Annotated in this window: 36 protein-coding genes (1 of these 36 running past the window's edge); 25 read left to right on the forward strand and 11 right to left on the reverse strand. The window is 52.7% G+C overall.

The genetic code is table 11. From position 1 onward, the window contains the following. Positions 1-1037, forward strand: the 3' portion of a protein-coding gene (locus EG028_RS22615; RefSeq protein ID WP_162946601.1) for a polysaccharide lyase family 8 super-sandwich domain-containing protein. 1012 nt of this gene lie to the left of the window's left edge; the window shows 1037 of its 2049 coding nt (coding positions 1013-2049); the start codon falls outside the window, past its left edge; it ends in the stop codon at positions 1035-1037. A gap of 24 nt (positions 1038-1061) precedes the next feature. Here EG028_RS22615 and EG028_RS22620 read toward each other — a convergent pair whose 3' ends face one another. Then, positions 1062-2180: a glycoside hydrolase family protein gene (locus EG028_RS22620; RefSeq protein WP_120518642.1), complete on the reverse strand. Its 1119-nt coding sequence runs from the start codon at positions 2178-2180 to the stop codon at positions 1062-1064. A gap of 72 nt (positions 2181-2252) precedes the next feature. Next, entirely contained in the window at positions 2253-2849 is a 597-nt protein-coding gene (locus EG028_RS22625; RefSeq protein WP_120518460.1) for a hypothetical protein, read from the reverse strand. A gap of 157 nt (positions 2850-3006) precedes the next feature. Here EG028_RS22625 and EG028_RS22630 point away from each other — a divergent pair, with 157 nt between their 5' ends. The 6 genes from EG028_RS22630 to EG028_RS22655 are packed head-to-tail and all read left to right on the forward strand — an operon-like array spanning position 3007 to position 11231. Continuing rightward, entirely contained in the window at positions 3007-4308 is a 1302-nt protein-coding gene (locus tag EG028_RS22630; protein WP_120518459.1) for an SWIM zinc finger family protein, read from the forward strand. 30 nt (positions 4309-4338) lie between these two features. Continuing rightward, positions 4339-5823, forward strand: a complete 1485-nt coding sequence (locus EG028_RS22635) for a DUF5691 domain-containing protein (protein WP_120518458.1) — start codon at positions 4339-4341, stop codon at positions 5821-5823. Between the two features lie 13 nt (positions 5824-5836). Then, positions 5837-6916: an ATP-binding protein gene (locus tag EG028_RS22640; RefSeq protein WP_120518457.1), complete on the forward strand. Its 1080-nt coding sequence runs from the start codon at positions 5837-5839 to the stop codon at positions 6914-6916. A 42-nt stretch (positions 6917-6958) separates the two neighbouring features. Beyond that, a complete protein-coding gene (locus EG028_RS22645; protein WP_120518456.1) occupies positions 6959-9250 on the forward strand; it encodes a DUF5682 family protein in 2292 nt (763 codons plus the stop codon). Between the two features lie 9 nt (positions 9251-9259). Continuing rightward, positions 9260-10399, forward strand: a complete 1140-nt coding sequence (locus tag EG028_RS22650; protein WP_120518455.1) for a VWA domain-containing protein — start codon at positions 9260-9262, stop codon at positions 10397-10399. Positions 10400-10409: 10 nt separating this feature from the next. Beyond that, positions 10410-11231 (forward strand): hypothetical protein, encoded by an 822-nt coding sequence (locus EG028_RS22655; protein WP_120518454.1) that lies wholly within the window; start codon positions 10410-10412, stop codon positions 11229-11231. Positions 11232-11315: 84 nt separating this feature from the next. On the opposite strand, the gene EG028_RS22660 is transcribed toward EG028_RS22655, so the two are convergent. Both EG028_RS22660 and EG028_RS22665 read right to left on the reverse strand, forming a co-directional pair. Continuing rightward, positions 11316-12071: a class I SAM-dependent methyltransferase gene (locus EG028_RS22660; protein ID WP_120518453.1), complete on the reverse strand. Its 756-nt coding sequence runs from the start codon at positions 12069-12071 to the stop codon at positions 11316-11318. Positions 12072-12083: 12 nt separating this feature from the next. After that, positions 12084-12446 carry a hypothetical protein gene (locus EG028_RS22665; RefSeq protein WP_123864765.1) on the reverse strand — a complete coding sequence of 121 codons (363 nt, stop codon included), beginning with the start codon at positions 12444-12446 and terminating at the stop codon, positions 12084-12086. 139 nt (positions 12447-12585) lie between these two features. On the opposite strand from EG028_RS22665, the gene EG028_RS22670 reads away from it, so the two are divergent. Next, positions 12586-13098 carry a hypothetical protein gene (locus EG028_RS22670; protein WP_120518451.1) on the forward strand — a complete coding sequence of 171 codons (513 nt, stop codon included), beginning with the start codon at positions 12586-12588 and terminating at the stop codon, positions 13096-13098. Positions 13099-13158: 60 nt separating this feature from the next. On the opposite strand, the gene EG028_RS22675 is transcribed toward EG028_RS22670, so the two are convergent. Together EG028_RS22675 and EG028_RS22680 are read right to left on the reverse strand one after the other, a co-directional pair. Then, on the reverse strand, positions 13159-13845 hold the full coding sequence (locus EG028_RS22675; protein WP_120518450.1) for a GNAT family N-acetyltransferase: 687 nt from the start codon (positions 13843-13845) through the stop codon (positions 13159-13161). A 140-nt stretch (positions 13846-13985) separates the two neighbouring features. Further along, a complete protein-coding gene (locus EG028_RS22680) occupies positions 13986-15389 on the reverse strand; it encodes a polysaccharide lyase 6 family protein (protein ID WP_120518449.1) in 1404 nt (467 codons plus the stop codon). Between the two features lie 373 nt (positions 15390-15762). On the opposite strand from EG028_RS22680, the gene EG028_RS22685 reads away from it, so the two are divergent. Continuing rightward, positions 15763-18189, forward strand: a complete 2427-nt coding sequence (locus EG028_RS22685) for a mechanosensitive ion channel family protein (RefSeq protein WP_162946600.1) — start codon at positions 15763-15765, stop codon at positions 18187-18189. A gap of 77 nt (positions 18190-18266) precedes the next feature. On the opposite strand, the gene EG028_RS22690 is transcribed toward EG028_RS22685, so the two are convergent. Further along, positions 18267-19748 carry a hypothetical protein gene (locus EG028_RS22690; RefSeq protein WP_120518447.1) on the reverse strand — a complete coding sequence of 494 codons (1482 nt, stop codon included), beginning with the start codon at positions 19746-19748 and terminating at the stop codon, positions 18267-18269. A gap of 207 nt (positions 19749-19955) precedes the next feature. Here EG028_RS22690 and EG028_RS22695 point away from each other — a divergent pair, with 207 nt between their 5' ends. From EG028_RS22695 to EG028_RS22705, 3 genes are all read left to right on the forward strand, one after another. After that, positions 19956-21896 (forward strand): discoidin domain-containing protein, encoded by a 1941-nt coding sequence (locus EG028_RS22695; protein WP_120518446.1) that lies wholly within the window; start codon positions 19956-19958, stop codon positions 21894-21896. A gap of 16 nt (positions 21897-21912) precedes the next feature. Then, positions 21913-22734 (forward strand): aminoglycoside phosphotransferase family protein, encoded by an 822-nt coding sequence (locus EG028_RS22700; protein WP_206614496.1) that lies wholly within the window; start codon positions 21913-21915, stop codon positions 22732-22734. Positions 22735-22809: 75 nt separating this feature from the next. Next, a complete protein-coding gene (locus EG028_RS22705; protein ID WP_120518445.1) occupies positions 22810-23628 on the forward strand; it encodes a hypothetical protein in 819 nt (272 codons plus the stop codon). Positions 23629-23665: 37 nt separating this feature from the next. Here EG028_RS22705 and EG028_RS22710 read toward each other — a convergent pair whose 3' ends face one another. Both EG028_RS22710 and EG028_RS22715 read right to left on the reverse strand, forming a co-directional pair. Further along, on the reverse strand, positions 23666-26176 hold the full coding sequence (locus EG028_RS22710) for a phosphocholine-specific phospholipase C (RefSeq protein ID WP_120518640.1): 2511 nt from the start codon (positions 26174-26176) through the stop codon (positions 23666-23668). A 96-nt stretch (positions 26177-26272) separates the two neighbouring features. Next, positions 26273-30625 (reverse strand): nSTAND1 domain-containing NTPase, encoded by a 4353-nt coding sequence (locus EG028_RS22715; protein WP_120518444.1) that lies wholly within the window; start codon positions 30623-30625, stop codon positions 26273-26275. A 198-nt stretch (positions 30626-30823) separates the two neighbouring features. Here EG028_RS22715 and EG028_RS22720 point away from each other — a divergent pair, with 198 nt between their 5' ends. The 10 genes from EG028_RS22720 (at position 30824) to EG028_RS22765 (ending at position 41568) form a co-directional block, all read left to right on the forward strand. Beyond that, positions 30824-31843, forward strand: coding sequence for a DUF6515 family protein (locus EG028_RS22720; RefSeq protein ID WP_120518443.1), 1020 nt, complete (start codon positions 30824-30826; stop codon positions 31841-31843). 202 nt (positions 31844-32045) lie between these two features. Then, entirely contained in the window at positions 32046-32567 is a 522-nt protein-coding gene (locus EG028_RS22725; RefSeq protein WP_120518442.1) for a hypothetical protein, read from the forward strand. Positions 32568-32578: 11 nt separating this feature from the next. Further along, positions 32579-34105, forward strand: coding sequence for an arylsulfatase (locus EG028_RS22730; protein ID WP_120518441.1), 1527 nt, complete (start codon positions 32579-32581; stop codon positions 34103-34105). After that, on the forward strand, positions 34102-35118 hold the full coding sequence (locus tag EG028_RS22735; RefSeq protein WP_221198113.1) for an AAA family ATPase: 1017 nt from the start codon (positions 34102-34104) through the stop codon (positions 35116-35118). The genes EG028_RS22730 and EG028_RS22735 overlap by 4 nt, the downstream gene beginning before the upstream one ends. After that, the gene (locus EG028_RS22740; RefSeq protein WP_120518439.1) at positions 35111-36055 is read left to right on the forward strand and encodes a DUF58 domain-containing protein; all 945 of its coding nucleotides are present in this window, start codon (positions 35111-35113) and stop codon (positions 36053-36055) included. Before EG028_RS22735 ends, EG028_RS22740 begins: the two co-directional genes overlap by 8 nt. After that, positions 36052-36492: a DUF4381 domain-containing protein gene (locus tag EG028_RS22745; protein WP_120518438.1), complete on the forward strand. Its 441-nt coding sequence runs from the start codon at positions 36052-36054 to the stop codon at positions 36490-36492. Before EG028_RS22740 ends, EG028_RS22745 begins: the two co-directional genes overlap by 4 nt. A 36-nt stretch (positions 36493-36528) precedes the next feature. Next, positions 36529-37512, forward strand: a complete 984-nt coding sequence (locus EG028_RS22750; protein WP_120518437.1) for a VWA domain-containing protein — start codon at positions 36529-36531, stop codon at positions 37510-37512. A gap of 133 nt (positions 37513-37645) precedes the next feature. Beyond that, entirely contained in the window at positions 37646-39307 is a 1662-nt protein-coding gene (locus EG028_RS22755; protein ID WP_120518436.1) for a VWA domain-containing protein, read from the forward strand. A 1-nt stretch (position 39308) separates the two neighbouring features. After that, complete coding sequence (locus EG028_RS22760; RefSeq protein WP_162946599.1) at positions 39309-40634, forward strand: BatD family protein; 1326 nt, start codon at positions 39309-39311, stop codon at positions 40632-40634. 121 nt (positions 40635-40755) lie between these two features. After that, positions 40756-41568, forward strand: coding sequence for a hypothetical protein (locus tag EG028_RS22765; protein WP_120518434.1), 813 nt, complete (start codon positions 40756-40758; stop codon positions 41566-41568). A gap of 351 nt (positions 41569-41919) precedes the next feature. Here EG028_RS22765 and EG028_RS22770 read toward each other — a convergent pair whose 3' ends face one another. Next, entirely contained in the window at positions 41920-42930 is a 1011-nt protein-coding gene (locus tag EG028_RS22770; protein WP_120518433.1) for an HAD family hydrolase, read from the reverse strand. 9 nt (positions 42931-42939) lie between these two features. Continuing rightward, positions 42940-43884 (reverse strand): SphA family protein, encoded by a 945-nt coding sequence (locus EG028_RS22775; RefSeq protein ID WP_120518432.1) that lies wholly within the window; start codon positions 43882-43884, stop codon positions 42940-42942. 391 nt (positions 43885-44275) lie between these two features. Between EG028_RS22775 and EG028_RS22780 the strand changes: the two genes are divergently transcribed. Genes EG028_RS22780 through EG028_RS22790 form a run of 3 tightly spaced genes read left to right on the forward strand, consistent with a single transcriptional unit; the run spans position 44276 to position 46906 of the window. Next, a complete protein-coding gene (locus EG028_RS22780; protein ID WP_123864766.1) occupies positions 44276-45244 on the forward strand; it encodes a hypothetical protein in 969 nt (322 codons plus the stop codon). Continuing rightward, positions 45244-46299, forward strand: coding sequence for a DUF481 domain-containing protein (locus EG028_RS22785; RefSeq protein WP_120518430.1), 1056 nt, complete (start codon positions 45244-45246; stop codon positions 46297-46299). The genes EG028_RS22780 and EG028_RS22785 overlap by 1 nt, the downstream gene beginning before the upstream one ends. A 43-nt stretch (positions 46300-46342) precedes the next feature. Beyond that, a complete protein-coding gene (locus tag EG028_RS22790; RefSeq protein WP_120518429.1) occupies positions 46343-46906 on the forward strand; it encodes a DUF4136 domain-containing protein in 564 nt (187 codons plus the stop codon). Positions 46907-47377: the final 471 nt, after the last annotated feature.

A 47377-nucleotide genomic window follows, 5' to 3' on the forward strand; every position in this document is an offset into this window, starting at 1 on the left:
ACGCATCTGTGCGTATGCATTCCGCCCGCGCGAATAATATGGAAGAGCCGCACAATGAAGAAGGTATTAAAAACCATCATTATGGCGACGGCTCCCTTTTTATTTCGCGCACCGGTCATGAGTTCTTTAATATTTTCCCCGTATGGGACTGGCAAAAGATACCAGGCACTACGATCCTGCAAAAAACAGACGTGCCCCACTGGCGCCAGCTGGCTAAAAAAGGGCGGACTGATTTTTCCGGCGGCCTGAGCGACGGCGTGTATGGTGTGGCTGCATTTGATTTTGCCAGTGTGCACGATCCGCTCAAAGCACACAAGGCATGGTTCTTTTTTGATAATGAGATCGTATGCCTGGGCGCGGGTATTCATGCGGACACGGCTTTGCCTGTACTGACTACCCTGAACCAGTGCCTGCTGAACAACCAGGTGATCGTTGGGGCCAATAACAAAACCACCACATTAAAAACCGGCAAACATGTATTGCCTGCCGTATCCTGGGTGTATCACGACAGCGTGGCTTATATCTTCCCGCAGCCGGCAGGCGTAAATATCAGCAATGGGGAAGCTACCGGCAGCTGGCGACGGATCAACCACCAGGCCTGGGCTACAGAAGAAACCGTGAAGGAAAATGTATTTGCCCTTTGGCTGGATCATGGTGTACAGCCGCAAAATGCCGGTTATGCATGGATTGTGGTGCCAGGTATAGATGCGGCTTCCGCAGCAGCCTACAGTAAAAAAACGCCGGTAAAGATTCTTGTAAATACCCCGGACCTCCAGGCTGTACAACATACCGCATTGCAAAGGACCGGGATCGTTTTTTACAAAGCGGGTACCGTCAGGATCAATGATAAACTGACGCTGGCCGCTACAGCACCTTGCCTCGTAATGATCAATGCGAATGGAGCAGTTGCCGGCAGTATTGCGGTTTCAGATCCCACTCAGAAATTAACGGCTCTCCAGATAAAAGTAAATGAACGTATCATTGATGTATCATTGCCGAAGGGCGATGACAGCGGAAGCACGGTGATGGTACGATAAAGTGTATCAGTATCTTTTTGAATATTATTTTCTGAAAGGAATCACCATGTTCCAGGACCGCGTAGCATTGTTAAAGCCGCCGGGGCCGTCCATCGTTGCAAAAAACAGATAGGCGGGCCTGTTATTCTCAAAAAGAATAAACGGGCGTTCCAATTGTCCCTGCATTTCAGTTTTCCCGTCATTCCAGGCTACTGTGCGGGAATAGGCTTTGGGGTCTTTGTCCATCGTCCATTTCAGGCCGTCTGTTGAATGTGCTGAAACACCGCCTCCTTTTTCGCCGGTGAATTTTGCCACCTGGTCTTTGAAGATAACATGGTAACCGGTAGCGTCTTTCCACATAAAAGGATCTTCCGCTTCGCCCTGCGCATCCACTCTGAAGATGGGCTGGTCATTATTCAGTACCTTATAAGGGCCATGTATAGACGGAGCTTTCGCAACACCAAGGCTCATATGCGAATGTGTATTCCCTTTATGCCCCCTGCCTTTGAACATGATCAGCACAGAGCCATCGTCGTGCACCACGGCGGTGGGATTGGAGGTGAGGAAGCTGTAAAATGTGTTGGGTTTGACGGGAAGCACGGGCTGGTCCAGCCGTTTCCAGGGGCCATATGGAGTTTCGGACACGGCGACACCCACGCGTTTATTATTCCTGGCGGCGATACACCAATGGCTTTGCAGCGTGAGTTCCTTCGCCCGCGGATCTTCGAAAGGGTGGGTGGAGCCCATGTAAAACAGGATATATTGCCCTTTGTGTTTAACGATCTGTGGATTATGGGTGGCGCGGCCGTCCCAATACTGGGCGCCCCGGGCAGGTAATGCCACATCGGAAAAAGTATAAGGCCCTTCCGGTTTATCCGCCACGGCGTGCACCACCTCCGACGCCACCATCCATCCCGGATGAAAGATCAGCGAATCCGGCCAGCGTGATGCAAAAAGATGATATTTATTGTCATATCCCTTTACCGCGGAACCGCACCATACCCAATATCCTTTCATGGAAAAACCGCCGCCGCGGGGAGCTTCGCCCAGGTTGTGAAATATGATGTTGGAGGATTGCTGTTTCAGCTCCGGGAGGTTATCTATTTTTTGTGCATAGGCCGCTACACAAAGCAGCATTGCCGCTAGTACAAGAAGTTGCTTCATAACGTTGGAATTGGGCGGTAAGATAATAAATATGCTCAAATAATCTTTTCCCCGCTGCCTTGTTACAAATCCCTATTTCTTCAACTTCCTGTTCAGCTTACCCTGGAGGTCGGTAATAAGACTAACACTCTCCGTCAGCCGGTCATAAGCCGCGACGCTTTCCACCGCAAGGTCCTTTTTGCTCACCTCCATCCCAGCCAGGAAGGCTTCGAGGTGTGACAGGAAACGAGGCTGTTCGCTATAGATGGCATTGTATATTTCGTCGTTCAGTTTATCTCCTTCGGCTCTCAGGTCTTCGCTTACGAGGTTGGAGATACCGCGCATTTGCGCCATCACGGTACTCATCTTTATTTTAAGCGACTCCAGTGCGTTGTTATCCCGTTTCCCCGGCGCGGCGTTGTGTCGGATCAGGCTGTCGGAAAGGGTTTTCCTCGTTTTCAGGTAACCGCTTAATCCAAACTTCAGTTCTTCAAGGCGATCGTACAGTTCCGCCCCTCTGTCCTGCGAAAAATACTTGTCCACGTTCGTGTTCATTCCTTTGATCCACTTGTGAAGGCCTTGTGTTACATCCGTAACGGTGGCTGTTTGAGCGGATTGTGCAAATGTACGGGCGGGGAGAAGCAGCAGAAAAAAGAGTACCAGCCTGAGGTGTATCCTGTTAACGTTCATTTTTACATTTTTAAGTCTTTGCCAGGGAAAAACATGTCTCGAAAATTAATGAATTTATCGGACATGAGGCTGAACACAAGATTTAAAGAAAAGTGAAATTCCGGCGGGGGAATTCTTTTTTTCGGATGTTGTTTTATATTACAGGAAATATTTTTAGTTGAATCTCACAGAAGATCAGATATTATCCCTCGCCCCGGACGATTCCTCCAAAAAAGCCGGGAAAGACCTTGCGAACCCCTCCAAATGGGTTACCAAAGGCATCAGTGACCAGGCTTTGTGGGGCGAATGCCAGGGCAGCGGCAGCAAGCCGTATCAGACGCAGATAGACACTGCCAATATCGCTTTCAAATGTTCCTGCCCAAGCCGGAAATTTCCTTGCAAACATGGTTTGGGATTGCTGCTGCATCACAGCCGGCAGCCGGATGCATTCAGCCGCACAGCGGAGCCTGCCTGGGTGACCGAGTGGCTGGGCAAACGCGCGGATACGCAGCAGAAAAAAGCAACCCGTGAAGACAAACCCGTGGACGAAGCCGCCCAGCAAAAACGCCAGCAGGCACGGCAGCGGAAAGTCGCGGATGGCATTGCCGAATTGCGTTTATGGCTGAAAGATATCGTCAGGAACGGGATATTAAACATTCCGTCCAAAGGCGCCTCCTGGTTCGACAACATGGCCAAACGAATGGTAGATGCCCAGGCCGGCGGCCTGGCGGGGATGGTACGCGGCCTTGGCGAAACGAACTTCTACGCGGACGGCTGGCAGTCCGAATTTATGGCCAGGCTCGTGAATATCTACCTTGTAATAGAAGGATATACGAACGGCGACAGCCTTCACGAGGCGCTACAGCAGGATTTGCGCACCCTGATCGGTTTCCCGCAAAACCAGGATGAGCTGAGAGCACAGGCCGGGATTACAGACACCTGGCTCGTAATTGCAAAACAGACCATAGACACCGACAATATCACCACCGAACGGAACTGGTTGTATGGCATGAACTCCGGCCGTTATGCGCTGGTTTTGCAGTTTATCATCCGCGGCCAGGGGGCGGAGCTGTCTTTGACGCCCGGTTTGAACCTGGAAGCGGAACTGGTGTTTTTCCCCTCAGCCTCCCCTTTAAGAGCGATCGTAAAGAGTCAATCCGCCTCAGGAAGGACCGGTAAACCGGAAGGCCTGGAAAGCTGGCTGAAAGTAGCCGAAGCGGAAACAGCTTCCGCGGCCGCATTGCCGGTAAGGAGCGAACGGCCGTTTGTAGTAAAAGCCCTGAAACCGGTGCAATATAACAACAGCTGGTGGCTGCAGGATGAAACGCGGCATATGATGCAGCTGAAAAACAGGTATAACACTTTCTGGAAACTGCTTTCCCTCAGTGGAGGACAGGCGATGGATATGGTGGTGATAGGAAAAGAAGATCAATATGAAACGGTGGCCGTTTGGCATAATAACGAGTTTACGATCCTGTAAGCCGCGTTGCCGGTAAACTATAGTAATGCAATGAAATTCTGGGACGACATTCTCAACACAGCCATGCTGGGCACAGATAAACAGGCGGCCTCGCCTGCGGGGCTTCCATCCGCGCTGGAGGAAGCTGAGAAAAAGATCCGTGGGGGCAAAGATCCGGACAGGGAGGAAATATTCCTGGGCTTTGCCGCCCTGATACTCAACTACAGGCAATGCGGGTTTACGCCCATTCAGGCGGAACAGGCGGCAATCGCTCCGGCGCCGGATGAAGAAAAACCGTACTGCAATTCTTCCGCCACTCAGGCACTCAAAGACATTCTCAGCGAAGACAGCATACCGCTGCTTACTTTCTGGCTCCAGCACTGCGATGCCAGCGGGAAGATCGTGCGTCCCGAAATGATCCCCGTGCTGCTGGATACGGGCCTGAAAAATAAAAAGCTGAAACGGCTCATCAGCAGCTGCTGCGGCAAAAGAGGGGAGTGGCTGGGCAGGTTCAATGCCGACTGGAATTATTCGCAAAGCCTGCCCGCTGAGGAAGTCTGGCAAGCCGGCACCGCGGATCAGCGGAAACTTATCCTCCGGGAAACGAGGCAGCAGGCCCCCGCGCAGGCAAGGGAATGGCTGCAACAAACCTGGGCGCAGGAAGATGCGGCCGCTAAAACAGCTTTCCTTGAATTATTTGAAGTGAATATTTCAGCAGACGATATCCCCTTCCTCGAAAGCCTTTCCTCCGAAAAAAGCAAAAAAGTAAAAGAACAGGCGCAGCTGCTGCTGAAACAAATACCCGGATCGGCCGTAGTGCTGCAGTACCAGGCTGCGTTGCAGCAGATCGTATCGCTGAAAAAGGAAAAAACAATGCTGGGCCTGGGCAGCAAAATGGCGCTGCATTTCCAGTTCCCGGTCAATATCCCGGAGGATGTGTATAAATCAGGCATCGAAAAACTCAGCAATATCAAGGGAATGTCCGACGATGAGTTTATCATGTACCAGCTTGTTCGCTCCGTACCACCTTCCTGCTGGGAAATGTTGCTGGGGCTTTCTCCGGACAAAGTCATTTCATTTTTCCAGGAAGACGCGACCGGTAAAAAACTGATCCCTTCCCTTGTACTGGCCATTTGCAATTTTAAAGACAAAGGCTGGGCGATGGAATTTGTGCAGCACAGTGCCGTATTTTATATCGATCTGCTGCCGCTGCTGCCGTTGGCCCAGCAGGACATTTACAGCAAAAAATTCTTTGAGAAACACGAAGATGTTATCATCGAACAGGCAGTGAGAAGAGAAGCCGGCTGGGATATGGAGTTAACCAAACTGATCTTCCGGCATATCGCTAAAAACCCTTACCAGTATTACCGTTCATTCTTTAACCAGCATATCCACCTGATACCGCCCGCGATTGTGGGCGAGCTGGAAAAATGCGCGCCGGCGGAGCCTCACCTGCAAAGCATGTGGAGCACGTCCTGCGAATACATCATGAAACTCGTTTCTATAAAATACCAGACACAAACATCCTTTAGCTAATAAACCATCTATTATGTCAACTTTATTACGTCAGCATGCGGAAGCCCAGTTTGCCCAGGAGCTGGAGGAACTCGGCAAACAGGATCATGAAAAGCGCCCTGAAAACTGGAAACTTTCCCCGCAGTCGGTAGTCACTTACCTGATGGGCGGCAAGCTGAAAAACGGTTTTGAAATATCTCCCAAATATATCGGCAACCGGCGGCTGATGGAAATCGCCGTGGCTACGCTTACCACAGACCGTGCTTTGCTGTTGTACGGTCTGCCCGGTACGGCCAAAAGCTGGGTGAGCGAACACCTTGCCGCCGGCATCTGCGGCGATTCCCGGCTGATCGTGCAAGGTACGGCGGGCACCGGCGAAGACGCCATCCGTTACGGCTGGAACTATGCGCGCCTGCTGGCGGAAGGCCCCAGCGAAAAAGCACTGGTGGAAACGCCGCTGATGCGCGCGATGAAAACCGGCAGCATCGCGAGGATCGAAGAGCTGACACGTATCGGCGCGGATGTGCAGGATTCGCTGATCACCATCCTGTCTGAAAAAACGCTGCCCGTTCCGGAGCTGAACACGGAGATACAGTCTGTTAAAGGGTTTAATGTCATCGCTACTGCAAACAACCGCGACAAAGGCGTGAATGAGCTGAGCAGCGCGTTAAAACGCCGTTTTAATACCGTTATCCTGCCCGTTCCCGATTCTATGGACGAGGAGATCGATATCGTGAAAAGAAGGGTGGAAAGTTTTGAAAAAGTAATGGCCCTGCCGGCGGAAGCGCCTGCTTTGGAAGAGATCCGCAGGATCGTTACCATCTTCAGGGAACTGCGCAGCGGTGTATCCCTGGATGGTAAAACGAAGATCAAACAGCCCAGCGGCACACTCAGCACCGCGGAAGCCATTTCCGTGATGAACAACGGGCTATCTATGGCCGCTTATTTCGGCGATGGCAGGCTTACCGCCAGCGACCTGGCCGCGGGAATTACCGGCGCGATCGTAAAAGACCCTGTGCAGGATAAACTGGTGTGGCAGGAATACCTCGAAACGGTTGTGAAGCCCAGGGACAACTGGAAAGACATTTACAGGGCATGCAGGGAGCTGCTGTAAACCTTATCATTCATTCAAAAGCCCCTTGCGGGCAATGTAAATATGGCGATTCATATACTTGGCATCCGGCATCATGGCCCCGGTTCCGCCAGGAATGTAAAAACATTCCTGGAATCGGTTAAGCCGGATATTGTGCTGGTGGAAGGCCCGCCTGAAGCGGACGGTATTTTGCAATGGGCCGCGCATGAGGAAATGAGGCCGCCGGTGGCAATATTGTGTTACCAGCCCGATAATCCCCGCCAGTCCAGCTTTTATCCTTTCGCGGAATTTTCTCCTGAATGGCAGGCGATCCTGTATGCAAAACGGCAGAACATCCACATCCGTTTTATGGACCTGCCGGTGGCGCATCAATACGCCCTGGAGAATGAAGCGCAGGCAGCAATTTCATCCCAGCCTGAAAATGCCGGACAGGAAACCGCTCCTTCACCACCCCAGGACGAAAACACAACAACAGTTCCGGGCCAGCCCGCGATTGAAAATGAAGTGCTGCATGAAATACCTGTCCGATATGATGTAGCATCACTGGCCCATGCGGCCGGTTATGATGATGGCGAAAAGTGGTGGGAGCATATGTTCGAACACCGGGCGGATAACCAGGATATATTCACCGCCGTCATGGAAGGCATGGGCAGCCTGCGCGAAATCTACGACGGAAAGGACAATAAGCTGGAACTGCTTCGCGAAGCGCATATGCGAAAAGTGATTAGGCAGGCTGAAAGAGAAATGTTCCAGAACATCGCCGTGATCTGTGGCGCATGGCACGCTCCCGCGCTGCACAACATGCCCCCGCAAAAAGGCGATAACGAATTGCTGAAGGGTCTTAGCAAAGTAAAAACAGAATGTACCTGGGTACCCTGGACAAACAGCCGCCTGAGCCTCTACAGCGGTTATGGCGCGGGCATCAATTCTCCCGGCTGGTACGAGCACATCTGGCATCACCAGGAGGATGACGGTACGAAGTGGCTTGTAAAAGTCGCCAAGCTGTTCCGCGAAAAACAAATGGACACCTCGGTGGCTCATGTGATAGAAGCCTCCCGCCTGGCCAATGCCCTGGCTGCTTTGCGCAACCTTCCCAAAGCTGGCCTGGAGGAGCTGAACGAAGCCACGTTGAGCGTGCTCTGCGGTGGTGAACCGGTATTGCTTTCGCTGGTACAGGCTGAACTGATTGTCAATAACAGGATAGGCGAAGTGCCGGTGGATATTCCCAAGCCGCCTTTACAACAGGATATTGAAAAAATACAGAAACGCCTCCGCCTGCCGGCTGCCGCGGATTGGAAAGATTACCTGCTGGACCTCCGTAAAGAAAACGACCTGGAACGCAGCGTCTTCCTGCACCGCCTGCAGATCCTTGAGCTGAAATGGGGTCACCGGTCTGATGTAACAGGTAAAGGGACCTTTAAGGAACAATGGCGCTTACAGTGGGACCCCGGCTTTTCTGTCGATATTATCGAAAAAGGCGTATGGGGCAATACCGTAGAGGAAGCAGCAACCGGATACCTGGTGCACCTCGCCAAAGAAGCGGCGGACCTGCCTGCTGTTGGGAAACTGCTGGAAGCGGCCATCCCCGCGGAACTGCCGCTTGCCGTGGATGCATTGATCCAACGGATCAATAACCTTGCTGCGGCCAGCAGCGATGTAGTGCAGCTGATGGAAGTATTGCCCGGCCTGGTGGAAGTAAGCCGTTACGGCAACGTGCGCAAAACGGACGCAGCGCTGGTGATGGGCATCGTGGAAAGCATGACGGTACGCATATGCATCAACCTGCCGCCCGCCTGCCAGGCCATTGACGAAGACGCCGCCGCGCATTTGCAGGCGCTTTTCCCAAAACTCAACGACGCTATCAATCTCCTGCAACACGGGGAGCTGACCGGGCAATGGGAACAGACTTTAAAGGTCATCTCCCAAAACCAGGGCACTGCTCCCGTGCTGGCCGGTTATGCCACGCGTTTGCTGGCAGACCGGAAACTGCTGACTGGTGACGAACTGGTGAAAGCGTTTTATTACGCCATGTCTTCCGCAAGTGGCCCCGGCATTGCAGCCGCCTGGCTGGAAGGTTTCCTCACGGGCAGCGGCGCCATCCTGCTGCTGGACAATGATCTCTGGGGAGTGGTAAGCAGCTGGGTGGAACAATTGGAAGAAGACATGTTTATAGAAGTACTGCCGCTGCTGAGAAGAACGTTTTCCAACTTCTCCCGCCCTGAAAGAAAAAAACTCGGGGAAATGGTAAAACGCGGCGGCCGCGCGGCGGTGCCCGTAACGGAGAAAAGTTTCGACGGGCAACGCGCGGAACAGGGAATACCCGTTGTGATGGCATTATTAGGTTTACAACATTAATGAGCGAACATGAGTGAAGATCAACAAATGCGGAAATGGCGCCTGATCCTGGGTGGTAACCAAAGCGACGGAACAGATCACCCTCTGAACCCGGCGGACCTGCAGCTGGATAAAACACTGGAAGCGTTGTACGACAGCGACCGCAGCGCGGGCCTAGGGGCTTCGTCGCCGAATGTGAACCGCTGGCTGGGAGATATCCGCTCTTTTTTTCCGAATACCGTGGTGCAGGTGATGCAGAAAGACGCGATGAAAAGGCTGAACCTCACGCAGATGCTGCTGGAAAAGGAAATGCTGGAAAACGTGGACGCAGATGTTCATCTCGTAGCTACCCTGATGACGCTGAGCCGTGTGATACCCGATAAAACGAAAGATACCGCCCGCCAGGTAGTACGCAAAGTAGTGAACGAACTGATGGCGAAACTGGCGCAGCCCACACAGCAGGCTATCGCCGGCAGCCTGAACCGTTCCGCCCGCAACTCCCGTCCAAGGCACAACGAGATCAACTGGCACGCCACGATACAGAAAAACCTGAAACACTATCAGCCCGAATACAAAACCATTATTCCCGAATCGAGGATAGGGTATGGACGCAAAAGGACATCGCTGAAAGACGTCGTCCTGTGCATCGACCAAAGCGGTTCCATGGGCACTTCCGCTGTGTATTCGGGTATTTTCGGTTCGGTAATGGCGTCTATCCCGGCTATCAAAACCAAAATGGTGGTATTTGACACAGCTGTGGTGGATCTGACAGAAGAACTTACGGACCCGGTGGAACTATTGTTTGGCGTACAGCTGGGTGGCGGTACAGATATCAATGCCGCGCTCACTTATTGCCAGCAGATCATTACCCGTCCGCTGGACACGGTATTGGTACTGATTTCAGACCTGTACGAAGGCGGGAACCAGGATGGAATGAGAAAACGGGCAACTGAACTGGCCGCGGCAGGCGTGCAGGTAGTTGCACTGCTGGCTTTGAATGATGAAGGCGCTCCTGCGTATGATCATGGCAATGCGCAGTTTTTCTCCAACCTGAACATCCCTGTATTCGCCTGTACCCCGGACAAGTTCCCGGACCTGATGGCTACGGCCCTCAGCAAGCAGGATATTGGCCAATGGGCAGCCAAAGAAGATTTCGTGTTAAAGAAGTAATTTAACACCCATGTACACCTGCCGCAAAACGATCACTGTTATTGTATTGTCCGCCTGGATAATGTCCTGCCGCACCGCTCACGAGCTACCTTTGCCGCCGAGACCGCCACAGGCCGTTTCAGGCAACGCCTTTTACCGGCAGGTGGACAGCATGAAATGGAATACCCGAGAGCCCATAGCGCTGAAAGAAATATTATCCGGGAATGTGCCCGCCTTTCTCCGGAAGCTGGTACCGGTGCATACATCCATCACCGGCGCCAATGGCAAAACCATCACCGCCACCTATTACGTAACGCCCGATTACCTGTCCATCGGCGGTAATGACGATTTTGCAAGGATACCACTTACTCCCATGACGGCTCAACTGATCGCGGACAGCCTGCAATGTTTCCTGCCCACACGGAAAATGGTCAATGATATTTACCTCGCCGCAAAAGTGAAACCTGAGCCGGTACCGCTGTATGCCTTCCGCGACAGCGCCATTATCTTCTGGCATCATCATATGATCATAGAAGGGCAGCGGAAAGGGGAAAAGGGCCTGATTGCGGGAATAAAAAAAGACGTGGTGATCAGCAGCAAAGTCTCCCGCGATCCGCGGCCGGAGCGCGTGGCCATTTACGGCTGGCATAAACCGGATGGCAAACCCATCCAGCCGTTGTATACCGGGCATGTAAACTGGTACGTGGATTATTCACACGGCATCAGGCTGGTATACCGGAAAATAAAAGTGGATAAACAGTGGATGGACTACACAGAAGTGTTGAGACACCCGGTGTATAAAACCTTATTGTGCGATGAGGATGAGTGTGATTATTTCCGGTATGGTCAGTGATTGGGGGACAGGCAGGTTTCGGCATAATCCAGGATACCTTTACGTCTCGCTGTGGAAGCGGAACAATATTTTTACGGTACGCATCTATTTTAGTGTTCCTGTATACACCTTTGTTTCGTAGCTGATCTTTATAAAACCGTTCTCTTTGTATTTGTCAAATAACTGCTCCAGGTCCTGCATCATGGCTGGATAACCGGCGTCGCTGTTCAGTGGCATATAGGACGAGGAAGACAGCCGGCCTTTAAGGCCGTCAAGGTCAAATACCTGTTCGTTGGTAAATATCTCCAGTTCCACGGCATGCGGGGTGAAAAAGGCCTTGAGGTGCGCCATGTCTATATTCCGGTGCTGCACTTTTACATAATCTTTACCATGGTGGTTGATCAATACTTCATATTCCTGTTCAAAAGGAGTGTGCACCCTGCGTTCGTTCCAGATCAGCACGGCCAGTCCGCCCGGCTTTAATATCCGCTGGAATTCCGTTTTGCTTTTCTCCACATGGAACCAGTGGAAAGCCTGGCCCGCAATCACCGCGTCCACACTTGCCGTTTGGAGCGTAGTGTCTTCGGCGGTGGCGTGCACGGCATGAAAACCGGGATATTTCCCCAGGGTTTCCGTGGCTTTGTCCAGCATCTCCATATTAGGCTCCACAGCCATGACCGTATAACCCGCTTTGAGGAACAATGCAGTGGATATGCCCGTTCCCGCGCCTACATCGGCCAGCGTCTTATCAACCCCGAGGCCGTGTTTTTCCTGGAGGTATGTAACGACCTGCGCAGGATAACCGGGGCGGAATGCGGCGTAGTTTTCTACGCGGTTGTTGAACCTTTGTGTATTGTCCATACCTAAAGTTCCTTAAAATTTGCCAAATGACTGCCCAATGAATTGTTCCAGCCGTTGCCGCGTGAGGGTCTGATTGCCGCGGTAAAACTCTTCTTTGTCATTCAGCCTGGCGAGAGAAGCGGTGGATTGAAAGGCGAGCCATTCCACAAAGCTTTCCCTGTTAGTAAACTTTGAAGGAATCATCATTCCGCCGTCATACAATTCACCGTAGAGGTATTCGCCTTTGTCGTTTTTCTCCAGCCCCATCCCGCAGTAATCACGGTGGGAATAACCGAGGGAATGCCCTTCATCCAGTTTGTCGGCTACGAGGCCGGCAAGATAATACCCGAAGTATTCCGTGTCAGAAGCGAGTTCCCGCAGATAGGATTGTTCCACTGAATATTGTTTTGTACCAAGATAGTCAAACCGGAAATGAAAAAAAACTGGCGCCATTGTAACTTTTTCATTTTCACATGCGTTTAAACCGTATTGCTTACTTAGGGTACTTAACCTGACTATTAAAAATCGGAACACCATGATGAAACACACACTCCGGGTGCCTGGGAAGGCCCTGCTCGCCACTGCTTTGTTCGGAATTTTCCTGGCAGCCTGTAATGATGACGATTCTCCGACTCCTCCGCCAAAACGCACCAAGGAGTACGCCTTCACTGTATCTACCGGCACCGGCGGCGGTAAAGTAACTGCCAAAGAACTTACTGACAGCACGTTTGACCTGATCCTGCGGATCGACAAATCCACCAGGGACACTACGTATAAGTTCGATCTGTACAAAGGCAAAAAGGAAGACGGTACACTGGAACTATTCCAGACCATCGGATCGATTAAGAGCGAAACCACCGGCGCGGCCATAGAAGCCAAATGGGCCGGCGTAAAAAGTGTAACGGTGGATGGCGTAACGAAGAAATTTAACTACGACAGCCTGCTGAAGTACAAAGCGTTCGCACGCGTGGCGTTTGTAAGGAAAGATGTGACGCCCAACAAGGATAGCATCGTGGCGATTGGAAACATTGGCGGAAGCGCACAATAGCCCCTTATTTTTAGTTGATATCGAAAAAAGAGAGCTGTACTCCCATTGGGTACGGCTCTTTTATTTTGTCTTTGCCGTAAGCCGGAAAAAGATCTCCCTGCGTATGCTGAAACCCATGTGTTCATACAGCCTGATAGCCCTTTCGTTCGTAGTGCCGGTATGCAGGAAAGGGATCTTACCCGATTCGAAGTGCCGGTTGACAAGATGGGTGATGAGCTGCTGTGCATATTTGCGGCCGGTGAAATCCGGGTGTGTGCAGATGGCGCTTAACTCACTGAAGTTATCCGTTCTCATCCGTTCCCCCGCAATGGCCACCAGCCTGCCTTCCTGGCGGATGCCGTAATAATTGCCCATCCGGTGCGTGTCCGGCAGGTAATAGGCCGGCATCACGAGTTGTACCAGTTCGTACATCTCGCGGCTGTTCTTTTCTCCCAGCGGCTCAACGTCCGCTGTGAACGGATCTTGTATGGGCGACTGGCAAACCATCTGTACGCAGGCCAGCTCGTTTTTTATTTCCCAGCCATCCGGCAGAGGCGGCAGATCGCCGATGATAAAAAACTGCTCTCCCGTTTTCATCAACGGGTCCAGGGAAGCCGTTGCCGCTTCGCTGGGCTCTGCAAATCCTACAAATGAAACAATATCGGGCTGGTATCTTTTCGCCAGCTCCGACCCGAGGGCAAATTCCCGGTGCTGGCTGTTGAGCGCACTCCAGGCGGGGTTGTCCAGTACTGAATATTTATCTTTCATATCGGCTCTTCTTTTTTATTCGTTGATCATTTCCGTACTTATACCGCCAAATATATGACAAAGTGATGCAGGTGAAAACAAAAAAGCGGCACTCTCCGGCGCCGCTTTTTTGTTTGTTATAATATGATCTGATAGTTGTTTTATCTGGCCTGCTTCTTAAAGACAGGATTTCCCGCGAGCGGGCCTACATCTGCCGGTTTCAGCATTTTAACCGTCACGGGTTTTACCGAAACCTGGTCTGCTCCTGCATCCAGGGGAGATGTGCGGGGCTGCCCGTCCATATCGGCCACGATGCCCGCGTAACTTCCTTTGGCCGCTCCTATCGCGGGGCTGCCTTTCTGTAAATGGTAGATCCCGGCTTTGTCCTTTTGCAACATGGGATTCACCTGTACAAAACCCGAATCGGGCAGCTGGCCGGCGCCTTTTGTATTGTAGATGATATTCCCTTTGAAGGAAGGGTTCAGGTACAGCGGCCCCTGGATGGAAGCCGCTTCATTCCCGCCCTGGATGACGTTGTAAGCAAGGGTGATAAACGTGCTGCCGATGCCGTTCGGCCGGATGGTACGGGTGATATTGTCTTCATTATCCACCAGCGTATTAAAAGCGATCAGCACACGGTCCGGGCGGTCGTGGGAGGTGAGCGGTGCTCCGTCTGCCACTTCCGCGCCGCCATTGCCGATATTGATGGCGGGATTGCAACGTTCGAAATAATTGCTGAAAATGATATGATCGTCCCCGAAAATGCGGAGGCCCGGCGTGAGCGTGAAATAATTGCCATACACCTTGCAGAAATTCCCGTGACGAAGGGTGAACTGCGCTTTGCAGTCGCGGATAGTGTTGTAACGAAGCGTCACCGCTGAAGCTTTTACGGAGATCAGTTCATTTTCCCCTTCACATTGCTCAAAAAGATTGTATTCCACGATGCTGTTGCTGGAAGACAGGCTGTAACCGCTGAGGCCGAACTGGAACGCTTCCGCGCCGTTGCCGGTCTGTTTGGTAAAGTCCACAAAATAATTGTGGTGTATCCAGAGGCGCTCCGCAATCTGTTTACCTGTTCCCCTCACGCCAATAAACTTCCCCAGCGTGCGTTTATGCTGAAAGGTATTGTAATCCACCTGGTGGTCGCTGCCCATGATGGTAAGGTAGTTTCCTTCCCCCGTGGTCTGGAACACGTTCCTGGTCCAGCGGCAGAAAGTGGTGCCGGGCTCCATCTTCGCCTTGTCTGAAGCATGGGTGAACTTAAACCCGATGACCTGGATATACGAAGCAGGACTTACGATCCGGAAGCCGCCCGCGCCGGTGATCTCTACTTCTCCGGGCATCTGCGCGCCGATGACGATAGGTTTGGCGGCCGTCCCGGCTTTGTTGACAAGAATGTCTTCGGTGGTGGTATACACTCCTTTTTTCAAAAGAATGACATCCCCGGGAAGGGCGTTGCTGATGGCGGTCTGCAGCTCCGCAATGGAACCAACAATCACGGTTTTTGCCAATACGGTCTGGCAGATCAGCAGGCATAGGCTGATGAAAAGACTTGTTTTCTTCATGTGGAATTTTATTGATCTTAAAAATACGCTTATTTATATTTCATGAAAATACCTATCTCCCGGATCCTGATAGCATATTAACCGGTTCAAGCCCTGATCAAGTCCACCTCATCTCCACCTCAACTCCGCCTTCCCTGTACCTCTCCTATAGGTACCATATAGGTTTCCGGTAATTACGCGGTAATTTCCACGCAAAAAGCAAAATACTATCATGCCGTTTGCCGGGCTTACTGTCCGGCCAGCCGGAAAGGAAACTAAAGCCTCCGCCTGTTAAGGTTTTTACAATCATCACCGTGATTCATATAAAAATTTCTTATACATAAGTTCTTTTCATAGTTTAGCAAAGCAAAAAATCAACCTTATGAGGAACCGCATGCGCCCACTTCTTGTCTGCTTCATATTATTGATGACCGGGCTGGCCGTCCAGGCACAGGATACCGCAAGGTTCAAACGTTTGCCCGGCGATTCCAGCCGGCGGCGGTTTGATTCGGATTCCAGCAGGAGGGGAGGGGATACCTCCCGCCGCAGGGGAGGAGGCATGGGCATGGCTTCCCTGTTTGCCGATTCCGCAAAAATGACCAGCAGCGATTACCAGCAGCAAATCGAAAATACTTATGTAATACTCAACAATGTTGAGAATAGAAGCGAGTTGCCCATCGGGATAGAGCTGGTAGCGATCAGGCTGATGGACAGCGATTCGGTGCTTTCCGTGCTGAAGGACAATGTGCTGAACAACAGCCGGGCGCTGAACCTGCGTAATTTACAAGTGTTCCGCACCCTGTTGCAAAACATCCAGCTGGACCTGCGGGAGCACCGGAAGCTGCTGGACAGCACGGAAACCAAACTGAACAATCTCCGCGCCAGCCTGAAACCATTGGCAGGCGATACCGTACTGCGCCAGCTGTTGCGGGATTCCGTACTGCGCCAGGAGTTTGCGCCGCAGCTCAAGGACATGCGCGAAGCCTTCAGGGGCAGCACCCGTGCGCTGCGGGAAAGCCTGGCAAGGGTGAACAGCCTGCAAACGCACACATCCGCCAATGCCATCACCACCAGCAAGCTGCTGGAAAAAGTGAACAACCTGCTGAATACTTCCGCGGCAAGGGTATTCGGGAAAGAATATAACTACCTCTGGGAAAGAGATACCATCCACGTTTCCGCAGGCACCCGCTCTTCTTTTGGTAAAGCATACGAAGGTGAAAAGAAGGCGCTGGACTATTATTTTAAAGACAGCGGCAACAAACGCCTTTTCCTGCTGCTGATCGGTCTGTTGTTTTTTATCTGGATCTTCCGGAACATCCGCACCATCCGGCGCCACGACGCAACGGGCAGCATCAGCGACCTGGGTTTTGTATACCTGCCTTCAGGGTACATTGTTTCTTCCTTTATCGTAATGTTCGCCATCGCGCCGCTCTTCGATCTGCATGCGCCATCCGCGTATATAGAGTCCATGCAGTTCCTGCTGATCGTGATCCTTACCATCATCTGCTGGAAAAAGTGGCCGCGCCGGCTGTTCCTTTACTGGATTGCCATGGTGATCCTGTACATCTGTTTTTCTTTCACGCACCATATGGTGGACCCCGGCCTGGGCCAGCGCCTGTGGCTGATCCTGCTGAACGGGTTGTCCATCCTGTTCGGTGTGCTGTTCCTTTCCAGGATGAAGGATCACCTGCACCTGAAAGGGTTTTTGCGGTATGTGATCATCCTGCACAATGTGATGAATGTGCTGTCCCTGTTGTGTAATCTCTGGGGAAGGGTATCCCTCGCGCAGATCTTCGGCAACGCCGCCATATTTGCTTTCACACAGGCCATCGGCCTGGCGGTGTTCAGCAAAATATGCATGGAGGCTATCCTGCTGCAGATCGTAGCCAGCCGCGTGAAACGTGGCGTACAAAGCCGCATCGATTACCAGCCGGTGCTGGATAGCTTCAGGAGACCAGTACTTTTCCTCGTGGTGATATTGTGGCTGATCGTGTTCACCACCAACCTGAATATTTATACCGTCGTGCTGAACGGGCTGCTGCAGGTGATGCAGACGGACCGCAGCATCGGCAATGCAACATTTACCATCGGCGGTATCCTGCTGTTTTTTCTCATCATCTGGATTGCGCACCTGTTGCAGAAATATGTGGGTTACTTTTTCGGGGATGCCGGCCTGGACGAAGAGATCAGCAACAAAGGCCAGCGCAACCGCCTGCTGATAGCAAGACTGGTACTGCTCTGCCTCGGCTACCTGCTGGCTGTGGCGGCCTCCGGCGTGCCGGTGGACAAGATCACGATCGTGCTCGGCGCCCTGGGCGTTGGTATCGGTCTGGGCCTGCAGAATATTGTGAACAACTTTGTGTCCGGTATCATCCTCATCTTCGACCGGCCTTTGCAGATCGGCGATGTGGTGGAGATCGGCGATAAATCCGGGAAAGTAAGGGAGATCGGTTTACGTTCCAGCACACTGATGACGCAGAACGGCGCGGAAGTGATCATTCCTAACGGGGATATCCTTTCACAGCAGATCGTGAACTGGACCCTGAGCAATAACCAGCAACGCCTTGATATGGAACTGACGGTAACCGGCAGCAATGACATGGAAACAGTGTCTACCGCGGTTAAGAAGGCTATCCAGGGCTCGAAGTTTATTTTTGAGAACAGGGAGCCGCAGGTACTGTTCACCAAAGTGCATGAGAACGGGTTTGATCTGAAAGCATACTTCTGGTGCAAGGATGTGGCGCGGTCCGAGGAAGCGATGAGTGAAATCCTGCTGCTGATGCACAAGGGGTTGAATGCCGCAAATCTCAGTATTGAATAAAAAATATTTTCAGGTATTAAAAAAGGGCGGTTCTACTGAACCCGCCCTTCGTTTTTATAAACAGGTTTGGATCGTCATCATCCGGCATTAGCGGGAGCTGAGCCGGACGAGGCTGAGCCTCCGAAGAATGACTTGATGTCTTCACCGGTATCGCCGGCATTACATCCGCTGCCGCCGGACCAGTTACCGATCGTGTAAGGCACCGTCACGCCTACTTCCCGTATGCATTCAATACCAAAGGTGCTGCAATTGTAGGAGTTCATGTTGAAGTCCATGGAAGGGCTGTTGTTGATCACATCCAGCAGCAACTGCAACTGGTAGCCGGAAATGTACGCATCCAGTTTGGCATCGTAACTATTGCCCTCGGTGTTGCCGATCACGCTTTGGGTGCTGGGCGAAAATACATTCACCGATACGTCGGGGAATAACCCGAGGGACCTGCGCACGATGGTGCCATTGATGTCCTGCTCGATGGTGATGAAGGTATGGCCCATATCGTAGCCGGAGGAAGTGTTCCTGGTGCCGGGTACCGGCTGATCCACATAAATGGTCACTTTAGCATCGTAAGAGGTGTTGAAATGGCTCAGGTAGGTGGTCAGGTTGGTAACGGGGTTGCCGGGCTGATAATGGCGGAGGCTGGGCACCGGGCCACTTGGCGGGTTTTCCGGTTCTTCAGGTTCTTCGCCGCCACCGCCGCCGGGGTTGCAGGCAGGATTGGAAGGATCTTCCCAGCAGGGGTCATCTTCCACCCACACCATTTCGCATTCTTCCACGATAATCAGGTAATCAAGATACCAGTCGCTGCACTCTTCATACTCCACATAACCCTGCCCCGGCTCATCCACCATAATGTAGATACAATCCTGCGACCATATCTCGATCACTTCCGTGATCTCGCACTGCTCTTCCCAGCGGGCATTCGGATCGCGTTGCGGGAGCTTCATGTTTTTGCTGATCTTCATTTTGGCTACCACGCGGCCACCCCTCACTTTCAGCAGGCTGTACGGATTGCCGTCCACCGTGCGGTTCACCAGGAAACCGGAAAAGTCCTTGTCCAGTTTTTTGAGGGTGTTGTGGCTGGCGTCGTGGTTATGCCTTGCCATGTAAGCCGCATCGGGCACAAAGGATACGATGCGTTCGGTAATGCGCCCGTCTTTGTCCATGTACATGATCAGCCGGTCGAAGTTCCCGAGATCGCCCATCGCGGGAGCGGCCCTGCCGGCGGTGTCTTTCCGGGTGCTTTGCCTGGCCGTGAGCAGCTGGCGGTTGCCCCAGTAAGCCGGCACTTCGACGATCTGGTATTCGCCCGTGGTATAGGTTTTGGCTTTGGCCCACATGGGGTACAGCTTGGAGGTTTTGCCCGGTTTGGCGGCGTTGCGCTGCTCCATGGACGGGCGGATGGATTTGTAAAAATGTTTGCGGGCTGCCTTTTCGTCAAATAAAGGCGCTGTGCTTTTTTCCTGTCCGGTGTGCGTTTTTTCCTTCCGGCAGGCCAGGAAGGTGCCGGCGCCAGCCAGCAGCAGCACGAAAAGGATCACAAAAGGGGATCTGATTTTCATAACGGGGATTTTAAATTATAAATGGTAAACAGAAAAGATGTGGGCTATGCTTCCGGGCTCTCGTCAGGTAATCTGGGTTAAAAAAGGTATCAGGGTCACGGGTATCAACAATCGATTGCAATATAAGCGGCGGATGGGGAAAATACAAACATGGGCGGGATAAAATTCCTCCGGAAATAAATTATATTGGGAATAAGTATTCCACTTATGAAACATTGTCTGTCCCTGTCCCTGGTATTCTGTCTCCTGTATTCCTGCGCCCGCCGCCCCGAATCGGTTAACCAGGCTTTAGACCTCGCAGGCGCCAACCGCGCCGAACTGGAAAAGGTGATCCGGCATTTTGAGAAAGACCCGCAGCAGCTCAAAGCGGTTTATTTCCTCCTGGCCAATATGCGTTATCATTTTACCTACGGAGGTGAAGAGTTGCAGCAATACGGCTATATTTTTAACGTGCTGGATTCCCTGCATACGAACAAGATCAAAGTGCCCGTCACTTCCCCCATCGTACGAGGGGCCTGGGATTCGCTGGTACGGCTGCATGGCATGCCTGACCCTGCGGATGCGCAGCAGTTGCCTGATCTGCTTTCCATTAAGGCGGACCTGCTGATCCCTCATATCACGGAATGTTTCCGCGTCTGGAAAGAAAACCCCTGGTGCAGGAACCTCAGTTTCACGGAATTCTGTGAGCTGCTGCTGCCATACCGCATTGCCCATGAGCAGCCCGAACCAGTGCACGCACGTTTGCAGAAAAGGTTCGGCCCCCTGCGCGACACCACGAAGGCTACGCGCCGTTTCGATTTCGGGGCGCAGTTCAACCAGCAGGTGCGGGCTTTTATCGGGCTGAATCATACCATGCGCCTTTATCCTTTTGATATGAGCATTACCCAGATGGAAAAAGCCCGCAGAGGTTCCTGCGCGCACCTGGCGCAGTACGAGGCGATGGCCATGCGGGCAAACGGGCTGCCGGTAGGTATTGATTGCACTCCCATGTGGGGAGATCTTGACCGGGGCCATGAATGGAATGTGATGCTGATGGAAGACGGGAAATATTTTCCTTTTGATGCGGGCGGCGCGGGCTTTGGCGGTATCGATTCCTGTCCGTACCGTTTCAGCAAAGTGTTCCGGAAAACGTTCGCGGCGCAGACAGAAAACATACCCGGTAGCGGAGATGTACCGCCTTTCCTGGTGAACAGGCTGCAGAAGGACGTTACGGCGGATTATACGAAGGTGAGCGATGTGTCCGTAAAACTCACGCGCACCGCCGCCATCCAACGGAAGTACGCCATGATCTGCACTTTTAAGACCAAAACCTGGGCGCCGCAGGCATATGCGCCCATCAAAGACAGTGTGGCCACTTTTACCAATATGGGACGCAACCTGCTGTATATCGTGATGTATTATTACGGCGGCAATTATTTCCCCGCCACCGAACCTTTTATTCTCGATAAAGAAGGCAACATCCGTTACCTGCAACTGAGGCCGGAAGGCCAGGATATGCTGCTGCTCAGGAAATACCCGCGCCTGCAGGGCATGTTTAACTATATGAAAGCCATGGTAGGCGGCCGTTTTGAAGGCGCGAACCGGCCGGACTTCAGCGACGCGGAGCTTTTGTATATGGTGAAAGATGTGCCGGACAAAGTGGAAACGGCTGATGCGCTTTCCCGGAAACCTTTCCGTTATGTCCGTTTCCTCTCGGCCCGTGGCGTAAAGGCCAATGTGGCGGAGCTGGCGTTCCTGGATGATGCCGGGAAGCCGCTGAAGGGGCAGGTGAAAGGTTTTCCGGAAGTGTCGCAGGCAGAAACCGGCACGGGCCTCGGCAATGTGTTCGACGGTGATCTTGAGACGTATTATAACGGCATGAAAGACAGTGTGTGCTGGATGGGGCTTGATCTTGGGAGGGCGCAATCTGTGGCGCGTATCCGTTATTGCCCGCGCAGCGATACCAATTTTATACTGGATGGGGACGAATATATCCTCCGTTACTGGGACGGCGAAAAATGGCGCGAAGCGGCCCGGCAAAAGGCATCCGGCCAGGCGCTTCATTTCAGCAACATCCCTTCAGGCGGCGTTTATATCCTGAAGAACATGTCCCGGGGGAAAGAAGAAAGGATCTTCACTTACGAAAACGGAAAGCAGATCTGGTGGTAATCCTTATTTTTGAAGAGTGGAAAAATCAACGGAAACTTCAATCTTCAGTCCATTCCTCGACGCCTGGAACCTCATCCCCGATGGTGAAATGATCGTAACCCATGGCAGCCGCCTGCTGCCTGTACGGCAGGATGGCGTGCCCGCGATGCTTAAAATAGGAGAAAAGGAGGACGAGCGTTTCGGCGCATTGATGATGAGTTATTGGGATGGCGAAGGCGCGGCAAAGGTGCTGGCCCGGCAGGATAATGTGATGCTGATGGAAAGGGCCATGGGCAAAAAGTCGCTGCTGCAGATGGTGCGTAACGGGCAGGACGAAGAAGCCACGCGTATTATCTGCCAGGTAGCCGGCCGCATTCATCTCCCCCGGAATAAACCTTTGCCGGAACTGGTACCGCTTGATCAATGGTTCAAAGAACTGTTCCGCCACGCGGACAAATACGGCGGCATTTTCCCCTCAGCCGCCGCTGCCGCGCGCAACCTGGTAGCAGACCAGCAGAATATCGTTCCCCTGCATGGCGATATCCACCACGAAAACATCCTCGATTTTGAAGAGAGGGGCTGGCTGTTGATCGATCCCATGCGCCTCATCGGCGAGCGATACTTTGATTATGTGAACATTTTCTCCAATCCCCTTGAACTTGAGTTTGTTACAACGCCCGGGCGGTTTGAGAAACGTTTTGAGATCATCACCCAAATGGCGGGCCTGGAGCCCAAACGGTTACTGCAATGGATATACGCCTGGTCCGCCCTCTCCGCCACCTGGATACTGGAGGATGGGGATGATGCCTCCATAGACCTGGCCGTGGCTGAAATGGCGGCTGCGGCCCTGAAGCGTTGAGCCATCCCCTGAAAGTAGGATGAGGCTGAATGTTCTTTTTCCGTAAATTAGTTATGCCTTAAGACCGCTTAACCTATGCTTAAACGTTTTCTCCCGCTGCTGATACTTCCGTTCTGTTTCTGGGCCTGTAAAAAATCAGGCGGCGCCCGCCCTTCCGAATCCGGAGTGGACAGCCTGAGCCTGAAATATACCATGGGCATTCCGCTGGCCTACATTCCCGGTGGTACCGGCGTGGTTATTCCTCCTGCCGGGGGACCGTCAAAGTTCTATTTTACTTATGTAAACGGAAAAGTAGCCCGGCGGGACGGCGGGTACGTCCCCATCGCCACTTCTTCCGGCTGGTCTTATATGTATTCACTGGATGTATTTGAAAAGGTGGAATACTTGAAAGATTCCATCATCATCACTCAGGACGATTCCCGGCCCGATCTCGAGGTGATGCCGTTTAGGAGAAAACTACTGATCGAAAACGGCCGTCTCAAAACAAAAATATATTACGATGAGCGCGGGCCTGAATGGAATGATACTTTACTTGTAAGTTATGGCCCGAATGGTAAGGTATCCCGAACTGAAAAGTATAATCAGAATGTTCGGGTGGTTAAAACCTTTTCCTATAGCGGAGCGGGGAACCTGGAAAAAATACTGGGCGCCAGCTATTTCAGATCAGACGGCCAGCAATATGGCGAAAGCACCGAGACTTTTGAAGGATACGATAACAAAACAAACCCTTTGAAAAACCTCTGGTTGTGGGATGAAACGTTTTACCGCTCATTATCCAATAATAATTTTACAAAGTACGAATCGGCATCAATGAACAATGGCAGCCTCAGCCGATCCAGCAGCAGTTGGACGCTGGTATATGATAAACAAGGTAATGTTCAATTCGGCTTATAAATAAAAAAGCAGCCGACCGGCTGCTTTTTTATTTCTTTTATACTCTGCCCATCACCGGGTCTGTAAACGATTCTTTTCCAGTCTCTACTCTCCCCGCATATCTTCTTTCAAAGTCCTGCGAGCCCTTTGCCAGCACGCTGAAATCGTACCAGCCGTGCTGTTTTGCAAGCGGCAGGATCACTTCTTTGCTGCCGCCTTTGGGTACTTCCAGGGTTTTGTCCGCCTGTTTGTAACCATGGTCTTTAAACACCACAGTCGTGGCATCGCCGGTGTTCTGTAGTTTCACGACCAGGTTGCCGGTCGGTTTTTTAGCCCTGTCCAGCTCGTATACGCAGCTCACTTCCAGGGAAGGATCTTTTTTGCTGCCGCGGAATTCGCGGAAGAACCCGTTCGGCCCGTGAAGGCGCAGGTGATATTTTTGGGCGTCAAATTCTTTAACGGGCCATTCGTATTGAATGGTATCTCCGGCCACAACACCAAAGTGCCAGTTGCGGGATATTTCGCCATCGAAAGAGGTGGGCGCGTACACGGTGAACGGTGAGCCTTGCGACCTTTTACCGAACGCCTGGTTGCCCGCGGTCATGCGGATGGTGAAATGATCTTTTTGGTCATTCCAGCCGCCGTCCGCATACAGCTCATAAGGTAATGCGCTGGACGGCCGGATGCCTTTTTCCTGCTCTGCCAGCGGGTTTGCCGTAGCCGGGTTGGCTATCATGCCTTTGATCTCTTCCGCCGTCACTTGTTTATAACCTGAAGGCACGTCTTTGAACTTCGCGCTGTAGATATCTTCTACAAACTGCGTTTTGTTAAGGAAAGGCAGTTTGTCATTGCCTTCGTTGAACGGGCTGAACGCGGCGGTGAGATCCCCGCAAACGGCGCGGCGCCATTTGCTGATATTATCCAGGTGTATGTTTTTGCTGAATTTGTTGTTCACAAAATGTTCCAGGAACTGGATGGTGGAAGTATGGTCAAATACCTGTGAACATACTTTGCCGCCTCGGCTCCAGGGCGAAGCGATCATCATAGGAACCCTGTAACCCAGGCCAATGGCAGCGCCACGGGCTTGTTTTTTCGGGATGCCCTGCGCGATCTCATTTTCCAGGCGTACAAACTCCACTTCGGTGTCTATGCCTTCGGATACTTTGCCGGTGCCGGGTTTTTTGTTGTCCGGGATGGAGAAGGGAGGTACGTGGTCGTAATAACCGTCGTTCTCGTCATAGGTCACGATGAAGATGGTCTTTTTCCATACTTCAGGATTGCTGGTGAGGATGTCCATTACTTCGGAGATGTACCAGGCGCCGTACCAGGGCGCGCTTGGGTGGTCCGAGTAGTTCTGCGGGCTGGCCAGCCACGATACGGTGGGGAGTTTGCCTTCCTGTACGTCTTTGCGGAACTGGTAGAACAGGTCGCCGGCGGGTACGGTCAGCTCGCGGTCCGTGCCTTTGTCGTTGTATTTAAGTTGTGTCATTTTACGGAATTCGGGATCGGCGCTGTTGATCACAAAAGCGCGCTGGTAGAGTTCTTTTTGCCGGGGGCTCAGCTTTTCGAAGTTCTCTTTATTCCATTGGGCGAGTTCTGCTTTTGCTTCGTCCAGCACTTCCTGTTTTTTGGCGATGTCCGCTTTACGTTTTTTTGTTTCGTCATCGGAGCCGGAAGTAGCTTCGTTCAGTTTATTGATCTCGTCCGGCAGGGTGTCCACCAGTTTCTGGAGGTTACGCACGTAACGTTCGGAGAATTTTACGTTAAAGGCTTTATAGAACTCGAGGTTGTTGCAACCGAAGTTCGCCAGCCAGCTTCTTTCTTCGCCTACATAACCGCCGCCGCAGCTGAGATCGTTCTGGTAAAACTTCCAGTTCACATCGTTTTCGGAAAGCAGCTCGGGGAATGTTTTCCAGGGCTGTTTGGCGTAGGTATAGTCCGTATTGCGGATGTTCGCTTTAGGCAGGCCCGCGTCTTCGCTGAAGATCTGGCCGGTCCAGAAAAAAGCGCGGTTAGGCGTGGTGCTGGTCATGGCGGAGCAGAAATTCTGATCGCACACGGTGAAAGCGTCCGCCAGCGCGTAGTTGAACGGGAGGTCTTCGCGGGTGTAATATCCCAGGGTAAGCGGGATGTGCCAGTATTGTTTGTTGCCGGGTCTTTTGGACAGCAGCCATTGGTCGTATTTACCGCCGTTGTTCGCATCCACCTGGTCGTGGCGGCCGTGGGGCAATGCGCCCATCCAGGTCACTTTGGTGTCTTTGATGTGCAGCCTGAAAGGGGAATAGGTTTCGCCCTTGTCGTTGGTTTGCAGCCATACGGGCTTTTTGTCCGGCAGGGAAATGGCGCGGGGATCGTTGAACCCGCGAACGCCCTGGAGAGAGCCGAAACAATGGTCGAACGACCGGTTTTCCTGCATGAGGATCACTACGTGCTCCGCGTCCAGGAAGGTACTGCCCGGCGCCGGGTTGATGGCCATTGCCCGCTGGATGGAAGACGGCAAAAATGCTTGCAGTCCGGCGGCGCCGGATAAAAGCATAGATTTCTTCAGGAATTCTCTTCTGTTATCCATGTGTATATAGGAGTGATTTGAGTAGCGTTTTTTCGTAATCGTGGACAAAGTATAAAAATAAGTCAGCCAAGTGTACTTTCCAATGTTAATTCTATTTTATTTCATTTGGTTTCGTAATTCTTTTTTTAAGTTGTCCTGTAGCGGGGCGGCGAAAGATAATTTAAGCGTGGAGAGGATGTGCCCGGGGAGGAAATGTTGGCGGAGCGCTCCGTTTTCCAGGGCGAAAACACTCTGCCCGTCCCTGGAAAAGTGGGCGTCCGGGCAGTTCCTGTAGGTAAAAACGCGCTGTTCCTGTAGATCGAACAGTACGGATTCTTTACGGCCGTTCACAAGGAAATAACTGCCGTTGAAGGAGAAGCGGGTGAATTCCAACGACTTAACAGAGAAGTGGATGTCTTTTTCCGGTTCTCCCTTCCTATTATATTGCCGGGTGATGTAGGAGTTATCGAATTGTACGTAGAGTTTGTCCGCGGAATCAAAAACCCGGCTTACAAACCTGCGGTTGCTTTGTTCGGTGGCGAGGTGCGCCCCGTCGGGGGTAAAGAGATAAAAAGCGTCGCGGAGGGTATGGGCGGGGGCTTTGCTGCCTGCGCGGGATACGGGAAGGAAGATCATGGTATGCCCGAATACGGTCCTTGTTTTGGAAAAGGTGGGTGAATCCCCGGCGGTATATTGCCCCAGCACCTTGCCGGAATAATCCAGGAACTCCAGCACTTTGCCTTCCAGCGAAAGGATCACCCGTTTTATTTCCGGGAGCACCACGGCGCGTTTGATGCCTTGCGGCCGGTGAATACTGCACAGGTGTTTGCCCGCATGGAAAAGATCCGCCTGCCTGGGATTTAATAAATGAACGGTATACGGCCCTTCCCCGCCATCCGCCGCGGCGATGATACGCCCGGGCAGGTCGGGATAAGCAGGCAGGCCATCGTCCCCGCGCAGTATATGAAAATAGTTATCACTGTTCTGGATGATGAGGAACCGTGAGTCTGCCGTGAACGCGATGCTGCGGGTATTCGATTGTTGCTTCAGCGGGCGGCGGACCGTGCGTTTTCCCTCCGTGGATATCAGCGCCAGCCCGCCCGAACGGTCCATGGCGGCCAGCATTTTTTCATCGGGGCTGAAGGCGGAATGGTTCACTTCCAGCGATTTCAGGCCGGAGCTTTGAAGGCCCCGTGTGGCGTGGTAAAGCGCATTTTTGCCGGTGGACGGGTCGTAAAAGAAAAAGAAGTTATTGCCCGGCGAGGCCGAGAATTGCTGCATACCGGGCGCGGGGAAATGAATAAAGGAAGGATACACATCTTCCCAGACCCGCACTTTCCCATCGCCGCCCGCAGTCACGATCACGCCGGTATCGGGTATGGCCAGCGCTTTCAGGATCTTCCGGCTATGGTCGAACGTGCGGAGCGGAAGCCCTTTAAAATCTGTTTCCACTGCGCTGGAATCGGAGCCGGATATCAGCAGGGTATCCCCGCTGCCCGCCGCAATGTAGTTCACGAGCGCTTCGAAATTAAAGCGGTGCAGTACATTACCGTCTTTGTCCCTTACGGATACGTTCCCTTCTGAGTCTGTACTGAAAATATATTTACCATCCGCCCTGATATGCACCACGCCAAGGTCCCCGTGCTGGCTCACTATTTTCTCCGGTTTACCGCGGAGGGAAAAGAAGTACCCGGCCTCGTAGGTCTGCGCGTATAATTTTCCCTGCGGCGTTTCCCGTATCTCTTTCACCGATGAAAGGTCCAGCTTGCCGGTCAGGCGGAATGTGGCAAAACTGCGTACCTGGTATTCATCATAATTGTAAAGGACGATGATATTTTTCCCGTTGTTGACGAGATAGGTACTGGTGTATTCTTCCGTATAAGTTTGCTCATGCACCAGTTTCCCGCTGGTATCCCACAGCCGCCACAGCGTTCCGCCAAAGGCGCCTGCGAGTTTCCCGTCTGTGGTCAGCTGTGCGTGTACGACGGGTTGTTTGCCGCTGAGTTTCTTTTTCTGTTTCCCCAGCATCCACAATTCACCATGACTGCTAAGCGCCAGCACGGTTTTGTTATCCGCCATCACGTCCACCCATTCCACTTCGCTGTCAAAAGTATGGGTAAGCTGTTTGCCGTTTTTCAGCTGGATGACGTACACGCGGTTATCTCCGCCTGAAGATACCAGCAGGCCGCCATCCGGGGACAGTGCGATATCGTTCACTGAACGTTCGTGCACGTATTCCCATTTGTACAGCGCCCGCCGCTTCAGCAGCCATTCGTTGTTGAACAACTGGCAAAGCAGGTGATACACCCGCGCGGGCACCGCAATACCGTGCTCGCGGCAGATCGCCACAGCATCTTCCAATAGCCGCAACGCCTGCGTCAGGTCCGATTCTTCCAGCTGCTCCACGCGGTACGATATCTCTGAAACGGTGATGAGCGCAATACGCCGTTGCTGTTGCTGGCGCCTTGTTTTCCGCAGTTCCCGGCTGTCTTCAAGGAAAAGGTGTTCCTGCCGTGTGAGATAATGGGGATGAAGTTGGAGGATATCGGCGAGATCGTCCAGGTAGGGACTGTCGTGCCAGAGCACGGTTTCTTCTTCCGCGCCTTCGCCGGCTTTATATTCATTGGCCACATCTTCCAGTCGCTTCAGCAGCACGAAGTCCGTCATGCCCAGCTCCTGCACCCACTTCGATATCTGTGGCCATGAGCGCAGGAAAGATTCATGCGCTACTTCAATGTGCTGGTCATTGGCTACCAGCAGCCGGTAATCCGATGAGGTCATTAAATCAATGACGGCATCCATTCGTTGTTGTTCCTGCCGGTCGTTAAATACAAGGGTGGAACGGCTGATGCGGCGGGAAACGATGCGCCCGCCGTCTGTATTGATCAGCCTGAAAAGGAGGTGGCGCATGGTGCGTTGCAATTCTTCTTTCGGGCCGGGTATTTTTTCGTGGATATGTTCGTACAGTTCGTCCGCGGTGATGCTGATGGCGCCATATACGCCGTTCAGCTCATTGTATACCTTTTCTGAGAGTACATGCCCGCCGGAGCGTTTGAATACGATAGAGAGGGTGTAAGACAGCAAAGGCAGCGGGCTGGGCGCCTGCACCAGTTCGGTCACGATGTTTTCTTCCCATCCTTCGGCGCCTTCAAATAACAATACGGCTTGTTTGGCGGGCTGTATCACGGCTTCGCGCAGCTCGTCGCGGCTCATGGCCGGGATGGGGAACCGGGCGGCCTGCCACGTGTCCCTGAAAGCGCCGGTGATAAAGTACCGCTCAAAATCGGAACGGACGGTGACAATGACCTGCGTGGGCAGCGCGGCTACCTGTTGCAGGTATCTTTCGGCGTCGGGCAGCCGCAGGGCTTCTTCAAACTGGTCGATGATGAGAACGTCCGGCAGGGGGGAAGGCAGGCCTTCATCCGGGCGGACGATGGCGAGGGAACGTCTTTCCGCGCGCAGCCTGGGTACCAGGCCGGCCATCACCAGCGAGGATTTGCCGCTGCCGGAAGACCCTGCCACTACGGTAAATTTCCTGCCCTGGCAGAACGTATGCAGTTCATCGGTCACTTTCCTCCGCCCGAAAAAGAAATCCGCGTCTTCTTCCCTGAATTTCTCCAGGCCTTTGTAAGGATTGAGGCCGGGCGGTTTTGATGGAAGGTCCTTCGGCAGGATATGGGGGATAAAGACAAATTCTCCTTTGTCGTGCCGCGCCAGCGGGAAGATGGCGGGCGTTTGCCGGAGGCTCACGCTCAGGTTGAGACTGCTCTCTTCCACTTCCCGGCGCAGGTACAGATAAAGTTCTGTGGCGGTAATGATACCGTCCCCGATCATGTCCGCTGCTCCGGCAATGCCTTTGAACAGGAATTCCGCGAAGGGGGAATGCAGGCCGCCCGCGGATTCTCCACGGCTGCCAAAGCCCAGCAGTTCGTCTATGGCTTTCTGGTCGTGCGCGGATGAGGTGATCACCTGCCAGGCCTCGTCTGTGGTATATCTTTCAAACAGCTCTTTGTACATCACATTGGGCACGCCTTCGCCAAGGTCGCGCAGGCCGGATGACCAGCGGAAGGCCCCGGCAAAACAACAGTCCAGCAGCAGCAGGAAATGCCTGCAGGGCAGTGCGTTGATGATGGACGAAAGCCATTCCATGGATACAAAACTGGCCACGTCCTTCTGCCCGTCACGCGGGATGAGCCAGCCTTCCGGGCGGTTCGCATGATCGCGGGCCATGCCATGGCCGGCGTAATAGAGTATTACGCGGTCATCCGGTTGTATGTCTGTACGCATTTCTTCAAGGAAGTCCGTCAGCTCCTGCCTGGTGGCGTTATACAGCTCTTTCACGGCAAATTGTTGCCTGCGCAGGAGCTTCGCCAGTTCTCTCCCGTCCTGCAGGGGCGTTTGCAGGGAGGTGAAAGAATCGTAGTCGCTGATGCCGATGATAAAGGCTTTATGTGCGGCAAAGCTGAACATCAATGGGAGTATTATGCTGACTCGTATGATGTAAATTAACCAAATATATAATATGATGTAAGAAGGTTTTTTTCTGCTTCCGGGAAATGTAGTAAATTAGTATTCCTCAGTTCTCACAATAACAGTGGTTAACCCGTACTTCAACACTAAGCCTGGCAGATAGCGCACATCTTCTTTTACTTCTAAACTCATGCGTTTATGAAACATATCCTGTTTTATGGCTTGTCCCTGTTAATAATTGTTAGCGCGCAAGACCTTTCCGCGCAAAGAAAAGGCAGAGGCGGCGGTGGCGTGCAAAGGCAAGCGCCCGCAAAACGTGCAGCGCCCGCAAGCCGCCCGGCGCCCGCACATCGTAATGCACCATCCGGTGGGCTGAACCGTGGCAGCCACAATGAGAACAGAGCCGGCGGCTTCAACCGGGGTACCAACCAGGTGCACCGGGACAATAATCCCGCGCTGAACAAAAAACAGGGCCTCAACCGGCAGGCAGGCCCCAACCGTAATAACAACTCGGCCCTTAACCGCAACGAAGGCGTGAACCGCACGGACAATCACAATTTCAACCGGAACAACAACACCGGTATCCACAACAACAGAAACACCAATATCAATAACCGGAATAATGTGAACGTGAACAACCGGAACAACGTAAACGTGAATAACCGGAATAATATAAACGTGAACAACCGGAACACCGTGGTGGTGAACCGCGGCGTGACGGTGGTGAACAGGCCCGCGTACCGTGTGTATCCCGGCCGCTACAATTATTATTATCATCCGTATACACCTTACCGCTGGGGCCCGGCCTGGCACCCGGTCGGTTTCCTGCTCACTACGATGGCCGTCACTGCGGTGGTAGTGTCCGTAGCCGAAAAACAATATCATTACGACCAGGGCGTGTATTACGAACAAAGCTCCGGAGGGTACAAGGTCGTGCCCGCGCCCGTAGGCGCCACGGTAAGTTCCATGCCCAGCGGTTACAGCATGGTGCCGGTGGATGGGCAGAATTATTATTATTACGGCGGGGCGTTTTATACCAAAACAGGCTCGCAGTACACGGTAGTGCAGCCGCCTGCCGGAGGCGTGGTGTCAAAGCTGCCTGACGGCGCCAAAGAAGTGACGGTGGACGGGCAGAAGTACGTGGAATACAACGGCACGTATTACCAGCCCACCCAGCAGAATGGCGAAAATGTATATGAAGTGGTGGGCGCGGAATGATTTTTTGAACCATTTGAAATAAACACTGTTATCAATAACACGCACCCTCAGCATAGACCGGAAAGAAGCACCCCATCCAAAGAAATTCATGACGTGGAATTTGAATATGAAACCTGCCGGGTGTTCTCACCCCGCAACGGTCTTTTTATTACCCGCACTTAAGCATAACAATACAGCAGGCATCTCCTAAAAACTGAATGCTATGAGGAACCTGTTGATTATTGGCCTGTTGATGCTGTTCCCCTTTGCTACAGCCCTGGCGCAGAACGAACAAGATTCCATCCCCTTCGAACAGGTGGTAGTGGAAAAGATATTCGGCAAAAATAAAACGCTGCTGTTTTTTGAATGCCTGAAGATCTACAAGGACGAGTCATTTGAATTTGTGACCGTGCTGAATGATTATGAAACCGAGAAACATCCCTGGTTTTTGGAGCGGCTTTACCTGCTGAAGATCTACAATGAACAGTTTGAATCGCTGGACGAACAGAAAATGTTTTCCCTCACCAAACGCCTCATTGCCAGCGACCGGGAATACACCAAATACCAGATGCGGTATTACCGGCGTATGATCAAGGTATTGGGCGTGGCACGCACTGCGCAGTTCTTTCAATTGGATAATTATATCGAACAGGCTACAAGAGCCTATCTGCAGAATAACATCCCATTTATAAAACAGCTGGAATCGCACCGGTTGCCGGAACAACCCCCATTGGTTATTAAATAAGTGCTACAATTATGAAAAAGATCATCATTTGTGTAATGAGTGTTTTTTGGGCATTGCCGGGTGCATTTGCACAAAAGAAGCCGAATATCCTCGTCATTTTCGGGGATGATATCGGTGTGTCGAACATCAGTGCGTACAGCCGTGGCCTGATGGGATTCATGACCCCGAATATCGACCGCATCGGTAACGAAGGAGGAGTGTTTGTGCAATATTACGGCCAGCAGAGCTGTACTGCCGGGCGCGCGGCGTTTATCACGGGGCAGTGCCCTTTCCGCACCGGTCTTACCAAAGTAGGGCTGCCGGGCTCGCCCATTGGTTTGCAGAAAGAAGACCCCACCACGGCCGAATTCCTGAAACCGCTGGGATATATGTGCGGCCAGTTCGGCAAAAACCACCTGGGAGACCAGGACAGATACCTGCCCACCGCGCATGGTTTTGATGAGTTCTTCGGTAATCTCTATCACCTCAATGCCGAGGAAGAACCGGAAAATCCCGATTACCCGAAGGGTGCGGAGTTTAAGAAAAAATTCGGCCCACGTGGTGTGCTGAAAAGCACCGCGGACGGCAAGATTGAAGATACCGGCCCGTTGACATCGAAAAGGATGGAAACAGTAGATGAAGAATTCCTGGCAGCTGCCAAGGACTTCATGTCGCGGCAGGTGAAAGCAGGCAAACCTTTCTTTACCTGGTTCAACGCTACCCGCATGCACGTATTCACGCACCTGAAACCCGCCTCTAAAGGTAAAACCGGCCTGGGTTTACAGGCAGACGGCATGGTGGAGCATGATGCAATGGTAGGAGAATTGTTGCAGTTCCTGAAAGACCAGGGTATAGAAGACAATACAATTGTGATCTACACCACGGACAACGGCGCTATGAAGAACCAGTGGCCTGACGGCGGCTCTTCTCCTTTCCGTTCTGAAAAAGATACCAACTGGGAAGGCGCTTACCGTTGCCCCGCCCTCATCCGCTGGCCTGGCGTGATCAAACCCGGCTCCAATTTCACGGGGATATTTTCCGCTGAAGACTGGCTGCCCACGCTGGTGGCTGCTGCCGGCGGAGATACCGATCTTCCCGCAAGAGCTCGCAGCGGTTTCAGCGCAGGCGGCAAAAACTTCAAAGTGCACCTGGATGGATATAACCAGCTGTCTTACCTGAAAGGCGAAACGCCCAGCAAACGCCATGACTTCGTTTATTTCGACGATGATGGCCACCTGGTAGCCTATCGCGACGAACGTTTCAAATATACCTTCGCCATCCAGATGGCAAAAGGGATGGAGATCTGGCGCAATCCTATGATGGACCTGCGCGGCCCGGTGATCATCGACCTGATGACCGACCCATATGAATACGCTGTGGATGGTTCCATTGCCTACGAAAAATGGATGATAGACCGTGCATTCCTCATTCTGCCGGCTGTATCCAAAGTAGGTGAATACCTCCAGAGTTATAAGGCATTCCCGCCAAGGCAAAAACCGGCGAGCTTCTCCATAGACCAGGTGATCGACAAACTGAACACCGCCATAAAATCACATTGATCATACAAAGGAGCGGGCAGATCACCCGCTCTTTTATTATAACCTCTTTTGGCATGAACACCCGCGAACAGGTATTGGAACTACAACAACGCATCGGCGAAAGCATCATCGGGCAGGAAGATGTGATCAGCAAAATACTGACCGGCCTGCTCACGGACGGCAATATCCTGCTGGAGGGACTTCCCGGCCTGGCTAAAACACGCGCCGTAAAAGCCCTGGCCAGCAACCTGGACTGCAAGCTCAGCCGCATCCAGTTCACGCCGGACCTGCTGCCCTCGGACGTTACCGGCACGGAAGTATACCAGCCCCAGTCCGAAGAGAAATTTATTTTCCAGCAGGGGCCCATCTTCAGCAACCTGGTATTGGCCGATGAGATCAACCGCGCGCCCGCCAAAGTGCAGTCCGCCCTGCTGGAAGCGATGGAAGAAAGACAGGTGTCCGTAGCCGGGAAGACGCATAAAATGGAACCGCTGTTCATGGTGCTGGCCACCCAGAACCCGATCGAGCAGGAGGGTACTTACCCGCTGCCGGAGGCCCAGCTGGACCGGTTTGTGATGAAAGTGGAGATCACTTACCCCGACCACGACAGCGAAATAAAGATCATCCGCCTCGTGCGGGAAGAGTCAAAAGCAAAACCGGAAACCAAACCGGCTTTCCCGCAGTCCCTCATCTTCGATGCGCGGAAGGAGATCAATGAGGTGAAGGTGAACGACGCGGCGGAGAAGTACATTGCGGATATCATTTCCGCTACCCGTTACCCGGGGCAGTTCAGCAAAGAACTGGAGAAGTGGATCAGCTACGGCGCCAGCCCGCGCGGCTCTATCTCGCTGGACAAATGTTCCCGCGTGGCAGCCTGGCTGGCAGGGCGTGATTATGTAACGGCGGACGATATCCGTGCCTCCGTGCATGATGTGCTGCGCCACCGCCTCATCCTCAGTTACGAAGCCAATGTAGCGGGCATGAATGCGGACAAGGTGATTGACGAACTGTTAAAAACAGTGGCCGTTGCCTGAGCATAACACATATCCGCCCGGCCTCACCGTTTCGCTGGAGGAGCTGATGCATTATGAATATTACGTGCAGCAGATACCGCTGCTTCCCCAGCACCCGGTATATTCCCTGCTGGCCGGCCGTCACGCCTCCAAGCTGCGTGGCCGCGGGCTTGACTTTGAAGAAGTGCGGGTGTATGTGCCGGGTGATGATGTGCGGAATATAGACTGGCGCGTAACGGCGCGCACAGGCATTACCCATTCCAAGGTATTTAACGAAGAAAAAGAAAGGCCCGCGTTTATCATCGCGGACCAGACGGCCATGCTGTTCTTTGGTTCGCGTATGTTTGTGAAGGCCGTTACCGCCGCGCAGGTAGCCGCGCTCAGCGCATTTTATATCCTAAAAAGAGGAGACCGGGTAGGCGGCATCATTTTTAACGAAGACGGTCACCGGTTCATTGCACCCAAAAGAAGCAAGTCGCATGTGCAGTTCCTGCTGCAATCCCTCGCGGATATGAACCAGTTGCTGCCCCAACGCAAACAATTAAAACCGAATACCCCTTACCTCAATGATATTCTCAGGAGGGCACGCTCCACCGTCACGCACGATTACGTGGTGACGGTGATCAGCGATTTTTCCCTGATCGATGACGAAACCCGTCACCACCTGCGCAGTCTTTCTTTTCACAACGACGTGCTGCTGATCCACATTACAGACCCGCTGGACGCCCGCCTGCCGGACGGCAAACTGGTACTGGGCGATGGCCGTTACCAGCTGATGTGGCAGAACGGCCGGGGGCAGCAGGGAGAACGATATGCGGCTTCCTACAATGATATGATCAGCCGCTTCACGGAAGAGTTCCGCAACTACCGCATGCCTTTCGTGACGATGGATACCGCTACGCGGGTGGAAGACCAGGTGATGAAATATTTCAGGACACAACAAACCACAGCAGGATGATACAGGATGCCGGACAATTGATAGAACCGCCACCGGTTCAGTTTTCGCCTGTTACGCCAGGCTGGTATGTATCGGGCGCGCTGCTGGTGATCCTGCTGGCAGTGCTGGCCGTGTTGCTCATCCACCGTTACCTGCGCAACCGCTACCGGCGACAGGCGTTGCAGCAATTGGAAACCATCGCGGCGGGGCCGCAGGGTTTGTACGAAGTAAATATGCTGATGAAAAGGATCGCCATGCGCAATTATGGCCGGGATGCGGTAGCCGCCCTGCGAGGGGATGAGTGGGTGGATTTTTTGAACAGCGTGTGGAAAGAAGCGGCATTTACACCGGAAGAAGGGAAAGCCCTGAGCGATGAATTATACCGGGAGTCTTCAGCCGCCGTGCCCGCAGCGTTCCTTGATAAAAGCAAACGCTGGATCAAAGGGCACAGGCGATGAGCCGGGAAGGTTTTTTACAGGGCACCGAAGATAAAAATGATGACGCATTTCGAGATTGCATATAAATGGGTATTCCTGCTGCTGCCGTTGCCGCTGCTGGCATACTGGCTGCTGCCGCTGCTCCGGCGGCGGCGCACGGCCCTCATTGCCCCGTTTTTCCAAAGGGCGGTGGACATCGCCGGCGGCAAGCCACGGCGCAACTCATGGGTCACTACCCGCAACTTCTGGATGTGGCTGGCCATGAGCCTCTGCTGGATCTGCCTGCTCGCGGCCGCTTCTTCGCCAAGGCTGGTGAGCCAGCCGGGGAAGAAACCCAAAACAGTACGCAGTTTTCTTATCGCGGCGGATATCTCTTTCAGCATGGCGGAAACGGACTGGGTCGTACATGGCAAACGTATGAGCCGCTGGGATGCGGTAAAATCACTGATGAAGGATTTTGTACTAAAAAGGAAAAGCGACCAGATCGCCCTGGTGGTATTTGGCAGCAACGCTTACCTGCAGGCGCCCCTTACCACGGACCTGCCGATGATCTCCTGGCTGCTGGACCAGACGGAAGTAGGCATGGCCGGGCAAATGACAAACATCGGCGATGCGATCGCCTTTAGCATGAAGATACTCAAAGCGGATACCATCCCGCAGAAAGTGATGTTCCTGCTCACGGACGGGGTGGACACCGGCACGGACATCCTGCCGCTGGACGCCGCGCATGCCGCCGGGAAAGATTCCATCACCATCTACACGATGGGCATCGGCACTACGCACAGCGGCAGCGGTTACGACCTGGATGAAAAGACATTAAAAGGCATAGCGGCCGCCACCGGCGGTCAATACTTTAATGCCATGAACGAAAAGGAGTTGAACAATGTATACGCCACGCTGGACAAGCTGGCCCCCGTCACTTACGAAGAAGAGAACTACAAGCCTGTAACGCTCCTGTATTTCTACCCATTGGCGGCCGCGGCTTTGCTGGGGCTGGCTTTTCACCTGGCGGCGGGGATCATTCACCTGTTCAGCAAATGAATGCCGCCGGAATATCTTAACCGGCAAAAACATTATTCACCCTTCCCGTAAAATGAATGCAAGCGGAAGAGAGGCAGATACGGCTGGAAGTGATGACCAGTAAAACCATTCGCATTTAACAGGCAAAGAAACAATGAACTTCTCCGACTATACAAATATCGACTGGCATCAGTTCCATTTCCTGCGGCCCGCCGCCCTGTACCTGCTCATCCCGCTGGCGGTCATCGCGGTGTTGCTCGCGCTGGGCAACCGGGAAAGGACGAAATGGAAACAGTTCATCATCCCGCAGTTTCGCCGGTACATGTTTTCGCCGGGCAACCGCAGGGCGGTGATATTGCCTTTGGTATTGTTTATCGTTGGCATAACATTGATCATCGTGGGCGTGGCGGGCCCCACCTGGAAAAAGATAGAAGTGCCCGGCCAGAAAGTACAGGCTGTGGTGATGGTAGTGATGGACCTCTCGAAGTCCATGCTGGCGAAAGATATTCCACCGGGCCGGCTGGAGCGCGCCAAACTGAAGCTGAGCGATTTCCTGGACGCCAAACCCGGCGCGGCCACCGGCCTGCTGGCCTACGCGGGTACGCCGCACCTGGTGCTGCCGTTCACCTCGGATTACGCATTGATCAAATTTCAGGCGGGGAGCCTCGATAACTGGGAAATGCCTGTACAGGGCAGGAACACCGAACTGATGATGCGCATCGTGGATACGCTGATGCAGCCCATACTGGCGCCCAGCCATATTGTGCTCATGACGGACAGTATTTCCTCAACGGATGCCGGGATTTTCGAAAACTACGCTGCTTCGCATATCCACAAACTGGAAGTGTTGCTGGTATCGCCCGCTTCGGCACAGGGCGTTCCTTTGCATAATAAAAACATCAACGTTACGCCGGTCACGCTGGACACTACCGATGTAGGCAGCATTGCCGGGCGCGTGCGGGACCAGCTCATTTTCGAAAAGGATGAAAAGAAGGATGACCGACACTGGCAGGATATGGGGTATCTGCTTATTCTGCCCGCCCTGCTGATCGCGCTTTACTGGTTCCGCAAAGGCTGGGCCATCCAATGGTGCTGGGCGGCGCTGATGCTGGCATTGGGCGGCTGCAGTGTAAACAGCCGGGAGGCGGATTGGTGGTATACCAAAGACTACCAGGCCCAGGTGCTTTACAACGAAGGTAAATACACAGAAGCCGCGGACCGCTTCAAAGACCTGCCGCACAAAGGCGTGGCGTACTACAAAGCGGGAGACTACGAAGCCGCCGCCGAAGTGTTCGCGCTGGACACCACTGCTGCCGGCCAGTACAACCGTGGGCTGAGCCTCACCAAACTCGGCAAATACGATGAAGCGATGGAAGCCTTTTCTTTGGCGGAACAAAAGGACAGCTCGTTTAAACGCCTGGCCGAAGCAGGGAAACAACATCTGAACGTCACTAAAGTAGAAACAGATTCCGTGATGCGGTACGATAAAAAGAGTGACTCCGTTGTAAAAAAAGCACAGGGCAAAGATTCCCTGAAAGAACGCAAACCGACCGCCCAGGATCAGAAACTGGCCTCGGAAACACAAGTGAAAGACCTGCCCAAATCCGGTGACCGGCTTACCGAAGAAGTGAAATCGAATATTCATGAAGCGCATGAAAGCGACGATCCGCCATCGGGAGATTCAACAGGCAAGGCCGGTAAACCGCTGGATATGAAAAACCTCATCCTGCGCAAACCGCCCGCCGATCCGGGTATGTTCCTGCACAAACGGTTTGTGCTGCAACAAAAACGGTATTACAAAAACATCAAACCATAAAGTGAGAACTTACGCGTACATATGTTTTTTCCTGTTGCTGCCGCAGTACACCACGGCGCAAACGAACGTATTCGCCCGGGCGGAGCTGGACAGGAACAGCGTATATAACCAGCAGCCGTTCAAAGTCACTTTCACGGTAGTGACCACCACCTGGTACACCGCGCCCCTGCAATTTGATAATCTCCAGGTGAGCGACGCTTTCATCGTGCCTTTCACACGCAGCATACCGGGGCAGTACGAAATGAACGGCAAATATTTATCGGGCGTACAGTTTTATTACATGGTGTTCCCTTACAAAGCCGGCCGTTTTTCCTTACCGTCCATGGCTATAACCGCGGAGAGCCCGGCAGAAGGCACTTCCACCGGCAGGAAAATAACCGTGCATACCGCCCCGGTCAGTTTCACGGTAAAGCCCGTCCCCAAGGAATACCCCTCCGGCCATGAATGGCTGGTAGCAAGGGATGTAAGTATCAGCGACAACTGGAGCAAGCCGCTGGATAAAGTAAAAGTGGGCGATGTACTGGAAAGGACCATCACCGTGGATGCATTGGGGACGTTGCCGCAGCTGATCCCGGAAGTAAACACGGCGGCGGGCAAATGGGCGGGCGTATACCCTAAAAACGCCGAACTGAAAGACACCCGCGATGAGGAAAACGCCAACGGCGAGAGGACCGAACGTGCCAGTTACCTGCTGCTGGAAGCGGGAACTTTTAATATCCCGGCGGTGGAGGTGTACTGGTGGAATCCATATGTGGGCAGGTTGTACAAAAAATCCGCTCCTGCCAGGACCATCCACGTCCAGCCAAATCCCGACCTCGGAATGCTCACTACCCTGAAAGACAGCCTTGCCGCCGCCGCCCCGCCTGCAACGGCCGCGCACAAAGGCCCGTACCGCATCCTGGGCCTGCCCTGGTATTGGGCGTTGTTGTATGCAGCCGTCATTTTACTGGTTATATGGATATTGGTGAAAATGACCATCATCCTGTACCGCCGCGCCAAAACGGCCCGTGAGCATTATTTACAGAGCGAGCTGCACTGGTTCAGGCAATTCAGGAGCGCGGACGCGGGCTCGCCGGACCTGCTGCGGAAACTATACCATTGGTGGGACCGGTTCTTATTCCCGCAAAAGACTATTACTGAAACCGTGGAGGAAAGATCGGCTTTTCATGACTACATAAAAGAAGTATACTCGTACGATCATATCGATAAGGAAAAAGGCGAAACCTTAAAACAGGTCTTCACGCAATACCGCGAACAATGGAAAAAGTCGCCGCCTGCGGAAAAGAGCGGCCCGGACGTATCGGCGGACCAGCGGCCATGGCCCTGAATAGTACCTTACGCTCCTGTGGAACGAACATTCCGCAATACCCGGTGTTATAATACAGTACTCCTGCACAAACATCATTAGCCTCTTCAGCAGCATTATTCCAAACCCGTCAAATGCTCGTATGAAGAAGATATTACTCCGCACAACAGTTGCCCTATTGCTCAGCGCTTCTGCCGTTATACAGGCGGCCGCCCAGGAAAAGCCCGAATCCAGCGCACAGGAGCTGGCGGACAAACTCGCCAATCCCGTTGCCAGCATGATCAGTTTCCCATTGCAGAACAATGCGGACTGGGGCATTGGTCCTTACAACGGTTCCAAGTATACGCTGAACATTCAGCCGGTGATTCCCTTCAAACTAAGTAAAAGCGTGAACCTGATCACCCGGTATATTTTACCGGTGGTGGATCAATACGATGTTTCCGGCGAGGGCAATCATGAGTTCGGTTTGAGCGATGCTTCGGTATCGGCTTTTTTTTCTCCCTCTAAACCCTCCAAACTGATATGGGGCGTGGGGCCTGCTTTCCTGGTGCCTACGGGTACGGAAAACTTTCTCTCTACACGGAAGTGGGGCGCAGGCCCAACGCTGCTCGCCCTGCACCAAAGCAAGGGGCTTACCGCCGGCTTCCTGGCAAACCAGATCTGGTCTTTCGCCGGAGATGAGGACAGGGGGCAGGTGAACCAGCTTTTTATACAACCTTTTATTACCCACAACTGGCAAAGCGGCGCGGGCTTTGGCGTCAATGCGGAGATAACGGCAAACTGGGCAGGGAAAGAAACCACTGCTTTTATCAATCCCGTGTTCTCCGGCCTCACCAAATTTGGTAAACAACCGGTACAGCTGGCCGTTGGCCCGAGAATTCCCGTGGCCGGGCCCAGCCATTCCAAAGCAAACTTCGGGTTGAGGGGCGTGATAATATTTGTGTTCGCGGAATAAAATCGTGTGAATGTAATCCTGGTGGCAAAAGACTGACAGACCGGATTAAGCAAAAAGTACAAGGGCGCGGCGATGGCCGCGCCCTTTGTTATGCTTTGAGGGTCGTTGTGAAAAGGTCGTCATTGCGAGGAGCCGTGGGGGATTTGTGCGGGAGCCGCGACGAAGCAATCTCCGGATATTGGCGTACATCCATTCGATGGAGGAGATTGCTTCGTCGCCCTACCCACTTTAGCGCTGCTGCTCCTCGCAATGACGGGCTTTGTTATAAAAACAAACAGGCGTGGTCGTTAGCACCACACCTGCAGCTTATTCAGGGTTTCCAATAATTCAGGATGATTCAGGCCGGTATCATTAGTAGATAGTATTCCAGTCTTTTTTCATATCCACGATGGTCCAGTTTCTTTTGGCGGCTTCATCCAGCGCCTTGTCCAGCTTGCCGATATGCGAAGCCCGGTCGTACGCCCATTCTCTTTCCGCGTCCGTGTGATGTACGATCAGGCCGAAACGGATGCCTTTGCCGATAGTGCTGTATTGCAGCATTTGCAGGTCCCCGTCTGAATTACCAAAGGCCGCGATCGGCTGTTTGCCGATGAACCGCTGGATGCCCACGGGTTTGCCCGGCCCGTCGTCCACAAACAGGCCGTCGCTCTCACGGCGTAATGCCGGCGTATCATTGACCATTTCAAACTTCAGGTTCGCGTACGTGCCCACGATATTCTCTGACGGAATGTTGTACGCCCGCTCCGCCCAGGGGCGCATAAAGTCCACGCCGCCGCCGGATACAATGAAGGTTTTAAAGCCGTTCTGCTGCAAATACAGGATCAGCTCTTTCATGGGTTTATAGGTCAGTTCGGTGTATTTAACTTTTTTGATAGGGTGCCTGGCTGTGTCTATCCAGTTAAGTACAATCTGTTTGAATTCGGCGGAGGTCATGCCCGCGTGGCTGGCTCCTACGATCTGGCCGATGCCCATAATACCCGCTTCAGCCAGCGTTTTCATATCGTTTTCCAGTACTGCTTTGTAAGGCTGTTTCGTTTTCCATTCGGGATGCTGTGCGGCCAGCGACCTGATGCGGTCGAATGCAAAAAGGCCCTGGAAATACATCGGCTGTTCGGACCACAGTGTGCCGTCGTTGTCGAATACGGCGATGCGGTCTTCCGGCTTTACGTAATTCACATCATTACTGTCAGTCACCGCATCCACAAATTCCAGGATGGCGGTACGTGTTTTGCCTTCGTTCCAGGAAGGCAGCACTGAGTCTGGTAAAGGCTGGTCGGAGTTGGAACTTTGATGGCCGGGTGCAGGTTGTCTGCACCCGGTGATCATCAAAACAGCAGACAGGAGGTAAAATATCTTCTTCATCCTTGCAGATTATTTAGTGAATGATTTAACGTTATAAGCAATGGTGAGCATAAATGTGTTTCCCTGGAACCTGTTGCGGGCCATGATCTCGCCCAGCCAGCGGAAGCCCAGCTGGCTGCGGAGCCCCGGCAGGTAAATGTTTGCCTCCGGCCCCAGCCCGAACATTTTGTCTTTGTCCCCGCCCAGTGACACGATCTCCGAACCTACGGGTACTTCATCGGCGGTGCTTTTGAACTGGAAATAATACACCAGCCCCGCGTTGATGATCACAGGTATCGGGCCGTCGATGGCTTTTTTGTACCAGGTTTTTCCCAGCCCGCCTTCGATGGTCAGCAGGTTGCCCGCCTTCACTTCGCTGTCCCGCTTTTTGCCGTTCACCGCGTAGGAGAACAGGCCGGAGAAATGAATGGTCTTTTTCTGATCAAAATAAACGGTGGAGCCAGCGGCGAATTCATTGGAGAGCATACCCAGCCCGGTGTTGTCATCTGCGCCGGGTTCATATTTCCCCGCCGGGAAATACAAGGCGTAACTGAATATAAAGTCCGCCTGTTTTACTTCCCAGCCCAGCTGTACCGGCTGGAAATAAATATCCGTGAATGCAAGACTGTGTTTGGTGTTCGTAAGATTGGAGGAAATGCGGTTGGATGCAAAAGGGAACAGTACCGTACCGCCCAGTTTGCCGCCCAGTATTTTTTTATTGAATACCCATGCCCCGCCAATACCGGTGATAAACATATTAAGGTCTACGTTGTCCGTGATCACATCGCCATTGTCGTTACGGAGCTTACCTGTGTTGTAAAGATAAACGGGTACTACCAGGCTGAAGCCGGGAGGGGCTTGCGAGCCGCTTTTGAGGCCGACATCGCCGAGGAGGTGGGTGCCTTTTAACTGGGCTGATGCAGGGCTTTCAAGGACAATGATCATCACCGCCAGCATTCTTAAGAATGTGCGCATACGTCATTATTAATAAATGAGTAATCCTTTTCTGAACAATAATGATGAGAGGAAATGTGTGCTTAGGAGGGATTATAAACGTATATGCAATTTAACCAGTAATTCGCGAATCAAAAAATATTTTTCGTGTTCAGAACAATCAAACTTCATGTGTGTTAGTATTCTGGAGCCGCTATGAGCGGCAGTCTCTCCCTGGCATTAAACAACCTCATCTCCTTAGCTAGTTTCCTTTATCTGACGTCATAGTACGCCATACCGCTGATGCCCGGAAAACTCATTCATTATGTTTTATCATACGTTGATAGGTTTATATAGGTTGATAATAGAACCGGGCGGAATGATCCCATTCCGCCAGTTTTTCTTTTTATGTTTTACATGCATACTGCTGAATATGGCGGCGTCCGCCCAAACGGGCAGCGTAAAGGTGCATAAAAAGGATTCCGATTATGCGGACAGCATGAAGGGTAAAGGGTATCCCTGGCGTTTCCCGCTGCTGGGCAGCAAGGTAGCCTCGCGTGGTTTCAGCCTGCAATATCCGGTAGGTGCCATGATCAACTTTTCCCCCGGCAGCCAGAAAGTGAATATCAGCGACCTGAAAGTAGGCATCGGCAGCCACGAGCCGGTAGATCTTGACTTTGTCAAATTCGGTGAAGTGAAAGCGGAGATACAGGCCCTTACCGCCCGTATGGACCTCTGGGTGCTGCCTTTCCTGGATGTTTACGGCATTGCCGGGAAGGTGTGGAGCAAAACGAACGTGAGTGTGGTATCTCCCATCCAGTTCAATACCGAAGCGAATTTTGACGGGCATGTGTTAGGCCTCGGCGTCACGCTCGCCGGCGGGTATCACGGCTTTGTATCCATCAACGACTTCAACCATACCTGGACGATACTGGATAATATTGAAGGCGCGGTGAAAACCTGGATGATAACGCCGCGGCTGGGCTATAATTTCAATTTCCCGAAAGACAGGATGCTGACCTTCTGGGTCGGCACCACGGGCCTCCTGGTGGATAAAGGCACAGCGGGCTCTATCAATATCGGCAACCTGACTGAAGATATACCCCAGGATAAATTACAGGAGATCAAAGACGAAACGGCATCCTGGTACCAGGGCCTCAGCCGCCCGCAGCAGATCGTCGTGAAAGATATCGCGGACAAGCTGATAGACAAGATTGAGACCAATAACCCCGATGGGGTTATTATTAATTATTCACTCCGCAAAAGACCGGTGAGCAACTGGAGTATGCTGGTGGGAGGGCAATACCAGTTCAGCAAACGCTGGCAGGCCAGGGTGGAAGTGGGATTCCTGGGCGGCAGACAGTCGGGCCTGCTGTCCGCAAACTACCGGTGGCGGTGGTGATGAAAAACATTCAGCTGCTGTTCCTGTTCGTCCTCCTGTCTGTTTGCCCGAGGGCGGCCGCGCAGGTGCTGCACCCGGAGGACAGGGACGAAGTGGTGTTTTATAACGATGATAAACTGATCGGAGAGATAAAAAGGATGCAACGCGGCGAGCTGGTATTTGACCCGGATAAAATAGACGACGATGTGACCATCAACCTGAAAGACGTTAAGATCCTCCGCGCCCGCCGCATCCCTTACGTGATAGAAGACATTTATACGAAAAAATATTACGGCACGATGGAACAGGGCATTGGTCCGGGCTGGGTGAAGATCATGATGGCAAACGATACCGCGGATGTGTTTGTGGAAGACCTGGATAATATCCATGAGCTGGAAGCCAATTTCTGGAAGCGGCTCACCGGTAACGTCAGCCTGGGTTTTTCGTTCACGCGCAGCAGCAATATCGGGCGCATCAACGGCAGCAATTCGCTCAGCTACGCCACCCGCTTGTGGACCTACCAGCTCACCGGCGACATTATTTACACGATAGACGAGGAGTTCAGGGGAATCGAAAAAGCAGACCTGGCGCTGGGCGGTTATATCGAGTTCTGGAAAAAATGGTTCAGCGTTACGCAGGTACAATATCAGCGGATCACAGAACTGGGGGTGACAGCGCGTATACAGGGCACGGAAGGGCTGGGGCCTATCCTGATCAAAAACCGGCACAACGACCTCCGGCTGGCAACGGGAGTGTCCGTTCAGCAGGAGTATAGCGCGGACAGCATAAAAGGAGATTCGAGAAGTTCGTCCGTGGAAATACCGGTGTTTTTTAACTATTACCTGTTCCGCCTGGGCACGCCGCGGTTGCAGCTGCAGGTTTCGAACAATGTGTTTTTCAGCACCACGCAGCCCGGCCGCTGGCGCTTCGACCAAAATACAACTGTAAGCTGGAAGATCATCAAACACCTGAATACGGACCTCCAGCTGTACACGAACTTCGACAGCAAACCCCTGGATGCGTCCGCGAGGAAAGTAGATTACGGCGTGGTGTTCAGTATCGGTTATTCATGGTAGAGAACAACAAACATATATATCATCATCACTAAAAAAGAAAAACATGAAAAGACTATCGTTCACAGGTTTAACGCTGGTGCTGCTTCTGGCGGCCTGCGGCCCGACATTAAAAGTCACGTCTGACTACGACCGTCAGGCCAATTTCGCACCGTACAAAACATTTGCATTTTATAACCCGGCAGGAGAAAAAAGCTCCATCAGCGAGTTGAACCGCAACCGCATACAGAATGCGGTGATCGATCAGATGAAAGCCAAAGGATATACCGAAGCTGATACTGCCAGCGCGGACCTGCTGGTGAATACGATCACCGTTGCCAAAGAAGGGAAAAGCGTGACCGCCAATACTGATTATTATGGTTATGGCGGCATGTACAGGCCTTATGGTTACTGGGGCGGCGGCATGGGCATGGCAACCAGCACCACCAATTATTCGGTGGATAAATACATAGACGGCTCCGTGATCGTAGACGTAATAGACAGGAATAAACGACACCTGGTTTGGCAGGGAGTAGGCAACAGCCAGATCGACTCGCCGTTGAAAGATCCGGACACGCAAATCCCCAAAGCCATCGCTAAGATTATGAGCAGTTTCCCATCTAAGCAGTAAACAAGCGGAATTGTCTCATAAAGGCTTTGTATTTGTAGTCCCCCCTGTCGTGAAAGCGGCAGGGGTTTTTTGTTGCCCCCATCTGTTAGTTACAACTATGCACTTTAGTGTAAGGGCTTTAGTAATGCAGGAAAATCCAGGACAGAACTGGCCTTGTCTGGAGCATCGTTGTGAAAGGGTCGTCATTGCGAGGAGCCGCGTGGGATCTGTGCAGGAGCTGCGACGAAGCAATCTCCGGATCCTGGTGTACATCCATTCGATGGAGGAGATTGCTTCGTCGCCCCACCCACTTTAGCGCTGCTGCTCCTCGCAATGACGGGATTGCCCCTTCCGCTTTAGCTCAACTGCTCCTCGCAATGAACTGTGTTTAAAAACAACTATTATTTAGATAATTTTTATCATATACTGTATGGGTAGTGGCTATTGCAAAGGCTTGTTTAATCAGTTTATTGGCTACTGCTATAAGCGCCA

The sequence above is a fragment of the Chitinophaga barathri genome, from assembly GCF_003807585.1.
Classification (GTDB): domain Bacteria; phylum Bacteroidota; class Bacteroidia; order Chitinophagales; family Chitinophagaceae; genus Chitinophaga; species Chitinophaga barathri.

Bases quoted from the DNA above. Each gene is read 5' to 3' on its own strand.
- EG028_RS22620 (WP_120518642.1), bottom strand. From the start codon at position 2,180: ATGAAGCAACTTCTTGTACTAGCGGCAATGCTGCTTTGTGTAGCGGCC.
- EG028_RS22625 (WP_120518460.1), bottom strand. From the start codon at position 2,849: ATGAACGTTAACAGGATACACCTCAGGCTGGTACTCTTTTTTCTGCTG.
- EG028_RS22635 (WP_120518458.1), top strand. From the start codon at position 4,339: ATGAAATTCTGGGACGACATTCTCAACACAGCCATGCTGGGCACAGAT.
- EG028_RS22640 (WP_120518457.1), top strand. From the start codon at position 5,837: ATGTCAACTTTATTACGTCAGCATGCGGAAGCCCAGTTTGCCCAGGAG.
- EG028_RS22645 (WP_120518456.1), top strand. From the start codon at position 6,959: ATGGCGATTCATATACTTGGCATCCGGCATCATGGCCCCGGTTCCGCC.
- EG028_RS22650 (WP_120518455.1), top strand. From the start codon at position 9,260: ATGAGTGAAGATCAACAAATGCGGAAATGGCGCCTGATCCTGGGTGGT.
- EG028_RS22655 (WP_120518454.1), top strand. From the start codon at position 10,410: ATGTACACCTGCCGCAAAACGATCACTGTTATTGTATTGTCCGCCTGG.
- EG028_RS22660 (WP_120518453.1), bottom strand. From the start codon at position 12,071: ATGGACAATACACAAAGGTTCAACAACCGCGTAGAAAACTACGCCGCA.
- EG028_RS22670 (WP_120518451.1), top strand. From the start codon at position 12,586: ATGATGAAACACACACTCCGGGTGCCTGGGAAGGCCCTGCTCGCCACT.
- EG028_RS22675 (WP_120518450.1), bottom strand. From the start codon at position 13,845: ATGAAAGATAAATATTCAGTACTGGACAACCCCGCCTGGAGTGCGCTC.
- EG028_RS22680 (WP_120518449.1), bottom strand. From the start codon at position 15,389: ATGAAGAAAACAAGTCTTTTCATCAGCCTATGCCTGCTGATCTGCCAG.
- EG028_RS22685 (WP_162946600.1), top strand. From the start codon at position 15,763: ATGCGCCCACTTCTTGTCTGCTTCATATTATTGATGACCGGGCTGGCC.
- EG028_RS22690 (WP_120518447.1), bottom strand. From the start codon at position 19,748: ATGAAAATCAGATCCCCTTTTGTGATCCTTTTCGTGCTGCTGCTGGCT.
- EG028_RS22695 (WP_120518446.1), top strand. From the start codon at position 19,956: ATGAAACATTGTCTGTCCCTGTCCCTGGTATTCTGTCTCCTGTATTCC.
- EG028_RS22705 (WP_120518445.1), top strand. From the start codon at position 22,810: ATGCTTAAACGTTTTCTCCCGCTGCTGATACTTCCGTTCTGTTTCTGG.
- EG028_RS22710 (WP_120518640.1), bottom strand. From the start codon at position 26,176: ATGGATAACAGAAGAGAATTCCTGAAGAAATCTATGCTTTTATCCGGC.
- EG028_RS22715 (WP_120518444.1), bottom strand. From the start codon at position 30,625: ATGTTCAGCTTTGCCGCACATAAAGCCTTTATCATCGGCATCAGCGAC.
- EG028_RS22720 (WP_120518443.1), top strand. From the start codon at position 30,824: ATGAAACATATCCTGTTTTATGGCTTGTCCCTGTTAATAATTGTTAGC.
- EG028_RS22725 (WP_120518442.1), top strand. From the start codon at position 32,046: ATGAGGAACCTGTTGATTATTGGCCTGTTGATGCTGTTCCCCTTTGCT.
- EG028_RS22730 (WP_120518441.1), top strand. From the start codon at position 32,579: ATGAAAAAGATCATCATTTGTGTAATGAGTGTTTTTTGGGCATTGCCG.
- EG028_RS22745 (WP_120518438.1), top strand. From the start codon at position 36,052: ATGATACAGGATGCCGGACAATTGATAGAACCGCCACCGGTTCAGTTT.
- EG028_RS22750 (WP_120518437.1), top strand. From the start codon at position 36,529: ATGATGACGCATTTCGAGATTGCATATAAATGGGTATTCCTGCTGCTG.
- EG028_RS22755 (WP_120518436.1), top strand. From the start codon at position 37,646: ATGAACTTCTCCGACTATACAAATATCGACTGGCATCAGTTCCATTTC.
- EG028_RS22765 (WP_120518434.1), top strand. From the start codon at position 40,756: ATGAAGAAGATATTACTCCGCACAACAGTTGCCCTATTGCTCAGCGCT.
- EG028_RS22770 (WP_120518433.1), bottom strand. From the start codon at position 42,930: ATGAAGAAGATATTTTACCTCCTGTCTGCTGTTTTGATGATCACCGGG.
- EG028_RS22775 (WP_120518432.1), bottom strand. From the start codon at position 43,884: ATGCGCACATTCTTAAGAATGCTGGCGGTGATGATCATTGTCCTTGAA.
- EG028_RS22780 (WP_123864766.1), top strand. From the start codon at position 44,276: ATGGCGGCGTCCGCCCAAACGGGCAGCGTAAAGGTGCATAAAAAGGAT.
- EG028_RS22785 (WP_120518430.1), top strand. From the start codon at position 45,244: ATGAAAAACATTCAGCTGCTGTTCCTGTTCGTCCTCCTGTCTGTTTGC.
- EG028_RS22790 (WP_120518429.1), top strand. From the start codon at position 46,343: ATGAAAAGACTATCGTTCACAGGTTTAACGCTGGTGCTGCTTCTGGCG.